The 57,671-nt window shown below is 32.3% G+C and carries 53 protein-coding genes (1 of these 53 running past the window's edge); 15 read left to right on the forward strand and 38 right to left on the reverse strand.

The features are described 5' to 3' along the window. Positions 1-90 precede the first annotated feature (90 nt). From ffh to Q4Q39_RS01400, 3 genes are all read left to right on the forward strand, one after another. Positions 91-1,419, forward strand: a complete 1,329-nt coding sequence (gene ffh / locus Q4Q39_RS01390; protein WP_303280572.1) for a signal recognition particle protein — start codon at positions 91-93, stop codon at positions 1,417-1,419. Positions 1,420-1,479: 60 nt separating this feature from the next. After that, positions 1,480-1,851, forward strand: a complete 372-nt coding sequence (locus Q4Q39_RS01395; RefSeq protein ID WP_303280573.1) for a four helix bundle protein — start codon at positions 1,480-1,482, stop codon at positions 1,849-1,851. 96 nt (positions 1,852-1,947) lie between these two features. Beyond that, positions 1,948-2,826 carry a bifunctional 5,10-methylenetetrahydrofolate dehydrogenase/5,10-methenyltetrahydrofolate cyclohydrolase gene (locus Q4Q39_RS01400; RefSeq protein WP_135877626.1) on the forward strand — a complete coding sequence of 293 codons (879 nt, stop codon included), beginning with the start codon at positions 1,948-1,950 and terminating at the stop codon, positions 2,824-2,826. A 239-nt stretch (positions 2,827-3,065) separates the two neighbouring features. Here Q4Q39_RS01400 and Q4Q39_RS01405 read toward each other — a convergent pair whose 3' ends face one another. The 10 genes from Q4Q39_RS01405 to Q4Q39_RS01450 all read right to left on the reverse strand — a co-directional run bounded on the left by Q4Q39_RS01405 (position 3,066) and on the right by Q4Q39_RS01450 (position 10,940). After that, complete coding sequence (locus tag Q4Q39_RS01405) at positions 3,066-3,491, reverse strand: VOC family protein (RefSeq protein WP_303280574.1); 426 nt, start codon at positions 3,489-3,491, stop codon at positions 3,066-3,068. A 10-nt stretch (positions 3,492-3,501) separates the two neighbouring features. After that, complete coding sequence (rluF, locus tag Q4Q39_RS01410; RefSeq protein ID WP_303280575.1) at positions 3,502-4,260, reverse strand: 23S rRNA pseudouridine(2604) synthase RluF; 759 nt, start codon at positions 4,258-4,260, stop codon at positions 3,502-3,504. Positions 4,261-4,279: 19 nt separating this feature from the next. After that, entirely contained in the window at positions 4,280-5,107 is an 828-nt protein-coding gene (locus Q4Q39_RS01415) for an alpha/beta hydrolase (protein WP_303280576.1), read from the reverse strand. Beyond that, the gene (locus Q4Q39_RS01420; RefSeq protein WP_303280577.1) at positions 5,104-5,475 is read right to left on the reverse strand and encodes a cupin domain-containing protein; all 372 of its coding nucleotides are present in this window, start codon (positions 5,473-5,475) and stop codon (positions 5,104-5,106) included. The genes Q4Q39_RS01415 and Q4Q39_RS01420 overlap by 4 nt, the downstream gene beginning before the upstream one ends. A 23-nt stretch (positions 5,476-5,498) precedes the next feature. Continuing rightward, entirely contained in the window at positions 5,499-6,470 is a 972-nt protein-coding gene (locus Q4Q39_RS01425) for a YitT family protein (protein WP_303280578.1), read from the reverse strand. Between the two features lie 11 nt (positions 6,471-6,481). Then, complete coding sequence (locus tag Q4Q39_RS01430) at positions 6,482-7,042, reverse strand: hypothetical protein (RefSeq protein ID WP_303280579.1); 561 nt, start codon at positions 7,040-7,042, stop codon at positions 6,482-6,484. Positions 7,043-7,087: 45 nt separating this feature from the next. Then, entirely contained in the window at positions 7,088-8,632 is a 1,545-nt protein-coding gene (locus Q4Q39_RS01435) for a helicase HerA-like domain-containing protein (RefSeq protein WP_303280580.1), read from the reverse strand. Positions 8,633-8,729: 97 nt separating this feature from the next. Continuing rightward, positions 8,730-9,335, reverse strand: coding sequence for a hypothetical protein (locus tag Q4Q39_RS01440; protein ID WP_303280581.1), 606 nt, complete (start codon positions 9,333-9,335; stop codon positions 8,730-8,732). A gap of 129 nt (positions 9,336-9,464) precedes the next feature. Further along, positions 9,465-10,145 (reverse strand): PA14 domain-containing protein, encoded by a 681-nt coding sequence (locus Q4Q39_RS01445; protein WP_303280582.1) that lies wholly within the window; start codon positions 10,143-10,145, stop codon positions 9,465-9,467. Positions 10,146-10,256: 111 nt separating this feature from the next. After that, on the reverse strand, positions 10,257-10,940 hold the full coding sequence (locus Q4Q39_RS01450; RefSeq protein WP_303280583.1) for a PA14 domain-containing protein: 684 nt from the start codon (positions 10,938-10,940) through the stop codon (positions 10,257-10,259). Positions 10,941-11,058: 118 nt separating this feature from the next. Between Q4Q39_RS01450 and Q4Q39_RS01455 the strand changes: the two genes are divergently transcribed. Next, positions 11,059-11,688: a 7-carboxy-7-deazaguanine synthase QueE gene (locus tag Q4Q39_RS01455; protein WP_303280584.1), complete on the forward strand. Its 630-nt coding sequence runs from the start codon at positions 11,059-11,061 to the stop codon at positions 11,686-11,688. Between the two features lie 401 nt (positions 11,689-12,089). On the opposite strand, the gene Q4Q39_RS01460 is transcribed toward Q4Q39_RS01455, so the two are convergent. The 4 genes from Q4Q39_RS01460 to Q4Q39_RS01475 all read right to left on the reverse strand — a co-directional run bounded on the left by Q4Q39_RS01460 (position 12,090) and on the right by Q4Q39_RS01475 (position 17,807). Next, the gene (locus Q4Q39_RS01460) at positions 12,090-12,635 is read right to left on the reverse strand and encodes a DUF2911 domain-containing protein (RefSeq protein WP_303280585.1); all 546 of its coding nucleotides are present in this window, start codon (positions 12,633-12,635) and stop codon (positions 12,090-12,092) included. A 163-nt stretch (positions 12,636-12,798) separates the two neighbouring features. Next, on the reverse strand, positions 12,799-16,134 hold the full coding sequence (gatB/aspS, locus tag Q4Q39_RS01465; RefSeq protein WP_303280586.1) for a bifunctional amidotransferase subunit GatB/aspartate--tRNA ligase AspS: 3,336 nt from the start codon (positions 16,132-16,134) through the stop codon (positions 12,799-12,801). Beyond that, positions 16,134-17,534 carry an amidase family protein gene (locus Q4Q39_RS01470; protein WP_303280587.1) on the reverse strand — a complete coding sequence of 467 codons (1,401 nt, stop codon included), beginning with the start codon at positions 17,532-17,534 and terminating at the stop codon, positions 16,134-16,136. The genes gatB/aspS and Q4Q39_RS01470 overlap by 1 nt, the downstream gene beginning before the upstream one ends. A gap of 3 nt (positions 17,535-17,537) precedes the next feature. Further along, positions 17,538-17,807, reverse strand: a complete 270-nt coding sequence (locus Q4Q39_RS01475) for an Asp-tRNA(Asn)/Glu-tRNA(Gln) amidotransferase subunit GatC (protein WP_303280588.1) — start codon at positions 17,805-17,807, stop codon at positions 17,538-17,540. A gap of 756 nt (positions 17,808-18,563) precedes the next feature. On the opposite strand from Q4Q39_RS01475, the gene gyrB reads away from it, so the two are divergent. The 5 genes from gyrB to secDF all read left to right on the forward strand — a co-directional run bounded on the left by gyrB (position 18,564) and on the right by secDF (position 27,053). Next, the gene (gene gyrB / locus Q4Q39_RS01480; protein WP_303280589.1) at positions 18,564-20,513 is read left to right on the forward strand and encodes a DNA topoisomerase (ATP-hydrolyzing) subunit B; all 1,950 of its coding nucleotides are present in this window, start codon (positions 18,564-18,566) and stop codon (positions 20,511-20,513) included. 152 nt (positions 20,514-20,665) lie between these two features. After that, entirely contained in the window at positions 20,666-21,676 is a 1,011-nt protein-coding gene (locus Q4Q39_RS01485; RefSeq protein WP_303280590.1) for a DUF6588 family protein, read from the forward strand. Between the two features lie 227 nt (positions 21,677-21,903). Then, complete coding sequence (gene mdh / locus Q4Q39_RS01490; protein ID WP_303280591.1) at positions 21,904-22,830, forward strand: malate dehydrogenase; 927 nt, start codon at positions 21,904-21,906, stop codon at positions 22,828-22,830. Positions 22,831-23,217: 387 nt separating this feature from the next. Continuing rightward, positions 23,218-23,841: a hypothetical protein gene (locus Q4Q39_RS01495; RefSeq protein ID WP_303280592.1), complete on the forward strand. Its 624-nt coding sequence runs from the start codon at positions 23,218-23,220 to the stop codon at positions 23,839-23,841. A gap of 218 nt (positions 23,842-24,059) precedes the next feature. Then, positions 24,060-27,053 carry a protein translocase subunit SecDF gene (secDF, locus tag Q4Q39_RS01500; protein WP_303280593.1) on the forward strand — a complete coding sequence of 998 codons (2,994 nt, stop codon included), beginning with the start codon at positions 24,060-24,062 and terminating at the stop codon, positions 27,051-27,053. Between the two features lie 216 nt (positions 27,054-27,269). Here the strand turns inward: secDF and Q4Q39_RS01505 are convergent, their stop codons facing one another. The 6 genes from Q4Q39_RS01505 to rsfS all read right to left on the reverse strand — a co-directional run bounded on the left by Q4Q39_RS01505 (position 27,270) and on the right by rsfS (position 32,050). Further along, positions 27,270-27,536: an acyl-CoA-binding protein gene (locus Q4Q39_RS01505; RefSeq protein ID WP_303280594.1), complete on the reverse strand. Its 267-nt coding sequence runs from the start codon at positions 27,534-27,536 to the stop codon at positions 27,270-27,272. Continuing rightward, entirely contained in the window at positions 27,536-28,186 is a 651-nt protein-coding gene (locus Q4Q39_RS01510) for a phosphatidylserine decarboxylase family protein (protein WP_303280595.1), read from the reverse strand. The genes Q4Q39_RS01505 and Q4Q39_RS01510 overlap by 1 nt, the downstream gene beginning before the upstream one ends. Continuing rightward, the gene (locus Q4Q39_RS01515) at positions 28,176-28,997 is read right to left on the reverse strand and encodes a phosphatidate cytidylyltransferase (RefSeq protein WP_303280596.1); all 822 of its coding nucleotides are present in this window, start codon (positions 28,995-28,997) and stop codon (positions 28,176-28,178) included. The genes Q4Q39_RS01510 and Q4Q39_RS01515 overlap by 11 nt, the downstream gene beginning before the upstream one ends. A gap of 1 nt (position 28,998) precedes the next feature. After that, the gene (locus tag Q4Q39_RS01520; protein WP_303280597.1) at positions 28,999-29,607 is read right to left on the reverse strand and encodes an LUD domain-containing protein; all 609 of its coding nucleotides are present in this window, start codon (positions 29,605-29,607) and stop codon (positions 28,999-29,001) included. A 121-nt stretch (positions 29,608-29,728) separates the two neighbouring features. After that, positions 29,729-31,669, reverse strand: a complete 1,941-nt coding sequence (ftsH, locus tag Q4Q39_RS01525) for an ATP-dependent zinc metalloprotease FtsH (RefSeq protein WP_303280598.1) — start codon at positions 31,667-31,669, stop codon at positions 29,729-29,731. 9 nt (positions 31,670-31,678) lie between these two features. After that, the gene (gene rsfS / locus Q4Q39_RS01530; RefSeq protein WP_303280599.1) at positions 31,679-32,050 is read right to left on the reverse strand and encodes a ribosome silencing factor; all 372 of its coding nucleotides are present in this window, start codon (positions 32,048-32,050) and stop codon (positions 31,679-31,681) included. 94 nt (positions 32,051-32,144) lie between these two features. Between rsfS and Q4Q39_RS01535 the strand changes: the two genes are divergently transcribed. After that, complete coding sequence (locus Q4Q39_RS01535; protein ID WP_303280600.1) at positions 32,145-32,876, forward strand: biotin--[acetyl-CoA-carboxylase] ligase; 732 nt, start codon at positions 32,145-32,147, stop codon at positions 32,874-32,876. Here Q4Q39_RS01535 and Q4Q39_RS01540 read toward each other — a convergent pair. After that, on the reverse strand, positions 32,873-33,268 hold the full coding sequence (locus tag Q4Q39_RS01540) for an SRPBCC family protein (RefSeq protein WP_303280601.1): 396 nt from the start codon (positions 33,266-33,268) through the stop codon (positions 32,873-32,875). The two genes, Q4Q39_RS01535 and Q4Q39_RS01540, sit on opposite strands and share 4 nt — an antisense overlap. Positions 33,269-33,293: 25 nt before the next feature. Then, positions 33,294-33,938, reverse strand: a complete 645-nt coding sequence (gene pyrE, locus Q4Q39_RS01545) for an orotate phosphoribosyltransferase (protein WP_303280602.1) — start codon at positions 33,936-33,938, stop codon at positions 33,294-33,296. A gap of 131 nt (positions 33,939-34,069) precedes the next feature. Between pyrE and Q4Q39_RS01550 the strand changes: the two genes are divergently transcribed. Next, on the forward strand, positions 34,070-34,651 hold the full coding sequence (locus Q4Q39_RS01550; RefSeq protein WP_303280603.1) for an NUDIX hydrolase: 582 nt from the start codon (positions 34,070-34,072) through the stop codon (positions 34,649-34,651). Between the two features lie 202 nt (positions 34,652-34,853). Here Q4Q39_RS01550 and Q4Q39_RS01555 read toward each other — a convergent pair whose 3' ends face one another. The 4 genes from Q4Q39_RS01555 to Q4Q39_RS01570 all read right to left on the reverse strand — a co-directional run bounded on the left by Q4Q39_RS01555 (position 34,854) and on the right by Q4Q39_RS01570 (position 39,559). Further along, a complete protein-coding gene (locus Q4Q39_RS01555) occupies positions 34,854-36,698 on the reverse strand; it encodes a PLP-dependent aminotransferase family protein (RefSeq protein ID WP_303281297.1) in 1,845 nt (614 codons plus the stop codon). A 160-nt stretch (positions 36,699-36,858) separates the two neighbouring features. Then, positions 36,859-37,524, reverse strand: coding sequence for a peptide-methionine (S)-S-oxide reductase MsrA (msrA, locus tag Q4Q39_RS01560; protein ID WP_303280604.1), 666 nt, complete (start codon positions 37,522-37,524; stop codon positions 36,859-36,861). A gap of 157 nt (positions 37,525-37,681) precedes the next feature. After that, entirely contained in the window at positions 37,682-38,461 is a 780-nt protein-coding gene (locus tag Q4Q39_RS01565; protein ID WP_303280605.1) for a zinc ribbon domain-containing protein, read from the reverse strand. Between the two features lie 3 nt (positions 38,462-38,464). Next, entirely contained in the window at positions 38,465-39,559 is a 1,095-nt protein-coding gene (locus Q4Q39_RS01570) for a Nif3-like dinuclear metal center hexameric protein (RefSeq protein ID WP_303280606.1), read from the reverse strand. A gap of 46 nt (positions 39,560-39,605) precedes the next feature. On the opposite strand from Q4Q39_RS01570, the gene lpxK reads away from it, so the two are divergent. Then, the gene (lpxK, locus tag Q4Q39_RS01575; protein WP_303280607.1) at positions 39,606-40,616 is read left to right on the forward strand and encodes a tetraacyldisaccharide 4'-kinase; all 1,011 of its coding nucleotides are present in this window, start codon (positions 39,606-39,608) and stop codon (positions 40,614-40,616) included. Here the strand turns inward: lpxK and Q4Q39_RS01580 are convergent. The 7 genes from Q4Q39_RS01580 to Q4Q39_RS01610 form a co-directional block, all read right to left on the reverse strand. Next, positions 40,606-42,807 (reverse strand): ATP-binding protein, encoded by a 2,202-nt coding sequence (locus Q4Q39_RS01580; protein ID WP_303280608.1) that lies wholly within the window; start codon positions 42,805-42,807, stop codon positions 40,606-40,608. The genes lpxK and Q4Q39_RS01580 overlap by 11 nt on opposite strands. Positions 42,808-42,870: 63 nt before the next feature. Then, complete coding sequence (gap, locus tag Q4Q39_RS01585; RefSeq protein WP_303280609.1) at positions 42,871-43,887, reverse strand: type I glyceraldehyde-3-phosphate dehydrogenase; 1,017 nt, start codon at positions 43,885-43,887, stop codon at positions 42,871-42,873. A gap of 3 nt (positions 43,888-43,890) precedes the next feature. Further along, positions 43,891-44,769, reverse strand: a complete 879-nt coding sequence (lipA, locus tag Q4Q39_RS01590) for a lipoyl synthase (RefSeq protein ID WP_303280610.1) — start codon at positions 44,767-44,769, stop codon at positions 43,891-43,893. 47 nt (positions 44,770-44,816) lie between these two features. Further along, on the reverse strand, positions 44,817-46,061 hold the full coding sequence (locus Q4Q39_RS01595) for an NRAMP family divalent metal transporter (protein ID WP_303280611.1): 1,245 nt from the start codon (positions 46,059-46,061) through the stop codon (positions 44,817-44,819). Further along, the gene (locus tag Q4Q39_RS01600) at positions 46,062-46,607 is read right to left on the reverse strand and encodes an RNA polymerase sigma factor (RefSeq protein ID WP_303280612.1); all 546 of its coding nucleotides are present in this window, start codon (positions 46,605-46,607) and stop codon (positions 46,062-46,064) included. It abuts the gene before it with no gap. Further along, complete coding sequence (locus tag Q4Q39_RS01605; RefSeq protein ID WP_425555744.1) at positions 46,598-47,710, reverse strand: glycosyltransferase; 1,113 nt, start codon at positions 47,708-47,710, stop codon at positions 46,598-46,600. The genes Q4Q39_RS01600 and Q4Q39_RS01605 overlap by 10 nt, the downstream gene beginning before the upstream one ends. Before the next feature lie 10 nt (positions 47,711-47,720). Next, positions 47,721-47,924, reverse strand: a complete 204-nt coding sequence (locus Q4Q39_RS01610) for a membrane or secreted protein (protein WP_303280614.1) — start codon at positions 47,922-47,924, stop codon at positions 47,721-47,723. Between the two features lie 237 nt (positions 47,925-48,161). On the opposite strand from Q4Q39_RS01610, the gene aqpZ reads away from it, so the two are divergent. Further along, positions 48,162-48,848, forward strand: a complete 687-nt coding sequence (gene aqpZ, locus Q4Q39_RS01615) for an aquaporin Z (RefSeq protein WP_303280615.1) — start codon at positions 48,162-48,164, stop codon at positions 48,846-48,848. A 67-nt stretch (positions 48,849-48,915) separates the two neighbouring features. Here the strand turns inward: aqpZ and Q4Q39_RS01620 are convergent, their stop codons facing one another. Genes Q4Q39_RS01620 through Q4Q39_RS01635 form a run of 4 tightly spaced genes read right to left on the reverse strand, consistent with a single transcriptional unit; the run spans position 48,916 to position 52,520 of the window. Further along, entirely contained in the window at positions 48,916-49,704 is a 789-nt protein-coding gene (locus tag Q4Q39_RS01620; RefSeq protein WP_303280616.1) for an anti-sigma factor, read from the reverse strand. A 12-nt stretch (positions 49,705-49,716) separates the two neighbouring features. Then, a complete protein-coding gene (locus Q4Q39_RS01625; protein WP_425555713.1) occupies positions 49,717-50,268 on the reverse strand; it encodes an RNA polymerase sigma factor in 552 nt (183 codons plus the stop codon). A 48-nt stretch (positions 50,269-50,316) separates the two neighbouring features. After that, the gene (gene murB, locus Q4Q39_RS01630) at positions 50,317-51,330 is read right to left on the reverse strand and encodes a UDP-N-acetylmuramate dehydrogenase (RefSeq protein ID WP_303280617.1); all 1,014 of its coding nucleotides are present in this window, start codon (positions 51,328-51,330) and stop codon (positions 50,317-50,319) included. Then, positions 51,330-52,520 (reverse strand): pyridoxal phosphate-dependent aminotransferase, encoded by a 1,191-nt coding sequence (locus Q4Q39_RS01635; protein WP_303280618.1) that lies wholly within the window; start codon positions 52,518-52,520, stop codon positions 51,330-51,332. Before Q4Q39_RS01635 ends, murB begins: the two co-directional genes overlap by 1 nt. A 103-nt stretch (positions 52,521-52,623) precedes the next feature. Between Q4Q39_RS01635 and Q4Q39_RS01640 the strand changes: the two genes are divergently transcribed. Next, a complete protein-coding gene (locus Q4Q39_RS01640; RefSeq protein WP_303280619.1) occupies positions 52,624-53,982 on the forward strand; it encodes a PDZ domain-containing protein in 1,359 nt (452 codons plus the stop codon). Between the two features lie 221 nt (positions 53,983-54,203). On the opposite strand, the gene Q4Q39_RS01645 is transcribed toward Q4Q39_RS01640, so the two are convergent. Beyond that, positions 54,204-54,629, reverse strand: a complete 426-nt coding sequence (locus Q4Q39_RS01645) for a DUF1573 domain-containing protein (protein ID WP_303280620.1) — start codon at positions 54,627-54,629, stop codon at positions 54,204-54,206. 414 nt (positions 54,630-55,043) lie between these two features. Here Q4Q39_RS01645 and Q4Q39_RS01650 point away from each other — a divergent pair, with 414 nt between their 5' ends. Beyond that, positions 55,044-57,671 carry the 5' portion of a valine--tRNA ligase gene (locus tag Q4Q39_RS01650; protein WP_303280621.1) on the forward strand. It continues 9 nt past the right edge of the window, so 2,628 of the gene's 2,637 nt are visible here — the first part of the coding sequence; it begins with the start codon at positions 55,044-55,046; its stop codon lies beyond the right edge, outside the window.

The following is a 57,671-nucleotide window of genomic DNA, read 5'->3' on the forward strand; positions in this document are numbered from 1 at the left end:
AGCCTTTTTTATTCTATTTTTTATAATGAGCCACTTCATTAATACGCTTCAAATGATTAACTTTGCCATTCTTAAAATTAAAAGTAAATTATGTTTAATAATTTAAGCGATAAATTAGATAAAGCCTTACACGTTTTAAAAGGGCACGGAAGTATCACAGAAGTTAATGTAGCTGAAACTTTAAAGGAAGTTCGTCGTGCATTGCTTGATGCCGATGTTAATTTTAAAATAGCGAAAGAATTTACCAAAAGAGTTAAAGAAAAAGCACTAGGTGAAAATGTTTTAACAACATTACAACCAGGACAGTTAATGGTTAAAATCGTAAAAGATGAGTTAACTGAACTTATGGGAGGCGATGCTGAAGGTCTGAACCTTTCTGGTACTCCAAGTGTTATTTTAATGTCTGGATTACAAGGCTCTGGTAAGACAACTTTTTCTGGTAAACTCGCTAATTATCTTAAAAATAAAAAAACTAAAAAACCATTATTGGTAGCTTGTGATGTATACCGTCCAGCGGCGATTGACCAATTACATGTTGTTGGAGATCAAATAGGTGTAGAGGTTTTTAGTGATAGAGGAAATAATGATCCCGTAGCTATTTCTAAAGCAGGTATTGCTCATGCTAAAGCGAATGGGCATAATGTTGTTATTATTGATACTGCAGGTCGTCTAGCTGTTGATGAGGTCATGATGACCGAAATATCAAACATTCACAAAGCCATACAACCGCAAGAAACATTGTTTGTTGTAGATTCTATGACAGGTCAGGATGCTGTTAATACAGCAAAAACCTTTAATGATGTACTGAATTTTGATGGTGTTATACTAACAAAACTAGATGGTGATACACGTGGTGGAGCAGCAATCTCTATTAAATCTGTAGTAAATAAACCAATCAAGTTTATTGGTACAGGTGAAAAAATGGAAGCGATTGATGTTTTCTATCCATCGCGTATGGCAGATCGTATTCTTGGAATGGGGGATGTTGTTTCTTTAGTTGAAAGGGCTCAAGAACAATTTGATGAACAAGAAGCTCGCAAACTTCAAAAGAAAATTGCTAAAAACCAGTTTGGTTTTGATGATTTCTTAAAGCAAATTCAGCAGATTAAGAAAATGGGGAACATGAAAGACCTTATGGGAATGATTCCTGGTGCTGGTAAAATGATGAAGGACATTGATATAGATGATGATGCTTTTAAAGGTATTGAAGCTATTATTCACTCTATGACGCCTAAAGAAAGAAGCAATCCATCAATTATAAATTCAAGTAGAAAAATACGTATTGGAAAAGGCTCTGGAACTTCTGTTCAGGAAGTCAATCAATTGTTAAAGCAATTTAACCAAATGAGCAAGATGATGAAGATGATGCAAGGTGGCGGAGGCAAAAAAATGATGCAAATGATGAAGGGAATGCGCTAGGCTAGTGATTTAGCTTACAGTCTCAGTCTCAGTCTCAGTCTCAGTTTTCAGTCAAATAATATGGATTTTAAACAATTAATAGCATACAAAAAGGCATTTGATTTATCTATGGGTATTTTCAATACTTCGAAGTCTTTTCCAAAAGAGGAAACATATTCGTTAACAGACCAAATAAGAAGAAGTTCCCGTTCGGTATGCGTTAATATTGCTGAAGCTTATAGAAAAAGAAGATACCCTAAACATTTTATAAGTAAACTTACAGATGCTGATGGAGAGAACTCAGAGACAAATACATGGTTAGATTTTGCATTAGCTTGTGAATATATTTCTTCTGTAGATCACTCAAGGTTTTCAGAACAAGGTAGAGAGATAGGAAAGCTAATAAATTATATGATTAATAATCCAGGAAAGTTTGGAGTTAATCTTCAATAGTGTGCGTATTAAAATTTAAAACTAATTACAACACGTAGGTTTAGGGCAGTAGAGTGAGAAGCTGTGACTGAGACTGCGACTGAAAAACTATATATAATGACAATCTTAGACGGGAAAAAAGTTAGCAATGATATTAAAAATGAAATTGCAGTCGAAGTTCAAAAAATAAAAGATAAAGGAGAGAAAGTACCTCACTTGGCAGCAATCATTGTAGGCAACGATGGCGCAAGTTTAACCTATGTTGGAAGTAAAGTAAAAGCGTGCGAACGTGTTGGTTTTGAGTCCACTTTGGTACAAATGTCTAATACAACAAGTGAAGTTGAATTATTAGATAAAATTAAAGAACTTAATGAAAACCCAGAGATAGATGGTTTTATAGTTCAGCTGCCATTACCCCCTCAAATTAATGAGCAAAAAGTATTATTAGCTGTAGATCCGGATAAAGATGTAGATGGTTTTCACCCTACAAATTTTGGTAAAATGGCTTTAGATATGTCTACCTTTATTCCAGCAACCCCATTTGGTATTTTAGAATTACTAGATCGTTATGGCGTAGAGACAAAAGGAAAGCATACCGTTGTTATTGGTCGTTCTCATATTGTGGGTAGACCTATGAGTATCTTAATGGGACGCAAAGGATTTCCAGGAAACTCAACGGTAACCTTAACACATAGCCATACTAAAAACATTACTCAAATTACATCACAAGCAGATATTATTATTTCAGCACTAGGAGTTCCTAATTTCTTAAAGGCAGAAATGGTTAAAGATGATGCTGTTATTATAGATGTAGGTATTACAAGAGTTACAGACGAGACAAGACCAAGGGGCTATAGAATAGTTGGAGATGTGGATTTTGCAAATGTTAGTAAAAAAGCAAGCTATATTACACCAGTTCCTGGTGGTGTTGGACCTATGACAATTGCTATGCTGCTTAAAAATACATTACTCGCCAGAGAGAGACATAACATATAAAAGACAACATAATTAGTTTATGTAAATGCGTTATAAATTTTTAATTTGTAACGCATTTTTTTATTGAAAATTGGGAAAACTTCCACCTTTGGTGGAAGTCCGCCCATTTGGTTTTACCACTTTTAGTACTTTATCAATTTTATAATTTTAGTACGTCTTTAAATCAAAATTAAAAACCCTTACAGGGTTTAATCAAAGCCACCACTTCTAGTGGTGGATATTTACTGTAAATTAGATTTTTATTTAGCAAACAATTGCCCCATATCCTTAAAAGATTTAAATTCCAAAGCATTATCTGAAGGATCTTTAAAAAACATGGTAGCCTGTTCCCCTACTAAACCTTCAAAACGAATATAAGGTTCAATAATAAAATTAATGTTTTTACTTTGTAAATTTTCTGCAAAAACATGAAAAACATCCCAAGGTAAAACGACTCCAAAGTGTGGTACAGGAACATCTTTCCCGTCTACTGGATTCGTGTGTGAGTTATCTTGTGTTTTTGGCTTGTAATGAATCACTAATTGATGACCGAAAAAGTTAAAATCTACCCAAGAATCACTGCTTCTGCCTTCTTCACAACCTAAAATATCCCTGTAAAAAGTTCTGCACTCCAAGAGATTATAAACAGGTATTGCTAAATGAAAGGGCGCTATGGAACTATACATAACCGATAATTTATTTTTTTATTCTACTTGGTGGTTTTTGATATTCTTTAGAAGAATTGCTAATTAAAATATTTAGCTCGTTAAATTCTTCTTTTGTCAATTCCCTATAGTCACCAATGGGCATATCCATTTTAATATTCATTATTCTAACACGTTTAAGTGTGCTTACCTCGTAGTTTAGATATTCGCACATACGGCGAATTTGTCTGTTTAAACCTTGAGTTAAAATGATTTTGAATTGGTAAGTACTTAGTTTTTCGACTTTACATTTTTTAGTTACTTTCTTTAAATCTGCGAGTGGAATACCTCCGGACATACGTTCTATAAATGTTTGTGATATAGGTTTATCTACTGTTACAATATATTCCTTTTCATGATTATTACTGGCACGTAGAATTTTGTTTACGATATCACCATCATCTGTTAAAAGAATTAAACCTTCACTAGGTTTATCCAATCTTCCAATTGGAAAAATACGTTTCGGATAGTTTAAAAAGTCAATAATATTATCTTTTTCAACAGAAGTATCTGTAGTGCAAACAATCCCTACTGGTTTGTTGAAAGCTAAGTAAACAAAACCTTCTTTGTTGTTTTTTATTTCCTTACCATCAACGTGAACAACATCGTTTGGTGCAATTTTGGTTCCCATTTCTGGGATAACACCATTTATTGTAACCCGCCCAGCCTCAATAAGTTTATCGGCTTCACGACGCGAACAATACCCAACTTCACTTAAAAATTTATTAATACGTTTTAACTGTACTTCCATGCTTCAAAAGTACAACATTTTATGCGTTTAAAAAGTCAACGATATGATTGTAAACAGTCTCGTTTTTTAAGCCGTGACCAAAACCTTTTGTACTAATAAATTGTACTTTTTCGTAGATTTTTTTGAATTTTAGACCATCAGTGTATGGGATAATCCTATCTTTTTTATCATGAATAGTTAATACTCTGGCATCGATTTCTTTTATGAAATTGGGAGCAGAATAGTATTCCGGTAAATGATTGAATTCTTTTAATACATATTGTTCCATAGCCTTAGAAACTCTATTATTATATCCCATCATGGTTTCATAGCGTTTAAAAACATCAACAAAATCTGCTGGCGCACCTAATGCGACTATTTTTTTAACGGATTCTAACTGGTAATTATATTGCGAAAAAATAGTTGACGTTCCTCCAACAGAATGACCTATTAACGTGTGTGCTTTGAATTTTTTTGCAACGGTATGAATGCATTCAGAATAAAAAAGGGCATTAAATAGTTTTCCTCCAGAAGCCCCATGAGCAGGCGCATCTAGTGCAATAATAGTGTAGTCTAGGGGTTTTAGGATTTCAATTAAACTTTTCCATCTATACGTATTACTTTCCCAACCATGAGCCAATAAAATAGTTTCTTTTTTCCCTTTCCAGAGATAGGTTTTTATTAGAATGTTTTCGTGAATAACATCTTCTTGAATAGCTGTGTTGAGGTATTGAGTCGCTTCTGCATCAAGCCGCCCTTTCAGAGGCGTTGAAAATAACTTAATTGATAATTTTGCAGCATATTCTCGCGAAAAATAACTTATAAAGTTTATAAGAACCCCAATGAATTTAAAAAGACGTGCATTCATTCAGAGTCTCTATTTACCAGATTTATAGAAAAAGCGGGTGTACAAATAGCTATGTATTCACATGTTTCGGTGAAAGGATTGGAATATTGAACTCTAGTATTTTTTTCAATTTTAATAGATTGACCTGTTTCTAGAACGATAGTTTCACCCTCGATAATAAATTGTTTTTTGCCTTTTATTATAAAGGTGAATTCATCAAATTCTGGTGTTTGAAAAGGTTCGCTCCACCCAGGAGGAGCCACCATATGCGCTATACTAATTTGAGAATTACCATCAGTAGCTATTCCAAAATGTTCTTTTATGGTTTTTCCATCGTTGGTAGGCACAACAAACGGATTGTTTTGAATAATATATTTCTTTTGTTTCACGAATTTTTAATTTTGTTTATTACTTATTTCAAAGGTCTCTTCTTAATCATTCCTCCTTTTAAATCCTTAACAACCCCCATAATAATAAACGCATTTCTGTCAATTTTATCAATCTCCGTTTGTAACTTGGCAAGCTCTAGACGTGTTACAACCGTATAAATAATATCTTTATCGTAACTATGGCCTTGCTTACCATAACCTCCTTTGCCAGCATATATTGTACAGGCGCGTCTTAGTTTTTCAGTGAGCATGACTCTTAGTTCTTCATGACTGTTTGAAATGATGGTAACCCCAACATATTCTTCTACACCATCTACCACAAAATCAACTGTTCTTGCTGCTGCTAAATACGTAAGCATGGCGTAAAGTGCCGTTTCAATTGAAAGCGTATAGGCACCTACCGCAAATATTATAACATTGATCAATAATAAAACATCCCCAATTGTTAATGATAATTTTCTGCCTAAAAATATAGCTAAAACTTCAGTGCCATCTATAACACTTCCGCCACGTATAGACATGCCAATTCCAAACCCTAAAAAGAAACCACCAAAAACAGCGATTAATAATTTATCTTCGGTAACAATAGGGTAGTTTATAAAGTGTACAACGATTGCTAAAAGCGTTATGGCTACGATACTTTTTATGGCAAACCTATGACCAATAGTTCTGGAAGCAAGAATTAAAAAGGGTAGGTTTACTAAAACTAATAATAAGCCTAAATTTAATGATGTGACATTTTCTAATAATAAGGAAATACCAGTAGCACCACCATCAATAAACTTATTTGGCAATAAAAAGCCTTTTAATCCAAATCCAGCTGAAAAAACACCAATTATAATAAAAAAATATTCCTTAATAGCATGCGATAATTCAACTTGAAACCGTCTTACCAGTGGAACTATTTCTTTTTTGCTAACAGGCTTGTCTATTTGCTTTTTTTCAAGCCTTTTACGAGCTAGATCGATTAATAGTTTTGATAAGAATGGATTCATTTATTTGATTGCTAATGCATATTCCAATTTAAGAAAAAGTACTTTATTTTAGCATTGTCAGGAATATGCATGGCTTCTATTTTCATATTCATATTAAATCTGAGATTTGCTGGAAGTTCCTCTTTATCTATAACAAAACTTGCGTTTAGATCATTTACAATAATAAGAACAGAATTTATTAGATTATTGATTTTTGAAACGTTATAAGACCCTGAAATATCTTTAAATGTACTTAAGGTTGTAATGCCTTTATCGGTTTTATATCGTGGATCTATAATTTGAATGCTTTCAATAGTCGAGGTGGAGTCTAACGCTTGTTCAGGGGTTAGAATTAAGAGTTTTTTACCGCCTTTTTCAAATATTTCTATATTGTTTTTACTACCAGCAAATTCGTCACCACTGGTGAATTTTACTAAAGAGTCATTAGCATAAATATTTTTAAGATCCTTAACTTGTGTTGAATCTGTTAATAGTCCAAGATGTTGTTTACCTACTTCAAAAGGATCCTGCGTTTTATTACAACTAAAAAATAAAAGACTAAGAATAATAAGGCTTAAAAATGATTTATACATTATTTTAAAATGATTTACAATTTGGTTAATATTAATTGTTTTGATTTACTTTTTAAGTACTTTGGTTAATATACCAAAAACACTTCTTATAAAAGTGGCACTTGTGAGTACTTTAACAATAGGGTTTATTCTAGTGCTTTGTCTTCTAGAACTTGTAGTTCTACGTTTTTTAGATTCAGCATTTTTAAGCGCTTCTCTTTCTTGTTTTGCTTTTTCCTTAGCTTCTTCAGCTTCAGCAAATTCTATTTTTTCATTGAGCATTTCATAAGCACTCTCTCTATCAACATCTTTATTGTATTTTTTTACCAATTTTGATTTAGAAAGTAGTGTGCTTAATTCTACATCGGTTAAAACGTCCATTCTACTCATAGGAGCACGCATCATCGTAGAAGCTAATGGTGTTGGTCTTCCTTTTTCATCTAAAGCAGATACTAAAGCTTCACCAATACCTAAGGATGTTAAAACCTCAGTCGTATCATAATACTCGGAATCTGGGTAATTTTGAGCCGTAAGTTTTATGGCTTTTCTGTCTTTAGCAGTAAAGGCTCTAAGTGCGTGCTGAACTTTCAAACCAAGCTGACCTAAAACAGCTTCAGGAACATCTGTTGGGTTTTGAGTCACAAAATACAAACCGACACCTTTACTTCGTATTAGTTTTACAATACTTTCAATTTGATTTAACAACGCTTTTGATGCTTCATTAAAAATTAAATGAGCTTCATCAATAAAGAGAATCAATTCAGGTCTGTCACTATCTCCTTGTTCAGGGAATGTGGAGTATATTTCTGCTAATAAACTCAGCATGAATGTTGAGAATAATTTAGGTCTGTCTTGAATATCGGTTAATCTAATAATATTGATATAACCACGTCCATTCTCATCAATTCTTAATAAATCTTGAGTGTCAAAAGAAGTTTCACCAAAAAATAAATCAGCACCTTGTTGTTCTAATTCAACAACTTTTCGCAAAATAGCACCAGTTGATGCTGTTGAAATTCTACCATAAGCTTCAGTGAATTCTTTTTTTCCTTCCTGGGTGGCGTATTGTAATATTTTTTTGAAATCTTTTATATCTAATATGGGTAGCTTATTGTCATCACAATATTGAAATATAACTGCTACAACTCCAGACTGTGTTTCAGATAAATCTAAAATCCTAGATAGTAAAACAGGTCCAAATTCAGTAACGGTTGCTCTTAAACGTACGCCATCTTGTTCAGAAAGCGTTAATATTTCAACAGGGAACGCCTTGGCTTCAAAAGGTAAGCCTATTTTTTCATGACGTTCATCAATTTTAGGATGTCCCGGGCTTGGTTGTGCTAAACCACTTAGATCTCCTTTAATATCCATAAGCAATACAGGAATGCCCTTATCACTTAAATTTTCAGCCAGTACTTGTAAAGATTTTGTTTTTCCTGTTCCTGTTGCGCCAGCAATCAAGCCATGGCGATTCATGGTTTTTAAAGGTATTTTTACATGAGCACCTTTAACTGTTTCACCATCTAACATGGCTGCACCTATGGGAATAAAATCACCTTTGGTAGTGTTTCCTTCAGTTATATAATCAAAAAAAGTTTCCTTGGTTCCCATGAGCTATAATTTTGGATAAAAATACAGCAAATATGAACAAGAAAAAAATAAGGGGCTGCCTTAAGTTTTTTATATAACTTCAATTCTGATTGAAAATTTATTGCCTCCATTTTATCCATAAAGCAATGGTTGAACTATGTACATTCCCATTACCATCATTAGCAATTACTGCATTAATATAGTCTCCTGCAGAAAAATCTAAATTACAAGTAGTATTTGTATATAAAGAGGCAGCTGTAGTAATATTCATTGTAGAAACATTTGAGATTCCATTTCTTACTCTAATTGTAAATTGTTTTGCTTGTGCACCATTATTGGAATTCGTTTTTGCGGTAACACAGGTAATAGTCCCATCAAAAGGCATGAGTATTCCTGAGTTGTTATTTCCAACATTTCCTGCAGACCGTAAAGGTGTATTATCTTGATTACCAGATCTTCCAAATTGTAATATAGGTGTTTCAAGACTTAGCCACTTAGTTCTCGTGGCATCATACATATATAATTTGTCACCAATTAGCGAAACTTGCCCGGTAACTGTACCGGTTGGAGCGGTTTGAGGGTTGATTTCTAATGCAGGAATTCCTCCATTTGATGTTACAATTTCCAATTCCGCTGTTGGATTCGTTGTGCCAATACCCACTTGAGAGAAGCCGTAATAATGCGTACAAAAAAGCAGCATTATTGAATAAACAATTTTTTTCATTTTTGAGAGAGATTTATAAAGCAATTTACTTTGAAATACTAAGATATAAATAATATGATTATGTTATACTATTATTTTTAAGTCAATTCATATTTTATGTTTTTTATTTATTAGTAATTATTGATTAAGTTATTTAATAATAAATTGATTAGCATTAATAACTGAGCCTACAGGATAGGAATCTGGGTTAGCACCCCATGTGAATTCCATAAACTCAGTTAATGTATTTTCGTAATACCAAAATTCTACCTTGTGATCTCCTTGTGTTAGTGTAATGCTACTACTAACTGTTACAAGTGGAGGAGGGTTATCTGTCCAGTTATCAACAACCAGGGTATCATCTATGTATATTCTGGTGCCGTCGTTAGATCGTGCGTTAAACGTAAAAACGCCTGTATTATTAACTCTCAAGATACCTGTATAAAGAGTAATATACCCATCATTGTCTGGAGCTGGAACTATAGCTGCTCGTGCTGCATCGTTTAAACCTCCGGTTAAAAGACCTTGAGAAGCAGAAACACCAAGAGAACGTTTATTGTTAATGTTTGGGCTAGTGACGGCTGTAATATCCCATGTATAGTATTGTAATCCAGTCTTATTTAAAGACGTTTCAACAATGTCTCCATCACTTTCTACTCCTAAAAAGTATGATTCAGTTCCTGTGACATTGCCGATTCCATAATTAGAAAATCTAACGTTCCCACCAGAGACATCAAGTTTTGCTTGTGGATTTGTTGTACCAATTCCTACCTGAGCGGAACCATAATAACTACCAAATAATAGTAGTGCTAAATATGAGGTTTTATTCATTAAAAATAAATTTTAGGGCTAGTAATTAAAATAAATTTAATTATACGATTATTTTTAAACCAAAATTATACTGAGTACATGTTATTCCTTATTTCATTTTATTATTAATATTTATTTAACAAAAAATTGACTGGCATTAATAACAGAGCCTACAGGATAGGAATCTGGATTTATACCCCATGTGAATTCCATAAACTGACCAAATCTATATTCGTAGTACCAAAATTCTATCCTGTGATCTCCTCGTGCCAATGTAACACTATTACTAACTGTAGTAGGTGCTTGGTTAAACCAGTTTTCAACAACCAGAACATTGTCTATATATATTCTACTTCCATCATCCGATCGTGCGTTAAACGTAAAAATCCCTGTATTATTAACTCTCATTGTCCCTACATAATGAATAATATATCCATTATTGTCTGGAGCTATAGCTGCTCGAGCTGCATCATCTAAATGGCCATTTATAAGGCCTTGAGAGGTTGAAGTACCAAGCGTGCGTTTATTGTCAATGTTTGGTTGAGATGTACTTGGAATGTCCCATGTATAGTATTGTAATCCAGGTTGATCAATATAATTACTACTTATAGGTATTTCAACAAGATCTCCATCATTTTCTACTGCTAAAAGATATAATTCAGTTCCAGTAACTGTTCCAGTTCCATAATTTGAAAATCTAACATTTCCGCCAGAGACGTCTAGTTGAGCTTGAGGGTTTGTTGTACCAATACCTACTTGGGAGATACTATAATAACTACTGAAGAACAGCATTATTAAACATAAGGTTTTATTCATTTAAAGATAGATTTTTAAGGGGCTAGTAATTCAAATCAATCCACGCCAAATTTATAAAACAAGAATTGAAAATCAAAATTTAATAAATAAGTAATGGAATTATGTATCTTTGCAAACTATGAAAAAAGCGGTTGAATTGCTGGTAGATAAAGGCGAAATGTTGCCTTTAATGGAAGAGTTTTATACCATACAAGGTGAAGGGTATCATAAAGGTACTGCAGCCTATTTTATTCGCATTGGCGGATGCGATGTTGGATGTCATTGGTGCGACGTTAAAGAAAGTTGGAATGCCGATTTACATCCTCCTACAGAAACCTTCAAGATTGTTGAAAATGCTAAAAAATACAGTGATACAATTGTTGTAACAGGAGGGGAGCCTTTAATGTGGGATATGACTATTTTAACAGATCAGTTGAAAGAAAAAGGACTTCAGGTACATATAGAAACATCTGGAGCTTATAAATTAACAGGTACTTGGGATTGGATTTGTTTGTCGCCAAAAAAAATGAAGCTACCTACCGAAGAGGTTTATGATAATGCTAATGAACTTAAAGTCATTGTTTATAATAAAGATGATTTTCGATTTGCAGAAGAGCAGGCATCCAAAGTTAATAAAGATTGTATTTTATACTTACAGCCAGAGTGGAGTAAACGTGATAAAGTAGTGCCAGAAATTGTAGATTATGTCATGGAAAACCCTAAATGGAAAATATCACTTCAAACACATAAATATTTAAATATACCTTAAATTAAATATTCGATCTTATGATTAAAATAATTTATAAGGTTTAATTATAAGGTTTCTGAGGAGAATCAACTTCAAAAAGCTTCAATTTCTACTATAAAAGAGTTTGGTGTTATAAATAAAATAAGGTTTGTCAGAACTGTAGTAGGTTTAGATAAATCTACTATAATGTTGAGAAGTTAGATGAAAGTGAAGGCTCGATTTTGGGTAGAGCGCTTGACTATAGTACCTTATAGAGTTGGGGTAGGAGTAGAATTTATTCTTCCTTTTAAAATAATAATAAGTGGAGCATATTTGTAGAACCAACTATTCATTTCCATTTGAATAGTAACATTATACGATAATAAAAACGCCTTGAAATTTCAAGGCGTTTTTGTTTAGTAGGGAGAGAAAGTAAATGTAGATTACTTTGTAAAAGGAACTGCAACTCTGGTCGTTCCCCATCCCAAATGCATATTAATAACACCTCCGTCAGCTTTATTAAAAGCAATAGAGAAGGCTTCTAAAGGTTCTCCTGATGTTACAGGGACTGCCAAACGAGCCACGTCGTTTGCTTCTTTATAGAAATAAGACCCCCATACGTTTAAATCTTTACTAATAATAACAGTCCATTCTTTGTCTCCTGGAATGGCATAAAAAGTATATGTTCCGGCTTTTACAGGCGTATTTCCTAATTTCATGTCTTTATAAAATGTTAATTCTGCAGCTTCATTAGCTCCAAGTCTCCAAACTTTGCCATTTGGAGCTAGCTCACTAAGCGCTCTTCCTTTAAGTTGAGGTCTGCTGTAAACAATCTTAATAAGTTTATTAGTATTTTTATAACTAGTTGGAAATGCTGCTGCATCCATTGGACTTTTGTCTAGCTTAGAAAATTTCTGAGCATCTACATTCGTAGATAATAACATAATAAATGCAAAAGCAATAGTTGTAATACATGTTGATTTCTTCATAATGATTTTTTAAGAATTTGAATGGTTTAAAGATAAATGTAAATTATGTTAAGGTTCTTATAAAAGTCGAAGGCGGATGTTAAAGTTTGTGTTTTTAGGTAAATAAAATAGGGCTATTCGTAATGAATAGCCCTATTAGGTTATTTTATTAAGGATGTGAAAATTATTTTTTCATCACTTTAACATTCATTTCTTCAACTTTTTTATCTGATAATACAGAAGGTGCACCAAATAATAAATCTTCACTGGTTCCTGTTTTTGGAAATGCCATGACTTCGCGAATAGAAGCTTTTTTCTCTAATATCATCATGAGTCTATCAACTCCCCAAGCGATACCGCCGTGTGGGGGCGCACCGTAATGGAATGATTTATACATCGTACCAACACTTTTAAGCATGGCTTCTTTATTGTAACCCATATTTTTATAGGTGGCTTCCAGAATTTCAGGTTTGTGAGCACGAACAGAGCCACCTCCAATTTCATAACCATTTAAGATGAGGTCGTATTGTTGTGCAATAATACTTCCTATCTCTTCTTCTTTCCCATTCATATGCTTATCTATATCATAGATGGCAGGCATAGAGAATGGGTTATGAGTAAATGTCCAACGGCCTTCGTCTGTTTTTTCAAACATAGGGAAATCTACGACCCATGCAGGCCTTAATTCCTTCGGGTTTATTAAGCGTAGCATACTCCCCAATTCTTGACGAACAGCATCTAATGCTTTATTTGCTGTGGCATAGTCTGCGGCAGAGAAAAATACAATATCACCAACTTGAGCATTGGTAGTTTTAATGATACCCGCCGCAATATCTTCACCCAAAAATTTAATGATTGGAGATTGCAAATCGTTTTCATTAACAATAATATATGCTAAACCTCCTAAACCATGTTGTTGGGCTATGGCAGTTAACTTTTCTATTTGTCCTTTAGATAAACGTTTTTTGCCTTGTTCTTCAGCAGATATTTTAATACATTTTACAATACCACCTTCTTCAATAGGTTTGCTAAATACCTGAAAAGTTGTGTCTTTTACAATATCTGTAATGTCCTGTAGTTGTAAGCCGAAACGCAAATCGGGTCTGTCACAGCCATATTTATCCATGGCCTCTTTATAGGTAATCACTTCAAACGGATGTAAAATCCATTTTTTACCATATATTTTTTTAACAATATCATTGAACATGTTCGTGTTCAAATCTATAATTTGTTGCATACTGGCATAAGCCATTTCTATATCTAACTGCGTAAATTCTGGTTGACGATCACCACGAGAATCTTCATCTCTAAAACAGCGAGCAATCTGGAAATATTTTTCGTAACCACTTACCATTAACATTTGCTTGAATTGTTGAGGTGCTTGCGGTAAGGTATAAAATGCTCCCGCCTGTTTACGTGTTGGTACTATAAATTCCCTAGCACCTTCATCTGTTCCTGCACTTAAAATAGGCGTTTCAATTTCTAAGAAGTTTTGTTCGTCTAAAACATCACGAATTAATTTAATCACCTTATGGCGATTAATAATGACTCTACGAACATCGTCATTTCTATGATCTAAATATTTATATTGAAAACGCGTCGTTTCATTTGTTTTAGTCGCTCTTTTTATTTCGAAAGGAAGTGTTTTAGAAAGGTTTAAAATTTCTAACTGGTATGCTTCCAACTCTATTTTTCCTGTTCTTAATGCGGCATTATAATCGTCTTCTTTACGTTGAACAAGTATTCCTGTAACGGTTATAACCGATTCGGGTTTTAATTTTACTAGCTCATCTAAATTAGGAAATGATTCTCTGCTTAAACGTACTTGAAATACTTCGTTACTGGAATCTCGTAAATCGATAAAAATAAGTTCTCCATGGTCACGAACACTCGATACCCATCCAGAAAAAGTAACTTCTTCAGAAATATTTTCTTCAGATATATCTGAAATTAAATGTGTTCTGTATTCGTCTTTGATAACAATGGGAATTTCTGGTAATGTTTCTTCCTGTATGTTGGCTGGTTGTTGGTTATTGGTTGTTGGTTGCTCATTGACAGTTTGTGAATTCTGCTTTTCCAACCCAGAACCTTGCAATTGGTCAAGAATCTCTTCTCGAATTACTTTTCCTGAGGCACCTTTGCCAATAATGCCTATAACTTTACCAACTAATATCCCTGCTTTTCCTTGATTTCCACTTTTAATATCGTTAGCAACAGCTTCGTTTTCAGAAATCACCTTTTTAATAGCCTCATCGATTTGAGATTGAGAGATCGTATTATCCTCAAAATATTTATTGTAATCGAAATCTCTGTCTTTTAGATACGATGTAATGGCATTTTGAACTAATACAGATGTTATTTTTTCATCTCTAAACAGTTCGAAAATTTCAATAAGGTGTTCAACCCTGTGAATATCTGCATAGTCATCTGCCCCAATATTATTTACTAGTGTTTTAGCAACAAAAGAAGGGTCTTTTAGCTTGTTATTTATAGCAATAAAAGTTTCAGAACGTAATGAATCTGCCGTAAAAAATTTGGCATCTTGCGGTAACACGCCACCTTTTATCAGAATCGATTCCACAGCAAAAGGAAGGGCGCTGGTGTCCACCTGGATGGAATCTACAACATCTTTAATAGAAACAAAAGGTAAATCTGGTTCTGAAATAAAACGATAGTCTGCTTCAAACTCTTTTTTACGCATTGTTTTGGTTTGCTTTAATTCGGCATCCCATAAAACAGTAGTTTGATCTGGTCGAAACTCTTTGTGTTCGATATAATAGTTGAATTGTTTTTCAACTTCTTCTTTTAAAGCCTCTACCATAAACTTAAACGAGTTTAAGTTTTTTATCTCGGTACGCGGATTTAAATTATAATCACGTTTTTTACGAAGTGATACAGAAACATCCGATTTAAATTCTCCTTTTTCAAGGTTAGCTTCAGATATTTTTAGATTCTGAACAATACGTTGTATGTACTGTGCATAAGTTGAAGCATCTTCAATATGACGAATGCACGGTTCGGTTACAATTTCAATAAGAGGCACACCGGCTTTGTTAAAATCGACTAATGATGTCGTTTTCTCATGCATCAGTTTAGCGGCATCTTCCTCAATATGTACCTGGGTTAAATTAACGGTAAATTGAGATCCATCATTTCTAAAGCAAGACACTTGCCCATCTGGTATAACGGGATTGTGAAACTGTGTGATTTGAATATTCTTTGGGTTATCTGGATATTCGTAATGTTTTCTGTCCCAAGAAATCACTTCATTTTCAAAAGATGATTTTACAGCCTTTCCAAAATAAATAGCTTTGTTTATAGCCTCTTTATTAATTGCGGGTAAAATACCCATTTGTCCTGTACAGACAGAACATATATTTTCATTTGGTGTTTCTATTTCTTGATTTGGGCAAGAACAAAACAACTTGGTTTTGGTATTTAATCGAACGTGTGTTTCCAGTCCGATTACCAATTCTAATTCGTGGGCTTTTAAAGCCGCGTCTAATTGTTCCAGTTCCATTATATCGTATCTTTTAAGAAGTTAGCAAACTTCAAAACGAGTTCGTCATTATTTTTTGCTGCCGTAACCTGCAATCCTGTTTCTGTTCCTTGAGGAACTGTTAAGGTAGGTAATTGCCCTAAGCTAAAACCTACCGTGTAAGCATCAGATAAGTACATGGCCAAAGGATCTTTTAAACTATCTCCAATTTTAGGAGGTGTACTTGGTGTAACTGGGGATAAGATGATATTTACTTCTTCAAAATCCTTTTCAAAATTTTCGGAAATAGCATCTCTTAAAGCAAGTCCTTTTAAATAGATCTCATCAGAAAACCCTTGAGATAATACTTGGTTGCCACCAACTATTCTACGTTTGGTTTCTTCTGAGAATTTCTCAGATCGTGTTACAGCGTAAGATTCCTTTAGGTCTTTATCATCAATACGATCTCCATAATTGGTACCATCTAAACGAGATAGATTAGAAGCTGTTTCAGCCATAGCTAAAGTATAATAAGTAGAAACCAGAATATCAGATTTGAAAAAATCTAATTCTTTTACTTGTATCCCTTTTGCTTTTATTTTTTCAATAGATGCTAAAAAATCATTTTTAATCTGTGCATCAATCGCTTCGCTTTCAATAAAGTTTTTAAAATAACCAACGGTTTTAATATCGCTTGTATTTAAAATATTTGATTCTTCAATGGTTTCAGACGTATAAGTTGTTTGATCTTTCGTGTCTTTTCCACTCATGGCATTTAAGACAATGCGAATATCTTCAACAGATTTGGCTAAAGGGCCAACACAATCTGTTGATGAAGCATAAGCCATTAAACCGTAACGAGAAATACGCCCGTAAGTTGGTTTTAACCCATATATGTTATTGTAACCTGCTGGTTGACGAACAGAACCACCTGTATCACCACCAATAGAAAAAACGGTATAATCTTTAGCAACGTTTACAGCAGAACCTCCACTAGAACCTCCACCAACTAATTCTGGATTTACGGCATTTTTTACAGCCCCAAAAATGGTGTTTTCACTAGATGAACCATGACCAAAACTATCACAGTTTTCTTTTACAATAGGTATGGCACCTGCATCTAATAATTTTTGAATGGCTGTGGCTGTATATGCTGATTTATATTTTTTAAGTAAATCTGAACTTGCCGTTGCATAAGTGCCTTGTAGCATGTATACATCTTTAATACCAAATGGAATACCTTCCAGCAAACCAATAGTTTCACCGTTTGCGATTTTGGTATCTACTTTGGCAGCTTGTTCTAAAGCTACATCTGTTAATAAAGAATTCACGGTGTTGTGCGTATTGTCTTTAAGTAAGTTTAGTTTTTCTTGCACCAAGTCGACACAAGAAATTGTTTTGTCTATCAATTGCTGATGGATATGTTGTATCTGAGATTTCATAATTTATGCATCTATTACTTTAGAAACTACTAAATAGCCATCTTTCTCTTTCGGGAAATTGTCTTTAATAATTTGCTTTTCTACAGTAGAACTTTCAATTACAACATCATCTCTCAAATTATCTAAAGACACACAATTATTATGATTATTATTAAAGGGATTATTATTTGTTGTTTGTGCATTCTTAATAACGTCAAATAATCTGTTTACAGCCTCAGAAGGTTGTGCGCCTTTAATACTCGACAATACGTCGACTGTCATAATTTTACTCATGGTTTTATTTATTAGATTAACAAAAAAAACCTTCCGAATTCGGAAGGCTTTATATATTTTTAAACAATAACCTTCCCTTCCTAAAAATTAGGATTATTGAAATTATTATTGTTATTATTTCTTATCATAAGACTTGTTCTGTTGCCAAATATATATAGAATAAATTTACTAAACATCATTTTTACTCATCTTATATTTTTATTGTCAAATTAATAAAAAACTTAAAATTTATTTATTAGTTCTACAATAATTATTCATTTAGGCGTCATTCTTTATAGAATATTTTGTTGTTCAATGATTGAAAATTCTATGAAATCAATCATTTTAATATTTCTGTTTTTGATCATTATTGAATACTTTTGTCTCCATATTTCTTAATAATATGACCCCAATCTTCTCAATAAATTTTAATACTCCAAAAACCAGTTTAAAAGGCAGTTTTTTTGTTAAATACATTGTGCTTTTTATTTTTTTGGTAAATAGAAGCGCTAACTTTGGTTTAAAATCTCGCTCCTATTGAACTTTGAGTTTTTATCTAAAATTCAAAAGATAAAAATAAGTTAAAATCTAATTTAAGGTGCTTTTTAAGCGATTTAAGACGTTTTTAAGTAATTAACAATTTGTTGATAATTATTGTATAAAGTCTCTAGAATGCTTTTTAAAGGTAGGTTGATTTTGTATCTTTGTTAGTACCCAAAAGAATGATGCACTAGCGTCATTTTTTTTGTAATATAAGACAAAATTTAACTAAACAATATGAGTCAAGAAAAGGAAGAATTTAATAAGCACAATTATTCAGCCGATAGTATTCAGGCTTTAGAAGGTATGGAGCATGTACGTATGCGTCCATCCATGTATATTGGAGATGTTGGAACAAGAGGTTTGCATCATTTAGTATACGAAGTAGTAGACAATTCTATTGATGAAGCGCTAGCTGGTCACTGTAACAATATTACTGTGACAATAAATGAAGATAATTCTATTACTACCGAAGATGATGGTCGTGGTATCCCAGTAGACTTGCATAAAAAGGAAGGTGTTTCAGCGCTTGAGGTTGTAATGACTAAAATTGGAGCTGGTGGTAAGTTTGATAAAGATTCTTATAAAGTATCTGGTGGATTGCATGGTGTTGGTGTGAGTTGTGTAAATGCCTTATCAGAACATCTAAAAGCAACTGTTTATAGAGAAGGTAAAGTTTACGAACAGGAATATGAACGAGGAAAAGCCATGTATCCTGTAAAATCTATTGGAGATACAGATAGAAGAGGAACTACGGTAACGTTTAAACCTGACTCAACTATTTTTACTCAAACTTTGGAGTATAGTTACGATACTTTAGCGAGTCGTTTGAGGGAGTTGGCTTATTTAAATAAAGGGATTACTGTTCATCTAGTTGATAAGAGGACTAAAAAAGAAGATGGCGAATTTGAAGGTGAGACGTTTCATTCTAAAGAAGGCTTAAAAGAGTTTATCAAGTATTTAGATGCGACTCGAGAGCCTTTAATGAAAGATGTTATTGCATTTGAAGGGGAAAAGAATGGTGTGCCTGTAGAGGTCGCTATGATTTATAATACCTCATATGCAGAGAATTTACACTCTTACGTAAACAATATCAATACCCACGAAGGAGGAACACACCTTTCTGGATTTAGACGTGGACTTACACATACCCTGAAAAAGTTTGCAGATGGTTCAGGGATGTTAGATAAATTGAAGTTTGATATAGCAGGTGATGATTTCCGTGAAGGATTAACTGCTATTATTTCAGTAAAAGTCCAAGAACCTCAATTCGAAGGACAAACAAAAACAAAGTTAGGAAACAGAGAAGTTTCGGCTTCTGTTAGTCAAGCAGTTTCTGAAATGCTAACTGATTATTTGGAAGAGCATCCAGATGATGCAAAAACCATTGTACAGAAAGTTATTCTAGCAGCCCAGGCACGTCATGCCGCTCAGAAGGCACGTGAAATGGTTCAGCGTAAAACAGTCATGTCTATTGGAGGACTACCTGGAAAATTATCCGATTGTTCTGAGCAAGACCCTGCTAAATGTGAAGTATTCCTTGTCGAGGGAGATTCGGCAGGTGGAACGGCCAAACAAGGTCGTGATAGAGCATTCCAAGCTATTTTGCCACTTCGTGGAAAAATACTAAATGTTGAAAAAGCGATGCAGCATAAAGTGTTTGAAAATGAAGAGATTAAAAATATATTTACAGCACTTGGGGTGACCATAGGAACTGAAGAAGACAGTAAAGCACTAAACCTTTCTAAATTACGCTATCATAAAGTGGTAATAATGTGTGATGCCGATATTGATGGTAGTCATATTGCGACTTTAATTTTAACATTCTTCTTTAGATATATGAAAGAATTAATAGAAAATGGTCACATTTATATAGCTACTCCTCCTTTATATTTAGTTAAAAGAGGTGCTAAGAAGCGATATGCATGGAGTGATAAAGAACGTGATGAGATTGTAACCGAGTTTGGAGATGGAAGTAAAATCCAACGTTATAAAGGTTTAGGAGAAATGAATGCAGAACAACTTTGGGATACCACTATGAATCCTGAGTTTAGAACCATGCGTTTGGTGCAAATCGATAATGGAACAGAAGCAGATAGAATTTTCTCTATGCTAATGGGAGATGAAGTACCACCTCGTAGAGATTTTATTGAAAAGAATGCCATTTATGCAAATATTGATGCATAAATAATTTAAATACAATTTTTTAAAAGCCTTGATATTATTAATATTAAGGCTTTTTTTTATTTAAAAATATCGTTGAAATGCAATTTTTAACGATAAAAAGTTGTTTTGTATGGTTTTTTTTATACTTTTGTTTCAATCAAATTTAGAAAAGAATGAAAAAGTTAACCTTATTTATGCTGTTGTGTTTAGCAGCAATTAATTCAAATGCCCAGGAGTTGGAAAATATTTTACTTGCTTCTAGGGATGATGCAAACAAAATAACTGAAGCCTATATTAGTCCTGCTATGAAAGGATTGATTTATGGTATGAATAGTGGATGGTATCATACCGCTAAAGTTCATAAAAAGTTAGGCTTTGATGTTACAATCGGCTTTAATGCTTCTATGGTGCCATCAGAAGATGAAATCATGACCTTTGCTAATTTAGGATTGTCTAATAATATAACGTTTTCATCTCCAACAAGTCCAACAGTTGCTGGATCTGGTGACGGAGCTCAAGCTAGTATTACTCAAACTTATAACGGACAAAGTATTTCAGCGGAATTGTTAGCCTTGCCTGATGGTATTAGTGAAGACTTACCTTTAAATGCAGTTCCTACACCTTCAATACAGTTAAGTGTCGGGTTACCTTATAAATTTGATGTTATGTTACGTGTGGTTCCAGAAGTAGGAGACGACGATGTAAAAGGTAAACTGTTTGGAGTTGGGCTTAAAAAAGAAATAACAAGTATTTTAGGACCTTTAGATAAATTGCCTTTACATGTATCTTTATTAGCAGCTTATACGTCTATGAATGTTAATTATGCTATGGATCAAAATACGTTTTCTGGACAAAATCAAAATGCAGAGTTTAAGTTAAACTCATTCACAGCTCAAGCTATAGCTTCTTTAAATTTTCCAATTATAAATGTTTACGGAGGTATAGGTTATACTGGAGGGAACTCGACTTTAAAAATGTTAGGTACTTACCAACTTGAATATACTGCGGGTTCTAATTCGATAACTGAAGAAATAGTAGATCCTATAGACTTAGATTTTGATGCTGGAGGTATGAGGGCTACATTAGGTGTAAGACTAAGTCTTGGCTTCTTTAAGCTTTTTGCAGATTATACATTACAAGAGTATAATACATTATCTGCAGGAATGGCATTCAGTTTTAGATAAAAATTAAAAAAAAGACATTTAGTTTTAGTTAGTTTATATTTTAGTTTATTAGTTTAAGAAGTACAAGATTTAATCTTGTACTTTTTTTATTTAGAGTATATTAATTTGTAATTTAGCATGATCGAAATCATATAATTTAGGTCATTAAATTGTGAGATTTGTGTCAGTAAAATTCCGTCAAAAAGAAATAGTCAAAAAGTTACAAATAACAATAAAATTAATAATACATGAAAGTAACAGTTGTAGGAGCAGGAGCAGTAGGTGCAAGTTGTGCAGAGTATATTGCCATTAAAGATTTTGCTTCAGAAGTCGTTTTATTAGACATTAAAGAAGGTTATGCAGAAGGAAAAGCCATGGATTTAATGCAAACCGCATCATTAAATGGTTTTGATACTAAGATAACTGGTGTTACAAACGATTACAGTAAAACGGCAAATAGTGATATTTGTGTAATAACTTCAGGAATTCCTCGTAAACCAGGGATGACACGCGAAGAATTAATAGGGATTAATGCAGGTATTGTAAAAGCGGTATCATCTAGTTTAATAGAGCATTCTCCAAATACAATTCTTATAGTGGTTAGTAACCCTATGGATACTATGACGTATTTAGCACATAAATCAACTAATTTACCTAAAAACAGAATTATTGGTATGGGTGGTGCTTTAGATTCTGCTCGATTTAAATATAGATTAGCAGAAGCTTTGGGAGCGCCTATTAGTGATGTAGATGGAATGGTTATTGGTGGTCATAGCGATGTTGGTATGGTACCATTAACAAGTCAAGCAACAAGAAATAGTATTAAAGTATCCGAGTTTTTAAGTGACGATCGATTAAGCCAAGTAAAAGAAGATACTAAAGTTGGAGGTGCTACACTTACCAAATTATTAGGGACTTCTGCTTGGTATGCACCAGGAGCAGCAGTAAGTGCTTTGGTACAAGCCATCGCTTGCGATCAGAAAAAAATGTTTCCTTGTTCTACATTCCTTGAAGGGGAGTATGGACTAGACGATATTTGTATTGGCGTACCAGTTATTTTAGGAAGAAACGGTATTGAAAGTATTGTTGATGTACCTCTTAGTGATGCTGAAAAAGCACACATGCAAACTAGTGCAGAAGGCGTTAAAAAAACAAACGGTTTATTAGAGCTATAAAAGGTTATTCTTTTAGATATACTTGAGGCTTCCAAAATTTTGGAAGCCTTTTTTATTTGTAATTAATGAAAAACTATATACTTAATTTAATCCTTAATGTTGTTTTCTTTTAACTATATTAGAAGAAGCACAAGACTTATCAATTATTTTAATATTACAAAGACATATACCTAAATTAAAACTATTAGAATATTCAAAAAGCAAGAAATAATCCAATATTTATAATATTCAATGCTTTATGCTAGATATTTATATGAAAGACTGTAGAAATACAGTCTTTATTTTTTTATATTTGGGGCTTTAAACATCCTGAGTAAAACCTCTATAATCGGAGAAATAAATATTAGGGTGCAACATGTAACAATTCAAAACAGTAGATAAACACGTATGAAAGCAAAGTGGTACTTTAGTACTTTAGTGATTGCCCTTACTTTATTAGGTGTTTGCCAGGAACAAATTTCTGTACCGAATCAGGAAATTGTCATGGAATTTATCTATGATGAGGTGACATCAGACGAAGTTCAGGATGCCATTGCAGTTGTAAAGAAACAATTACGTGCTTTAGGAATTGATAATATACAAGTAGGGGAGAAAGAAGATGGAAGATTAAAAATCACGTATTATAGTGATGTTAATGTAGCCAGTATAAAAAAAATCCTTTCTAAAGAAAAAAAACTAGCACTTGATTATACATCATACAATCAAGATGAAGACCATTCTAAGTTACCTTCCAACGAAAATAAAAACAGTTATAATTTAGATGTATATGAAATCCATAAGAGTGTAGATGGCGAATCTGACTTAAATGGAACGCTTGTTGTAGAATTAAAACATGAATACGATCGATTTTCTAACCCTAACTTTTACATAGGTAAAATAGATGTTAGTGAAGAAGATAGGATTGTTAAAACAGCCTATAAAGTATGCAGACATATTGCAATTGCAATGGATGATATGTCTCATAATGTTCCTGATGTTAGGGCAGGACCAGTGCTTTTAGGGAATTCTTAATCTAAAAACAATGCTTTTTACTTTTCAAATAGAAAAGAAATATAACTTTTAAAAAGCAGTTCCCAAAAACAAAAAATTATAAGATATTGGCTTTTATCACGTATACGAAGAAAAAATCATGTCTTATTAAAATCACAAAAATAATTGTCAAAAGATAGAGCAAACTATACAGTTGCTCATTTTAAAAAATTTGACCCAAAAAATAAAATATTAGAATAATGCAAAATAAAGGATTAGTAAAACTATTTGCTATTTTGTTCGGATTGGTAAGTATCTATCAATTATCGTTCACATTTAAATCAAATCAAATAGAAAGTGAAGCTGAGGAGATCGCAATTAATAAAATTCCAGAAACGGAAGATGATTATCGAGCTAAAAGAAGCTTAGAAGAAGTTAATTATTTAGAATCTATAGCAACTGATACTGTTTTTAACCTTGGAATTGGGAAATTCACTTATAACGAAGTGAAAGAAAAAGCGATGCCTTTAGGTCTAGATCTTAAAGGAGGGGTTAGTGTGACTTTGCAAATATCTGTAAGAGATATTTTAGAAGGCTTAGCAAATAAAAGTAAAGATCCAGCTTTTAATAAAGCTTTAGATGACGCAGAAGAACTTCAAAAAGATGCGCAAGAATCGTATTTAGAATCTTTTTACAGAGCTTTTGACCTTGTAAAAGGAGATACAAAATTAGCATCACCAGATATTTTTTACACCAAAGATTTAGACGGTGAGATTAACAGCAATATGTCTGATGATGAAGCTAAGCAAGTTATAGAAAGAAAAGTTGATGAATCTATCGTTTCTGCTTTTGAAGTATTACGTAAACGTATTGATGAGTTTGGTGTAACACAACCAACCATTCAACGTCTTGGTAACTCAGGTCGTATTTTAGTGGAATTACCAGGTGTTAAAGATAAAGAGCGTGCTATTAAATTATTACAAAATACAGCACAATTAGAATTTTGGGATGCTTACAAAGGTGAACAATTCTTTGGGTTTTTAGCACAAGCTAATGAGCTTTTAAAAGAGTCTGTTAAGACTGCTGAAGTAGCAAAAGAAGAGCAAGAGCCCCAAGATGGAGAGACTACTGAAGATGATACTATTGATGATCTTTTAGGAGATGCAACAACAGACTCTACTGCAGTAGCATCAGAAAACAATCCTATTTTAGATTTATTTAGAGGGCAAGGTTACCAAGGGGGGCCAGTTATTGGGAGATTCGAAATTAAAGATAAAGCCATACTTCTTGAATATTTAAACAGAGCAGATGTAAGAGCATTGCTACCAGCAGAACAACGTTATGCTAAATTTGTTTTTGGAAAACCAGAAAAAGATAGTGAAATAGTTGATTTATACGCTTTGGTAGGTAATAGAGATAACACACCGCCATTAAGTGGGGCTGTTATTGTGGATGCTCGTAATCAATTTGATGCAGCAAACAGGTCTGAGGTTTCTATGCAAATGAATGCAAAAGGAGCTAAGATATGGGAAGACATGACAGGTAAAGCATATGCACAACAAAGTCAAATAGCTATAGTTTTAGATGATATAGTATATTCTGCACCAGGTGTGACAACAGGACCTATTGCAGGAGGGAATTCTTCAATTTCAGGAAATTTCACATTAAACGAAGCAGTCGATTTAGCGAACGTATTACGTGCAGGTAAATTACCAGCATCAGCAGATATTATTCAAAGTGAAGTTGTTGGTCCATCGTTAGGTCAAGAAGCTATAGATAGTGGTACGATGTCATTCTTAATAGCATTGACATTAGTATTAGTATGGATGATCTTTTATTATGGTAAAGCTGGTGGTTTTGCAGATGCTGCGATGTTATTAAATATTTTATTGATCTTTGGTATTTTATCAGGATTAGGAGCTGTACTAACATTGCCTGGTATTGCAGGTATCGTATTAACAATTGGTATGTCTGTGGATGCGAATGTACTTATATTTGAGCGTATTCGAGAAGAATTAACTAAAGGAAAAGGGCAAAAAGAAGCTATCAAAGATGGTTTTAGTAATGCATTGTCTTCTATTTTAGATGCGAATATTACAACAGGTCTAACTGCATTAATTTTATTCATATTTGGTTCAGGACCAATTAAAGGATTTGCTACTACCTTATTAATTGGTATTGGAACGTCTTTATTTACAGCTATATTTATTACGAGATTGTTAATTGACTGGTATGCAAATAAAGGTGGTAAATTAGATTTTTCTACAGCTATAACAAAAAATCTTTTCAGAAATATAAGTATCGAATTTTTACAGAAACGTAAAATAGCATATATCATTTCTGGCGCTTTTATTTTATTAAGTTTAGGATCTTTATTTACAAATAGTTTAGATCAAGGTGTTGATTTTGTTGGAGGTAGAACATATCAAGTGCGTTTTGCACAAGATGTTAGCGCTTCAGAAATTACAAATGCCTTGTCAAAACCAGACGTTTTCGGTAGTGCAGATGCTAAAACTTTTGGAGATGCTAACCAGTTAAAGATCACAACGAAATATAAAGTAAACGAAACAGGTGCCGAGGTTGATGAAGCTATTAGAAAATCATTATTCGATGCTTTATTACCACATTTGGAAGGGATGACTTATGATGATTTTATTAGTGATTCTGAGACTAAGACTGTTGGTTTAATGAAATATTATAAAGTAAGTCCAACCATTGCGGATGATATTAAACAAGCATCTTTCTGGGCTATTTTAGGATCTTTAATAGTTGTATTCCTTTATATTTTAATTCGTTTTAAAAGATGGCAATTCTCTTTAGGAGCAGTTGCAGCAGTATTCCATGATGTATTAATTGTATTAGGAATATTCTCTTTAACATATAAGTTTATGCCATTTAACATGGAAATAGACCAAGCATTCATTGCAGCTATATTAACGGTTATTGGTTACTCATTAAATGATACCGTGGTTGTGTTTGATAGAATTCGTGAATTCTTTAACGAACATGGTAATTGGGAGTTTAACCGTGTTGTAAATGTATCACTTAGTAGTACGTTAAGTAGAACTTTAAATACCTCGTTAACAACTTTGGTGGTGTTATTGGCAATCTTTATCTTTGGTGGAGATTCAATTAGAGGCTTTATGTTTGCCTTAATAGTAGGTGTCATAGTAGGAACGTATTCGTCTTTATTTATTGCAACACCAATTATGTATGATTCAGTTCAAAAACTAGAAGATAAGAAGAAGAAATAAACTAACTAAAACTATTTTATTCTTCGTAATGAAAGCCTGTCAACATTTTGTTGATGGGCTTTTTATTTGTCAATCGGTTATTCCTGCGAAGGCATGAATCTTATAAAAATAATGTGAATTCGAACTTTAGCCTATAGAGGAAATACGTATTTGTTCTCATCAAATCCAATAATCAGGCTTATGAGAAGACTAAGGGGGGTAATTAAGTTGAATATTTTATTTTCTATACAAAAAATAATTATTGACTAAGTCTATATACATACGTTTGGCTTCATCCTCGCTAATGTTTTTAGCTTGAAACAGCGCATTGGTTTTAAAAGCATTGATTATAGGTTTCTTGCTTTTAGGTCTGCCATAGTCATTAGTAGCTTTTTTGTAGTATGCATAAAGCTTTAAAAGCGTATCCGCAGGAAAAGGTTCGGTATGCGCATTAACTCTGTCAACAGCATTTTGAAATTCTATGTCTAAATCTTTATTGATCATTAAGCTTCAGCAATAACACTTTCGCCACCGCGAACTTTTTGGTTAAGTTGCACTTTAATATTAGTATCTATAGGCAAATATAAATCGACTCTAGACCCAAATTTTATAAAGCCAGAATCTTCTCCTTGTATTGCTTTATCATTTAGTTTAGCATAGTTAACAATACGTTTTGCTAAGGCTCCAGCAATTTGTCTATATAAGACCTTACCATAAGTCTCATTTTCTACAACAACAGTAGTACGCTCATTTTCTTCACTTGCTTTAGGGTGCCAAGCAACTAAATATTTTCCCGGATGATATTTGCTAAAAATAACATGGCCTCCAATTGGGTAACGTGTAACATGGACATTTATTGGAGACATAAATACACTTACTTGCAAACGTTTTTCTTTAAAATATTCTTTTTCGAACACTTCTTCAATAACAACGACTTTTCCATCAACTGGAGAAACGACTTGTTTGCTATTAAGCGATGTATGACGTTTTGGGTTTCTGAAAAATTGAAGTATGAGTATTAAAAAGGCTAACAAAGTAATTAAAATAAGCATTCTTAGCCATTCAATTCCAATAAAATTGTCAACCAATAAAAAGGATGCACTAATAAATATAAAAGTTATAAGTATAATCTTATGGCCTTCTTTATGAAACATATTGTAAAATTCTTAAAAATAAATATATAAACGGAGCTGCAAAAATGATACTGTCTAGTCGATCTAATAATCCACCATGACCAGGCATAATTACACCGCTATCTTTAACGTTGGCTTGTCTTTTAAACTTAGATTCTATTAAGTCTCCTAAAGTTCCAAATACACTAATGATAATACTTAAAATCAACCAGCTTGTAAAACCTAATATTTCTGTAAAGGTAGCAATAAAATAACTTGCTACACACGAAAAAAACAAACCGCCAAGAAAACCTTCTACTGTTTTCTTAGGGGAAATCTTTTCAAAAAGTTTTTGTTTTCCAAAATTTTTACCAACTAAAAAAGCAAATGTATCATTTACCCATATTAAAATAAATGCTCCTAATAAGATGCTCGGATTATAGCTTTCATGATAATTAGCTATTAAAACTAAGAATACAAAAGCACTTGACAAATAAAAGGTTGTTAGTATAAATCGCTTTGAGGCAAAAAGCGGAATTGTTTTTTCTGAAAATAAGTCTTTTATCAAAAATAACTTAACAAAAATAGTAACTACCATCAATATTTGAGTGGCTTCATCAAGTCCAGCATCTGTATTTAATACAGATTGCCAATACCCAAAAACAGTATAAAGTATAATAAAAATTATGTAAGGAATATAGCTTTTAAGTTGAATGAGTTTTTTAAACTCCCCAATACATACTAAGCCAAAAATAAAAAAGACAGCGATTAATAATTGTTCATAATTCAAGGACAGAATTAACAACAAGACATAAAGTAGCCCAGAAAGTGATCGAATAAGAATTTCTTTCATTCTATAAATCTTCTAAAAGTAGTAAGTATAGATTTTTTGCACTACTACCATAACTTAGGAAATCTTTTTCATCATCAGATTTAAAATGTTTTATGGTTGTTATATTAGTTGGGATTTTTTGTCTGTTTTTAGATTTTATACCACGTAAACCTTCTCCAATATTTTCAACAATTTGACTGGTAGTGGCAAATACAATAAAGTTTACAGGTAATTCAGGAAGTTTCTTTTCGAAAATTTGTTTTGAGGTTATAAGCAATGAACCATCGTTAGCAATAAGATTTTCGCATGTTGTTAAAAAAAAAGAGGATTCACTTATTACGTTTGTTTCTTTGAGATTAGAGTTTTTGAATTTGCTTTTTAAATTCTTATCAAATAATAGAGTCTTTTTTCCTTTCCAATTATTTTCTTCAAGAATATGGTCTAAATTAAAAAAGACTTCGTTTAAATTTTCACAATACAAGAACTTACCTCCATTAGCTTTAAAGTTTATAGTAAACCTTTCGTCTATTGGTAGTTTTATTTCTGGCATATATTTGCCTCTGTCGTCAGATTTTAATTCTTCTCCAGAGCGTTCCGATTTGGAACGAAAAATTTTTCTAAAAAGACTCATTTAAGTAGTTGCTATTAACAGAATTCTTTTTGAGGTTTATCAAATATAAAAAATCTTAAATTAACCATACGATTAATTTAAGATTTTTACTAAAAGCTTAACAAAATTATATGTTTACGAGCTATTTATCTAAGTTTTCACGGGCTTCTTTTTCAAAAGCGCGTTCTCCAAATATTTTTTCAAGATTATCTTTAAAGATAACTTCTTTTTCAAGAAGAACTTCGGCAAGTTCTGTTAATTTATCTTTATTGTCTTCAAGCAATTTGATAGCTCGTTGGTATTGTTTTTCAATAATATCTGAAATCTCCTTGTCAATCAATTCTGCTGTTTGTTCGCTATATGGCTTTGTAAAGCCGTATTCGCTTTGTCCAGAATCGTAATAAGTTAAATTCCCTATTTTATCACTTAAGCCATATATGGTAACCATAGCTCTTGCTTGTTTAGTTACTTTTTCCAGATCACTAAGAGCACCAGTAGATATTTTATCAAAAATCACCTTTTCTGCTGCGCGACCTCCAAGGGCAGCACACATCTCATCTAACATTTGTTCTGGTCTAACAATTAGGCGTTCTTCTGGTAAATACCATGCTGCACCTAATGAGCGTCCACGAGGAACAATAGTGACTTTAACCAAAGGAGCTGCATGTTCAAGCATCCAACTTACTGTTGCATGACCAGCTTCGTGGTAGGCAACGGCTTTTTTCTCGCTTGGTGTTATGATTTTATTTTTCTTTTCTAATCCGCCAATAATTCTATCTACGGCATCAAGGAAATCTTGCTTGTCAACAGCTTTTTTGCCATTTCTAGCAGCAATAAGAGCAGCTTCGTTACAAACATTGGCAATATCTGCTCCAGAGAATCCAGGAGTTTGTTTTGAAAGAAAATCAGTGTCCAAATCTTTAGCCTTTTTTAAAGGTCTTAAATGCACTTCAAAAATCTCTTTACGTTCGCGAATATCTGGTAAGTCAACAAATATTTGTCTATCAAAACGTCCAGCACGCATTAATGCCTTATCTAAAATATCAGCTCTATTGGTAGCGGCAATTACGATAACGTTGGTATTTGTTCCAAAACCATCCATTTCTGTTAGTAATTGGTTAAGTGTATTTTCACGTTCATCATTACTTCCAGACATTGCATTTTTACCTCTGGCACGACCAATGGCGTCTATTTCATCTATAAAAATTATAGAAGGTGATTTTTCTTTGGCTTGTTTAAATAAGTCTCTTACACGTGAAGCACCAACCCCAACAAACATTTCAACAAAATCGGAACCGGATAATGAAAAGAAAGGAACCTTGGCTTCTCCTGCAACGGCTCTAGCTAATAATGTCTTTCCTGTTCCTGGAGGCCCTACAAGTAATGCTCCTTTTGGAATTTTACCACCAAGCGTCGTATATTTTTCTGGGAATTTAAGGAAATCCACAATTTCTTGAACTTCTTCTTTAGCACCTTCTAGACCTGCTACATCTTTAAATGTTGTTTTTACTTCAGTGTTCTGGTCAAAAAGTTTTGCTTTAGATTTTCCGATATTGAATATCTGTCCACCAGCACCGCCACCAGCACCACCAGACATACGTCTCATGATAAAAATCCAAACACCAATAAGTAAAATAAAAGGTAGGATGCCCATTAAAAGATTACCCCAATCGTTGGTTTCTGTATCAAACGTTACAACAGGTTTAACCGTTAAGTTTTTTGTAAGTTCATTTAAACGATTTTCAAAATTTTGAAGATCACCAAATTCAAATTTGTAGTTTGGTAACTTTGTAGCAGAAGGAATAAGTGTTGTTGGTTTTGAGTTTTTATGGACCTCTTTAGCCTCAGCATCTTTGGTTAAATAAACTCTAGCGACACGTGTGTTTTTTACAATATCAACTTTTTCTACATCACCATCTTCTAAAAACCTGAAAAAGTCTGAAGGTGTTGTCATATTGCCATCTTGGTAGCTTCCATTGCTAAATAATTGAAAGCCTAAGAAAACAGCTATTAATATTCCATAAATCCAGTACGGGCTAAATTTTGGTTTTTTGTCTTTTATATTTTTTTTATCGTTTGCCATCTGATTTTTTTAGTAGCTAGTTTCTATAACTGTTGTTTTTGCATCTCCCCAAAGACTTTCAATATCGTAATACTCTCTAATGTGTTTTTGAAACACATGTACTACCACATTTACGTAATCTATCAATACCCATTCGGCATTATCAACCCCTTCAGTATGCCAAGGGTTGTCTTTAAGTTCTTTACTTACTTTCTTTTGTATTGAATTAACTATGGCATTTACTTGTGTGTTTGAAGTACCTTCACAAATTATAAAGTAATCACAAACCGTATTTTCAATCTCTCTTAAATCTAGGATATTTATTTTATTGCCTTTAACATCTTCAATGCCATTTATTATTACAGATATTAATTGGTCTGCGCTTATATTTTCTTTCGCCATTAATTTTATTTAATTTATGCAAAGTTATTATTTTTTTAGTTCTTTATACTTTAAAATAATCATAAGATTTTATAGTATCTTTAATAACTTCAATATGCTTATAGTCAAACTTAATGCCACCGATTCCACAAATAGCTATTTGCGAAAGCTTAGTACGGAAGAAACTATAGGTGATTATACGACTGTTATTGCAAAAAAACAAACACAGGGGCGTGGACAAATGGGTACTGTTTGGGATTCGCAAGCGTCTAAAAATCTTACGTTTAGCGTGTTTAAAGATGTTTCTAAACTACATTTGGAATATCCTTTTTATATTAGTATTGTTACCTCTTTAGCTTTATTGAAGACGTTGCAATTTTTTTCAATTTCACGATTAAGTATAAAATGGCCAAACGACATTTTGTCAGAAAACAAAAAGATTTGTGGTATTTTAATTGAAAATGTCATAAAGCAAAATAATATAAACGCCTCAGTTATTGGCATTGGTTTAAATGTAAATCAAACTAAATTCAACAATTTACCTAAAGCTTCTTCTTTAAAAATTATTTCTGGAAAAGTGTTCGATTTGGATGAAATAGTTCATGAGATTTTAAAAAATTTAGAATATTATTTTCTTCTATTAGAAAAAGGAGATTATGATATTTTAAAAAACGATTATGAAACATATTTATTTAGAAAAAATAAACCTTCAACATTTAAAGATGAAGAAGGTATTATATTTTCTGGTTATATAAAAGGAATTTCCGAATCTGGAAATCTTCAAGTTTTGCTAGAAGATGATATTATTGAAGAGTTCGATTTAAAAACGATTACTCTTTTATATTAAATCGCATTAGGAATACTAGTGGCAAGTGTTTCAATAAATTTGCTAATAGGCCCTTTTATCATCATCGCCATCATTGGATTAAATTCTCCGCTAAATTTTAATTGAACTTCACTGGAAGTTTCACTAACGCCATCAATATTCGCAATAAGAGAGAAATCTAATTTTCCGCCAGCAGCTCCTAAAGTTATTTTATTCGGTGCTATGGCTTCTTTCTTTTTAAGAATAATTTCGGGCATACCTTTTAAAGCAAATAAAAATTTGTCGCTTTCTAAAACTTCAAATTTGCTAATGTTTTCTGGCATTAAGGTTTCGAAATTTTTAACATCAGATAAAAAATCAAATACTTCTTGAGGTGATTTACTAACGTTAATTTTTGGAGATTCTAAATTCATGATTTTTATTTTAGTAAAAGGTATATCAATTTGCGTTCCATTTTGATGGATTGCTATTCCATTCAGATAATGTCATTAGTTCTTTTTCTGAGATGTAATTAGTGTCTAAAGCTTGTTCTAGCAGACTTTGATAGTTACTAAGCGTTTGAAGTTCAATTTGTTCTGTTTCAAAATTTTCAGTTGCAACATCAAAGCCATAAGTGAAAATAGCAACCATACCTTTTACATTTATTTTGGCATCTTTTAAAGCTTTTACAGCATTTAAACTACTTTTTCCTGTACTGATTAAATCTTCAACAACAACAACATTTTGTCCTCCTTCAATAAAACCTTCTATTTGGTTTTTTCGACCATGCCCTTTAGCATCTGGTCTCACATATATAAAAGGTAAGCCTAAATAATCTGCAACGAGCATACCTATACCAATTGCACCAGTAGCAACACCTGCAATGGCATCTGGTTTACCGTATTTATTTTCTATATATTTCCCCATTGTTTCACTAATGTAATTACGAATTAGCGGAAACGATAATACAATACGATTGTCGCAATAAATAGGCGATTTCCATCCTGAGGCCCAGGTAAATGGTTCTTTTGGACTAAGTTTTATAGCATTAACTTGTAATAAAACTTCAGCTGTTTTTTTGGCGGTATCTTTGTTAAAAATCATGCTGGCAAAATTACGTATAAATTTAGATTTACCTATGAGTTGTTTTATGAATAAAAATATTTTTTTCAACAATGTGTAGATTGTAACTAAAAATGATATTTTTACCGTATTCTAACAGTCAGTAGCAAAGTATGTATAAAGTTTTTGTGGGAGATAAACCTATTATATTAACAACTAAAGTTGAACAAGAGATCAATTTTAAAAATTATTTACTCGATACTGTAAACATAGGAAAAGTTATTAAAGAACTTAATACAACGTCTTTAAATGAAGTTCGCCTTATTCACAAAAATGAAGATAAACTTCTAAAAAAATTCTTAAAAAAGCTGCCTAATGTTATAGCTGGTGGAGGAAAAGTATATAATGAAAACAATGATGTCTTATTTATATACAGAAATGATAAATGGGATTTGCCTAAAGGTAAGGTAGAAGGTAATGAAACTATTGAAAAAACAGCTATTCGTGAAGTGTCTGAAGAAACGGGAGTTGCCGGGTTGGAGATTTTAAAGCCTTTAGAAACTACCTACCATATTTTTAAACGTAATGGACGTCACAAAATCAAAATTACTTATTGGTTTGAAATGAAAACTAATTTCAAAGGTAATTTGTATGGACAAGAAGAAGAAGGTATAACAAAAGTCGAGTGGTTAAATGAAAATCAAGCTAAGGATGCTCTTGTAAATTCTTATGCTAATATTAAGTTGTTGATTTAGATTTTATTAAACAAGTTTTACTTGATTCGGTTGCTACTTTTTTAGCTTTTGCAGATACCTGTATTTTCTATAAACCCTCTATGAGGTAAGAAACTATTTGCAATTTTTATTTTTTTCGATGAATGACATTATATTTCTATTTAAATAAATTAAACAAAAGTACTGCGAAGGTACTTCTACTAACCCCCCCCCCAAAAAAAAATCAAATTTTCTCAACAAATTTTAAAAAGACTTTTTTATGAAGTTCAAGGTCCATATTCGGAGAAAGTGCTACACGGGTAATATAATCTTTATCACCTTCTTTAGTTGTCCCTTGAGTAGATGTTGCCGGTATCGTCCAATAACATCCATTTAACTGTCCATAGCTCACACAGTACTTACTTTCATTAGGGATTTCTGTAATCATCAAATGGATTAATTTATGATTTAGCGCTCTTTTATAAGATTCTTTTTCTTCATCAGTACTACCTTTCGTGGGAAGATCTAATGAAAACACGGATGGTGTAAATCCTTTATTAGCCAATTCTTCTGAAACAAAATTGATTTTCGCTTCTGGTAAAGTATCGTTGATAAAGTTTACAAATTCACGTGTATTCTTATAAGCATCATAAATTCTTTGGTTCATTGAAGGCAATTGTTTTGCTAATATTTCAATTTGAAGATTTGTAGCTTCGTTATCGCATAGTATTAGATGTTTTTCTATTTTTTCCATCAAAACCTCCGTTTTCTTATTTCCTGCACAGTAGCCAGCAGTGCATTGCCCGCCACTTGGAAATTTCGATCCGCTCACATATGAAATAGCATTAATCGTTGAGAATATGTCACCTTCACCTAAAAAGTGAACATTAGGACAAAATGTTTGATCTAGAATAAAAACTGGATCGATGGCCATATCACCCGTTTCGGTTTTACGGGTTGCACTTAAAACATCTATTAACTTTGTAAGATCAGGAACTTCAACCCTAGGGTTTGTCGGGATTTCAGCAATGATGTAAGGGATAGCATCTTCGTTGGCAATTTTATTTAAAACGAGATCAATACTCTGAACCATATCGTTATCACTATCCACTAGCAAATCCACCACTTCAACATTATCAATGCTAGCAGCGACTCGTCTTGCTTGGTCATTTGTTCCACCATAACAATTTGGAGGAACAACAAATTTGATAGCTTTTCCTTTATTTTTTTCTAGTGCATCGTGAACTAACCCCATCATAATTGCATATTGAATAGATAGTCCACTAGAACCAACTAGTGGCTTTGTATGTACTCTGGTAATGGCTGCAATGGAATCTAAGACAAGTCGTTTGTTTGCCTCGACATTGCTTTTGTTATCATTAATAGAAGGTTTCTTTATTAGCATCTTTAATGCAGCAAGACAATTCGCAGGCGTCATTGCAATGGTTTCTCTTCTTCGTACATGCTGAATTTCTGAGATATAATTTTCATTTTGTTCACCATTTACTAATAAAATACTTCCGAGCTGAGAATGAACATTGATAAAAAAATCAATACTTGGAGTGAGATCAATATTAGAAATTTCATCTTGTTGTGAAATGAAAATGGTACTGCCGTTAAACACGGGAATGTCTGAAACTTTTTCAACACGTATTAAATCAAATTTATAACCGTAAATACGTTGTAAGACTTCTACATCAAATAAATCTGGTAATTCATCTGTATAAACGATTTGTGTATTTTTATTCTCTAATAAATTTTTTCTTAGAATTGCCAAAACAGGAATCGTTTTTGATGAAAAACTTATTATATTTTTTGGTTTTAGATTGTTTAAATTAGCAATTGCCCATTCTAGTAGGCAAGATAATGGATGACCTAATCTAATATAGTCGAAAGCAGTGGGTAATTCACTTAGTGCTAATGATTTAGAATTATTGTTATTAAATAAGGTTTCAAACTGTTCTAAGAATTGAGTTTTTGCCAGCTTTTCATCATAAATATCTAATCGATGTGTTGTTAGATTCAACCAGTCAGTTGGTACATTTTCTAATACATCGTTAATATAATTTAGCACTTTATTGTCTTCCATAATTTTCACCTTTAGAAAGCGCAAAAATATACATTAATTAGAGTTAATTTATAAGTGTAATAAAGCGTTTTTTAAAATTGAGCCTAATGCAAAGATAAAGCTCCGTTTCAATGACGTTAATTGAAAATTTTTATAATGTCAAATTTGAGTTAAAAACTATTTAATGACTATCATTATCTTTTAATAATTCAGGGAATTTAGCTTTAAACCTATTTAATCTAGGTATGGATACGTTTCTTATGTAACCATTATTTGGGTGTAGTTTTTCGTAATTTTGATGATAATCTTCAGCAATCCAAAATTTTTGAAATGGATATACTTCAGCTGCTATTTTAGCACCTGTTTTTTTTGCTAAAGCTTCTTTTTTCTTCAAAATGACCTGTTTTTGGGCTTCATTTTGATAAAAAATAATAGAACGATATTGAGAGCCTCTGTCGTTACCTTGTCCATTTACTTGTGTTACATTCTGTGATCCAAAATAGACATCGACTAAAGTTTCAAAACTTACAACATTAGGATCGTAAATAATTTCGACAGCTTCTGCGTGTCCTGTTCTTCCTGTGTTACTGGATACGTAAGTTGGGTTCTTTGTATGACCGCCAGAATATCCAGAAATGGATTCTTCAACACCTTTTACGCTTTCGTAAATAGCCTCTACACACCAAAAACAACCACTTGCAAAATAAGCTCGAGCTTTCCCTTTTTTTAGGGGAACTTCAACGGGATCTGCATTGATAACGGCTTGTTGTTTTGCATTTACCTGTGCAGTATTATTTTGACAACTAAACAAAATAGCTAGTATGAATATTGGTAATACCTTTTTCATTGAGAATATATTTTTCATTTCCTTGGGGAAGGAAATCTTATTAGTTTTTTATAGTAGACGAATAAAAATACAAAACCTTAAAAAGTAGTTTAAAAGTTTTTATAATAAAAAAGCCTTCATAATTATGAAGGCTTTAAAATATATACTTGGTAATGGATTAAAGTTTCGAAAACATTTTTTCCATTTTTGCTTTTTGTTCTTCAGCTAAAGCAGCATCTACCAATATTCTACCACTGTGCTCATCAGTAATTACTTTTTTGCGAGAAGCAATTTCTACTTGTACTTGTGGCGGTATTGTAAAGAAAGATCCTCCAGAGGCACCTCTTTCAATTGGCACAACAGCTAAGCCATTTTTTACATTTAGACGAATTCTATTATAAGCAGATACTAAACGCTCTTCAATTTGATTTTTGTAAGCTTCCGATTTTCCGATTAAAGCTTGCTCTTCTTTTTCAGTTTCAGCTAAAATGGCATCTAATTCACCTTTTTTGTGCTTTAAATGTGTTTCACGTTCTTTCAAACGCCCTTTTGTTTCAGCTATAACTTCTTTCTTTTGATCAATTTGAACCTTAAATTCTTTAATGTGCTTTTCAGCTAGTTCAATTTCCAATTCTTGAAATTCAACCTCTTTAGTTAAAGAATTGTATTCTCTGTTATTTCTAACATTTTTTTGCTGTTCGCTGTACTTCTTTATTAAAGCTTTAGACTCTTCAATAAGATTTTTCTTTGAAGTAATATCGTTATCGATTACTTCTAAACTTGAAACAAGTTTTTCTAATCTTATGTTTAGTCCAGCAACTTCATCTTCTAAATCACGAACTTCTAAAGGAAGTTCTCCACGAACATTTCTGATTTCATCTATACGAGAATCGATTAGTTGTAAATCGTATAAAGCTCTTAAGCGCTCTTCTACAGTTACTTCTTTCTTTTTAGCCATACTTTAAAAATACTTAACAGGATTGGTATTTGTCTTTGATAAAACGACTGCAAAATTAGTAATTTTTTTCGTAAGATTTGCTACTAAAAGGTTTTTTGTGTACTGTTCGCTTTCATAATGCCCAATATCAGCCAAAAGAATCCTGTTTTCTGCTATAAAAAAGTCGTGATATTTTAAATCTGAAGTTATAAAAGCATCAGCTCCAGATGCTTTAGCTGCCCCAATGGCAAAACTTCCGGATCCTCCTAATACGGCTATTCTTTTTATGGGTTTGTTTAAAAATGAAGAATGCCTAATGCATCCTGTGTTCATTTTTGCTTTTAAATAATTTAAAAAACTAGATTCGTCCATGGCGTCCTTTAGTTCACCAACCATACCCATCCCTATATTTTGGTTTTTGTTTTCAAGTGTCGTTATTTCGTAAGCAACTTCTTCGTAGCTGTGAGCATCGAAAAGAGTTTTTATAATTTTTGATTCTAAATGTTTGGCATAAGTAACTGTAATTTTAGTTTCAATTTCGGTATGTGCTTTTCCTTTTTCTCCTTTTGTTGGATTGGAATTTTCATTACCATTAAAAGTACCGTAACCTTCTACATTAAAGCTACAATCATTATAATTGCCAATATTTCCAGCTCCAACATGAAATAAAGCAGTTCGCAATCGATCAGCTTCTTCTTTAGGTACATAAGTTGTTAATTTTTTTATCGTTTCTGATTGTGGAATTAAAATGCGTTTATTGGTTAGATCCAATTTATTACAAATCATGTCATTAACGCCATTTATAGCATTATCTATGGCGGTATGCATCGAGTAAATGGCTATATCGTGTTTAATTGCTTTCATAACGACACGTTCAACATAATTTTTTCCTGTTATCTTTTTTAAGCCTTTAAAGATAATAGGGTGAAAACTAACTATAAGGTTACAGTTTTCTTCTATAGCTTCCTCTACAACAGCTTCAAGTGTGTCTAATGTAACAAGAATACCAGTTACTTTTTCATTTTTATTACCAACTAAAAGGCCTACATTGTCAAAATCTTCAGCGTAGGCTAGTGGTGCTAATTCTTCTAAGTGGTTAATAACGTCTTGAACAATCATAGTATTTGTGTTTAAATTCAAAGATAAAATAATTACATTCGTTGTGATGATTTTTTTACGTTACATTTTGTGTCCAGTTGTTCCTATTTACTATTTAGTAACATGGTTTAGGAATAAGTTATATGATTTAGGAATTAAAAAGTCTATGTCTCATAAACTTCCTGTAATTTGCGTTGGTAATTTGAGTACTGGCGGCACTGGAAAGACCCCAATGATTGAATATTTAATTGATCTTTTAAAAAAGGATTATCGAGTAGCTACTTTAAGTCGAGGTTATAAACGAAAAACAGAAGGGTTTCAATTGGCTAACAAAGATGCTACGGCAGAATCAATAGGGGATGAGCCTTTTCAATTTTATAATAAATTTAAAGAAGACATTCTTGTAGCTGTTGATGCAGATAGAAATAATGGCATTAAGCAATTACAATCAATAGGGGATGTGCCAGAAGTTGTCTTACTAGATGATGCATTTCAGCACAGAAAGGTAAACCCTGGGTTTAATATATTGCTCACTACTTATAATAATCCATATTTTAAAGATATTGTTTTACCTACAGGGAATTTGCGTGAGCCTAGGAGAGGTGCTAAACGAGCTGATATTATAATGGTTACTAAATGCCCGGAAAATTTAAGTGAGGCTGAAAGGAATGCTATTTTAAGGCAAATAAAACCAAAAGTTAATCAGCGTGTATTTTTCAGTTCAATTAGCTATTCGAATACGGTTATTTCCAGTACTACAACCAAACCTATTAAAGGGTTAAGTGATTTTACTTTGGTCACTGGTATTGCTAATGCGTCTCCTTTAGTTCGTTTTCTAAAAGAAAAAGGTTTAAAATTTGAACATTTAAATTTTAAGGATCATCATGAATTTTTAGAGCAAGATATTCTTGAGCTTGATAAAAAGGATTTTATTGTAACTACCGAAAAGGATTTTATGCGTTTGAAACAATACGAAACCTTAAGAGATAAATTGTTTTATTTACCAATTAGTATTGTGATTAATGATGCCGTGAAAATTAATAAGCTGATTAAAGATTTTTTAAAAACTAAGCTGTAGCAGATCGATCTGTATTTGAAGCTAAAGCATTGTATAGTTTTTTCTCGAATTCTTCTTGCTTAAATGGTTTTGGAATAATATCGGTAAATCCGGCTTCATCAAATTCATGCATTTTATCTTCAATAGTAACAGCCGTTAAAGCAAAAATAGTTAGTTCCTTATCAAAAGATCGGACTCTTTTTGTAGCTTCCATTCCACTTATACCAGGCATGTGAATATCCATTAATATGATGTCATATTTGTTAGCCTTAATCATTTCAACTGCTTCTTCACCATTATCAACGATATCACATTTAAGACTCATTTTAGTAAGGATCTTTTTAGTAATCATTTGATTGATTTTATTATCCTCAACAACCAAAATCTTAACATTAGTTAAATCTAATTCACTAGCATCTCCGTCAAAATAAGCTACTTTGTTTTCTTTCTCTTCTTCTATAGACGTGTATTCAAGAGGTATTTCAAAATAAAAAGTAGTTCCTTTTTCTAATTCGCTTTTTACGTAAATTTTTCCTTTTAAGATGTCAATTAAGCCTTTTACGATAGAAAGACCTAAACCAGTACCTCCATATTTGCGATTTATTTGAATAGAACCTTGTGAGAAGCTTTCAAACATGTTGTCTTGCTTTTCTTGACTAATACCAATCCCATTATCCTCTACTTCGAAACGTAGGGTATAAAAATTGTTTTTTTCTTCTATTTTATAAACTCGTATCCATATGTCACCATCTTTAGTAAACTTGATAGAGTTACCAATTAGATTAATAAGAATTTGAGAAATTTTTAGTTGGTCAGCTATAAAATTCTCTGGTAAATCGGTATCATATTCAAAATGAATTTTGATGTTGTTGTCCTCAGCAGAGTTGTTAAGAGCTAAAACAATGTTATTTATTTTCTTTTTTAAGTTGAACGATTCTGGTTCAATATCAACTTTATTAGCTTCAATTTTATTTATTTGAAGGATATCGTTAATAAAGGTTAAAAGGTAATCTCCTGAAAATTTTAATGACTTTAAATGCTGAACTTGTTCTGGTCTTGGGTTTTCATCCAATAGCATATTACTTAAACCAGTAACAGCATAAAGAGGCGTTCTTAGCTCATGAGTTACAGTAGATAAGAAATTCGCTTTGGTTTTTGACGCTAATTCAGCTTTTTCTTTAGCAATAATAAGTTCTCCATTTTTTTTATGAAGCATATTATTGGTTTTAAGCCTAATATTGTTGTTTTTGTAAAGAGATAAGGTTAGTAGTGATAAAATAGTGATTAAAGCAACACTTAAAATAGAAATTAAAGTGCCTAAATTCTTATCATCTTCTGCTTTTTCTAATTTTTCTACGATTTCAATATTTTTTTCATTGGCCTCGTTTAACAAGTATTGTGTTTCCTGATCTTTTGAAGAGTTTATTCGTGTTAAAGTTCTTATGGAATCAGATAGCTTTAAATGCCTGTATAAATACTCTCTTGATAGTTTGAAGTTTTCAATAGCTTTATATATATTACTGATGACAAGGAAACTTTGGCTTAGTATGCTTTTAAAATGATTTTCTTTGGCAATTTTTAAGCCTTCATTAGCGAAGGTTAAAGCTTTTTCATAATCCCCTAATTTATTATAAATTATACCGTGATTAATCAGAGCATCACTTTGGGTTTTTTTATAGTCTCCCTTTTTTGCTTGAGCTAAAGCTTGCTCAATAATGTCTCTAGCTTTTCCATAATTTTTTAAATGCATATAGGTTTTACCTTCACATAAAAGTACTTCAGCTAGATTTTCATCTAATCCTTCTTCTTCAAATTTCGATTTTGCAGCGGTATATGAATCAAGTGCCTGATGGTAATCCTTTTTTGTTAAATAAACATCTCCAAAAATTTTATAAGATTTACCTAGGTTCTTGTTATCATCGATAATTCTTTGCATTTCAATCGCTTTATTAAGCGATTTTATAGCATTGTCTTCCTCTTCTATTATAAGTTGAAGCTTTCCCTTAATGGCATAAATGATTCCAATACTTCTTTTATTATCCGATTTTTCAGCCAATTTTAAGGCTTCATCTAGATTCTTTTGAGCATCGTAATAGTTGTATTTCTCCAGTTCTACTTGAGATTGCTCTATACGGTAGTTAATGTTATTTTGCTGTATTTCCGGATCTTCATCTATTGATTTTTGTGATGAAACACTCAGGCTAAATAGCATTAATAATATATATATGTAATTTTTAACTTGGGACATTTTATTAAATATTGCTAACAAATATAATTATTTTATCGACAAAATACACTTTTTTTCCGATAAATTGCATATCAGGTCGATTATTCGCTTAGAATAACCACTTTCATTATCATACCAACCAATTATTTTTACCATGTTTCCAATTACGGATGTCATACCAGCATCAAAAATACAAGAATGTGTATTTCCGACAATATCTATAGAAACGATTGGATCTTCAGTATATTCTAAAACACCTTTGTAATTTTCCTTAGAAGCTTCTTTAAAAGCATTGTTTATGTCTTTTATAGATGTGTTTTTCTTTACATTAAAAGTAATATCTGTTAAAGAACCATTTATTACAGGGACTCTTATACCGCAGCCACCTATAACTTCCGATAAATCGGGAAAAATTTTAGTTAGTGCTTTTGCAGCTCCCGTTGTAGTTGGAACTATAGATTGACTGGCAGCTCTTGAGCGACGTAAATCACGATGTGGTTGGTCATGTAAACTTTGATCAGTAGTATAAGAATGTACAGTGGTTATGTAGGCTTGATCAATACCACAAAGTTTATTTATAATATCAATCATAGGGGCAGCGTTGTTTGTAGTACATGACGCATTGGAAATTATAGTTTCAGTACCATCTATGCTACTGTCGTTAACTCCTAGAACGATAGTTTTTATTGTGTCCTCTGAAGGCGGAACGCTTAAAACAACACATTTAGCTCCATTATTTATATGGTTTTGTAGTTCTGAAGTGGTTTTAAACTTTCCTGTAGCTTCAATAACAAAATCTACATCATAAGGCTTCCAATTTGTGGTTTCCGGATGATTATTGTTTAATAAAGGTATTTTTTCTTCATTAACAATAAGGTTGTTATCGTTATAAGAAACAGTACCATTAAACAACCCATGTACACTATCATATTTAAGGAGATGGCTTAATGTTTTAGGATCGGCTAAGTCATTAATAGCAACAACTTTTATGTTTTTATAGTCTTGAAGTAACCTAAAAACACGTCTACCAATTCTTCCAAAGCCATTGATTGCAACACCAATCATAATTTAATTTATGTGTTTTTGTGCTTTATAAGAAGATCTTACTAAGGCACTACTTTCAACATGACGGAAACCTAATCCAAGTCCGATGTCTTCGTACTCTTTAAATTGATCAGGGTTAATAAATTGTTTTACAGGTAAATGTTTTTTACTGGGTTGTAGGTATTGTCCAATAGTAACAACATCAACATCATTTTCTTTAAGGTCATGAAGCGTAGCGATAACTTCTTCTCGGGTTTCTCCTAAACCAAGCATGATACCTGATTTTGTACGTCTTTGACCTTGTTGTTTTAAATACTTTAAAACGCCCATACTTCTATCGTACTGGGCTTGTATACGAACTTCCCGAGTTAGACGTCTAACAGTTTCAATATTATGAGATACAACCTCTGGTGCGACATCAATAATTCTATCTATATGCTTCTCAATACCTTGAAAATCTGGAATTAAAGTCTCGAGTGTTGTTTCTGGATTCATTCTACGAACAGCTTTAACGGTTTCAGACCACATAATGCTTCCCATATCTTTTAAATCATCTCTATCTACGCTTGTTAAAACGGCATGTTTGATTTTCATGATTTTTATAGATCGTGCTACTTTTTCGGGTTCGTCCCAATCTACAGTTTCTGGTCTCCCGGTTTTTACACCGCAAAAGCCACAAGAACGTGTACAAACATTTCCTAATATCATAAAGGTTGCTGTACCTTCTCCCCAGCATTCACCCATGTTAGGGCAACTACCAGACGTGCAAATAGTATTAAGTTTGTATTTGTCAACTAAACCTCTAAGTTCAGTATATTTTTTACCAGTTGGAAGCTTTACACGAAGCCATTTTGGTTTCGCTTGTCGTTCTGGTAATATATTTGAAACAGTTTCTGAATTCATAAATAAAAATAAAGAGCAAAGATACAAATAAAGCTTTTAAAAGTAGCCTATAAAGTCGTGAGGTACCAGATACTAAATCCAATTAAAAAAGCAATTCCTAACCAGCTTAAAATATGAAGCTGTTTTGATGGTTGCCAATCTTTTGGGGTATGTTTACTAGAAATGAGGCGATAATTAATAATAGCGTAAAAAGGAGCCGTAATGAAGGATAAAATAGTAGCTACTTTAATGAGGAACCCCATTTCTGATGCAAAAAATAAAAAGATACTAATGGTTCCAATGGCTAATAATAGTATCCAAAAGGTATAATTGAATTTTGAAGATGTATTAAAAAGTAATTGTGTGGTTTTAGACATAGCTCTTGGCGAAGCGTCTAAGGTTGTTAGTGTTGTACTAAACATAGTTGTAAACGCTGCAACACCAATAATTATATAGGCCCAATCTCCTAAACTACTTGTGTACATTTTTATTAACTGATTCGAGAAAACTCCTGCAGAATTACTAAATGTCTCACCATTATTAAACATAATTAAGGCACCCAATAAAAGAAAACCAAAACCTAAAAATATAGTGCTTATATAACCAACATTGAAATCGAATAATGTCGACTTACTGTTGTATTGTTTTGTATTTTTCTTTTTTTCAATACACCATAGCGATTGCCATACAGAAACATCTAAAGGAGCAGGCATCCAACCCATGAATGCAATTAAGAAAGTGATCTCTAAAGTGTTGTTTGGTAATATTTGAGTAAAAGAGATGGTTTTAGAGCTATCTGATAAAGCCATGCAGACAGCAATTATAGTGCTAATTGTTAATGTGATAATGATAATCTTTATTAGCTTATCCAATAGTTTATACTTGCCAGCTACTAGTAATGATAAGCATGTAATAGTGATAATAACGGTCCAAATTTTAGTGCTGGTTATAACGTAATTGCCAATTTCGAAAGCCCCAAAATTATTAAAAAGTGTGGAAGCCAAACCAGCAGTTACAACAGTTACCGCAGTTTGAATAGTAAACATAGTTGCTAGATTTAATACATAGTAGGTAGCCAAAATGCCTTTTCCTAATTTATTATAGCCATCTAATAGACTTTCTCCTGTTGCAGAAGCATAACGAGGACCAAATTGAAAAAATGGGTATTTAAATATATTTACTAAAAGTAGTGCCCAAAGTAATCCTAAACCAAAATCTGCACCAGCACGAGTAGATTGTACTAAGTGTGATACACCAACGGCTGCACCTGCAAATAATAAGCCTGGACCTAGGTTTTTGAGTTTAACAATCATTTATTTTTTTCGAATGATTTCAGCAAGTAATTTTTTTGCGCGGAGTAGTTTTACTTTTACATTGTTTATGGGTTCGTCCAATTCTTTGGAGATTTCTTTATAACTTAACTCTCTAAAATAACGCAGATTTATAACCTCTTGATAATGTGGTTTTAGTTTTTTAATATCTCGTAGCAATTTTGTTAGATGCTGTTCGGTTATTAATTTATCTTCAGGAGAGGGAGATTCATCCAAAATTTGAAAAACATCATCATCATTTTTAGAGGTCACTTGGGCTATAGAATTTTTTTCTTTTCGAAGTAAATCTATGTGTATATTTTTTGAGATCGTAATTAACCATGTTTTAAATTTAAAATCGTCGTCAAAAGTTTCAATTTTATCGAACGCTTTAGAAAATGTCTGGATGGTGATATCCTCAGCATCGTTTTCATTTTGAATTCGTTTTAATTGAAAACCATATACATCATCCCAAAAAAGATCTAATAAATAATTAAAGGCTTTCTGGTCGTTTTCTTTTGCACGTTTAATGGCTTCGTTTATTTCCAATAATTAGGCTTTGATATAAGATTGTTTATAAAGATAGTTAATTGTGTTAGAATTAAAAAAACTTCTAGGAATGGTAGTATTACTAACAGATCGTTTTCTTTTAATTTCTTTGAGGGTGCTCTAAAAATTGAATATTGAATAATAACTCTGAATAAAAATAAAGCTAAAACGATATACCAATTGTGTGTTGTTATAAATAAAGTGATTGCTAAAATCCAAAATAGTAATTGCGAACTATAAATTAAGGTTAGTAAAATTTTATGCTTTAATTTATAATATCTTGCTGTTGAAATGTGACGTCTTTTTTGTTTAAACCAGCTTTTAAAAGTCGTTTTTGGAATTGATTTTGTAAAGCCATTTTTTAAAAAACAAATGGACGTGTTTTTTTTGTTTGCTATTTGATTAACAAACAAGTCGTCATCACCAGAAAGTACTTTCATGTGATTAACAAAGCCATTATTTTTGAAAAAGGTCGTTTTTGTATAAGCTAAATTTCTGCCAACACCCATGTAAGGTAATCCTAATTTTGCAAAAGAAAAGTAATGCATTGCAGTAACTAATGTTTCATAACGGATGAGTTTGTTTAATAGAGAGTTTTTTATTTTTGAATAGCCACTATAGCCTAAGACAAGTTGTTTCTCTTTACTAAAATGGCTAGTCATATTTCTAATCCAATATTTAGACACAGGTTTACAGTCGGCATCTGTAAACAAAAGAAATTCATTTGTAGAAGCTTTAATACCTAATGTTAAGGCGTATTTTTTATTACCCCAAAACGTTTCGTTGCTTCTAACGTTTACAATTTTGATATTTTTATATTGCTTAGCAAATTGCTCCATAACTTCTAATGTATTATCATTAGATGTGTCGTTTATTAAAACAATTTCAAAGTCTGGATAGTCTTGATTAATTATAGAAGGTAAAAAGTTTTGCAAATTTTCAGCTTCATTTTTTGCACAAATGATAACTGAAACATCAATGTTTTTACGACGTTTTTTTTCTTGTTTAAGAAACGTAAATCTTGTAAAGAAAAAAAGATAAAAGATTGCTTGAATAATAACTACAACAACGAATGCGTAGAAAATAAAATCAAGAAATACCACCATGAAAAGATTATGAATGTTGAGGTTCGTTACAATCGCTAAATTGATCTGGAGTTTTTCCACAAAAACCACAGGCTTCACCATCTTTGTTGAGTACTGGGTTTTGACTTGCGCAAGTACCTGCAAATTTACCATCCTTTTTCGTCCAAATTTTAATGGCGATTCCTGCAATTCCCAGCCCTAATAAAATGATAGTTATTAAAAGAAGTTTCATGTGATACTATTTATTGTTTACCAAAATTCACATACGGTATCTAATAGATTGTTCCTTATCAGGCCATAAGGCTATTTGAAAGATATTCCAATATGATTTATTTTTCACAAAGATAATGCTTTTCATTAAAAATGATGCTGAATATAGTGATGATATACCTGAAGTGACGAATTGTAATATTTAGTGTCTAAAAGAATAATTTGTATATTAAAATACTAACTAATTAAATCAATATTTATGAAAAAATTATTTGCAGAATTTTTTGGAACATTTTGGCTCGTTTTTGGAGGCTGTGGGAGTGCTGTCTTTGCAGCAGGTTACCCAGAATTAGGAATTGGTTTTGTAGGCGTAGCTCTAGCATTTGGACTTACTGTATTGACTATGGCTTATGCTGTTGGACATATATCTGGCGGGCATTTTAATCCTGCAGTGTCTCTTGGTTTATGGGCAGGTGGGAAGTTTGCCGCTAAAGATCTACTCGGCTACATTGTAGCTCAATTAATAGGGGCTGTGGTTGCTGCAGGAGCATTGTATTTAATAGTAACAAACAAATCGGATTTCATTACTGTTGGAGGTTTTGCAGCCAATGGTTATGGTGACTTATCGCCTGATGGCTATTCTATGACAGCAGCATTAATAACAGAGTTTTTATTAACGGCTTTTTTCTTATTGATAATTTTAGGAAGTACAAACCATAGAGCGCCCAAAGGGTTTGCACCTATAGCTATTGGATTAGGTTTAACTTTAATACATTTAATAAGTATACCGATAACAAATACTTCGGTTAACCCAGCACGCTCTACAAGTCAGGCATTATTTGCAGAAGGCGCTTTTACATCACAACTTTGGTTGTTTTGGGTAGCACCAATTGCAGGGGCTATAGTTGCGGGTTTCTTACATAAAGCATTGTTTGAAAAAGAATAATTACAGATAGCAAAAGCCTTGTTTTAATTATTAAAACAAGGCTTTAATTGTGTTTGTTATATTATTTTTATTGTAAGCTAATCGCTGCAACAGTATTTTCCATAGAAGCAATTGTATTTCCTCCTTTGGGTTCTATAGTAATATTTAATGCAAGTGCATTTTCAGCATAAGGTATAGACATAAGTTGTCTGTCTGCCTCACTTAATATTCCTAAACTTACCATCTGACCTTGTAAATCAGCCCATATTTGGTAACACTGCTCTTCAGGTAATTGAGGTAACGAAACCACATCGATCATTGATGTTTTTTCTTTTGGGTTTATGTAAGCAACTGTTTTTAAATTTTTTGCTCTTTCATTCCCTTTGATGATATATTTTTCAGTCTCTGGATTGTTAAGCTTTAATAATTGTCTCATAACATTATCAAGCATCAGATTATTTTTTGCTATATCACTTCGCAAATCAAAAATTTCATCAACCACAATTTGGTTTTCTTGAGATAATTTTCGTTTTTGAGAATAGAAATGATAAGAGGTGCCAGCAAAAACAAAGGCTACTATACTAGCAGCTACCGCAAATTTATACCATGATTTGTATTTCTTTTGCGCATTTAAACTAACAACAGGTTTTTCATCAAGCTCTTCTAAAATATTATTTAAAATGCTTTTCGGTGCTTCAACAGCATTACTTTTAGCAACAATTTCTAAATTGTATTGCAATGTGTTGTATGCGTTCTGTACTTCTGGGTATTTTGAAATATAAGACTCAACTTTTTCTGTTTGAGCAGAAGAAGTTTCACCTAGTAGATATTTTTCTAATAGGCCAGAATTTAAAAAAGTAGTTATTTTCTCATTCATGACGTTACTTAGTTAAGGATTATAAATTTTTTTCAATTCACGTAATCCGATTTTTAATCTCGATTTTATAGTTCCCAGCGGAATATCTAATTCATCACTGGCTTCTTGTTGTGTCATACCCTCAAAAAAGAGTGCATTAATCACTATTTGATATTTTTTATCAAGCGTATTTAGATGGGTTCTTATGTCTAAAACATCTTGATTTAATTCATTCGATGTTATTTTATATACGGGTGAAGTCTCTATTTGGACTTCTTTACCGCTTTTATTTTTTAGAGACCTAACTTTGTCGATAGCAGTATTGTAAGCAATTCTATATAGCCAAGTAAATAATTTAGCTTTGTTAGAATCATATTTTTTTGCATACCTCCATATTTTTACGAAACTTTCCTGTAGTACATCTTGCGCAGTATCATCATCCGATATTATTTTTTTTATAACACCGAACAGTGAGTCTGAGTAGCTTTCGTAAAGTAGGGTAATGGCTCTTTTATCGCCATTTTCAAGGAAGTTAATTATTTCTTTTTCTGTAGATGAAATCAAGGTTAATTTGGTTTTAACCATAAATTAATATGGCGAGTAATTCTGCCAAAGTTAGAAATTTCTTTTTGATTACAATATATTTACTTCAGCTTCAATAGAAATATCAAAAAGTCTCTTAACCGTTTTTTGTATTAATTTTGAAAGGTCTAAAATGTCTGATCCCTTTGCATTTCCATAGTTAACAAGTACAAGAGCTTGTTTTTTATGCACGCCATAATTACCAAACTGTTTGCCTTTAAAACCTGCTTTTTCAATAAGCCAACCCGCAGGAACCTTGACTTCGCTTTCTGAAATAGGGTAACTTGGAATGTCTGAGAAATTTTGTGACAATTTATCGAAATTCGATTTTGAAATCACTGGATTTTTGAAAAAACTACCGCTATTTCCAATTTCTTTAGGGTTTGGTAATTTACTTTCTCTAATAGCAATTACTGCCTTTGAAACCTCTTGAATGGTTGGTTTCGTAACATGCATTGTTTCTAGTTGAGAAGCAATAGCCCCATAATTTATATGGAGTTTATGGTTCTTTTTACTAAGAATGAATGTAACGCTGGTTATAATATATTTTCCTTTAGCATGTTGCTTAAAAATGGAATTTCTATAACCAAAATCGCAGTCCGTTTTTGTAAACGTTTCTATCGTTTTAGTTTCTAAAGATAATGCCTCGCATGATACAAAAGTGTCTTTTAATTCAACACCATAAGCTCCAATATTCTGGATGGGGGCAGTACCGACATTCCCAGGGATTAGAGATAAATTTTCAATACCACCAAAATCATTACTTATACACCAAAGTACAAACTCGTGCCAATTCTCACCTGCACAAGCTTTAATCGTTACAAAATCATCATTTTCAGAAATAATTTCAATGCCTTTTAGATTGATGTGAATAACAAGGCCTTTAAAATCTTTGGTAAGCAACATATTACTGCCCCCACCTAAAATAAGTTTGTTAGGATACTCTTTAAGAGCCAAAACTTGTTTTAATTCGTCAATATTAGAAACAGAAATAAAAAAACTAGCCAAGACGTCAATACCGAAAGTATTGTATGGTTTTAAAGATATGTTCTCTTTTATATGCACTAATTATTATAAGCTTTTAAAGCTTCTTTTAAAATATTAACAGCTTTTATTAGGCTTTCTTTTTTAAGTACGTAAGCAATGCGTATTTGGTTTAGGCCAACTCCAGGTGTGGAGTAAAAACCACCAGCAGGAGCAACCATAATAGTTTCTCCATTAACATCGAAATATTCTAAAATCCACTGGGCAAAATCATCAGAATTTTTTACAGGGAGTTCTACAATACAATAAAAAGCACCTTTTGGTTTTGCTACTCTAACACCATCTATTTTTTGTAATTCAGAAATCAAAGTATTTCTTCTTTCTACATATTCTTCAATAACATCATCAAAATAGCTTTGTGGTGTTTCAAGTGCAGCTTCACTAGCGATTTGTGCTAGTGTTGGAGGACTTAAACGAGCTTGAGCAAATTTTAAAACTGTTTGTATAAGTGTTTTGTTTTTAGATACTAGACATCCAACTCTTGCTCCACACATGCTATATCTCTTAGAAACAGAATCAATCATAATGGCATGATCTTCGAGTCCTGTTTCTTGCATAATAGAATAATGTGTGTTTCCGTCGTATGCGAATTCTCTGTAAACTTCGTCAGCAATTAAAAATAAATCGTGTTTTTTAACAATAGCTGCTAGTTTTTGTATTTCTTCTTTAGAATATAGATAACCAGTAGGGTTTCCTGGGTTACAAATTAAAATAGCCTTGGTTTTAGGCGTAATTAATTTTTCAAATTCCTCGATAGGAGGTAAGGCGAAATTATTTTCAATCTTAGAAATTACTGGTACTACTTTTACTCCAGAAGCTGTCGAAAATCCATTGTAATTAGCATAAAATGGCTCAGGGATAATAATTTCATCATCGATATCCATAATACTGCCAAAAGCAAAAAGAAGTGCTTCGCTACCACCAGTTGTTACTACAATATCATTATGAGTAACATCAATATTGTGTTTAGAATAATACTTCGAAATTTTTTGTCTATATAATTCAGATCCTTCAGATCTTGAATATGCTATGATGTCTATATTACTGTTCTTTACTGCTTGTAGAGCAATTTCAGGAGTTTTAATATCTGGTTGTCCAATATTTAAATAATAAATACTTTTCCCCTTTTTTACAGCTTCTTCAGCATAAGGAACTAATTTACGTATGGGAGATGCAGGCATTAGCTGCCCTTTTTTTGATATTGTTGGCATTGATGATATATTATGCTGCAAAGTTGAGAAAATTATCTTAAAGTTTTTTTAAAAAACTAGACTAAATAATCAAGTTAATCTAAAAGATTCGTAAATTCATTTTATGAAAATTGCATTCTTCTCAATCAAAAAGCCAATAAATCTGATTTTAATAATTTTTTGCTTTACTAACCTTAGTTTTTCCCAAAACAAATTTACTATTGAAAATAAAAAGCAATCAGATAAAATTAACTTCAAATTAATAAATAATTTAATTATTATTCCTGTTGAAGTTAATGGTGTCAACTTATCTTTTTTATTAGACACCGGTGTGAGTAAGCCTATTATTTTTAACTTTTTAAATGTTTCAGACACATTAAAGATAAAAGATACCGAAACTATTTTTTTAAGAGGATTAGGTAACGGTGAATCTGTAGAAGCATTAAAATCTAAGAATAATATTTTTAAAATTGGAGATGCTATTAAGCTAAGCCAAGATTTATATGCTGTTTATGATTCTAATCTCAATTTTGCTCCCAGATTAGGTTTTCCAGTTCATGGTATCATTGGTTTTGATTTATTTAAGGACTTAATAGTTGAAATAAACTATTCTAAAAAGATTTTGAAACTAACGACACCTGAAGCGTATACGTATAAAAAATGTAAAAAATGTGAAAGACTGAATTTGGAGTTTTATAATAATAAACCTTATATAAATGCTCAAGTGATAATGAATAGAGAAATGATTCCTATTAAGTTATTGATAGATTCGGGAGGCAGCGATGCTTTATGGTTGTTTGAGGATGATTCTTTGGGAATTAGGTCTAGTAATAAATTTTTTTATGATTTTCTTGGTCATGGTTTGAGTGGCAGTGTTTATGGTAAAAGGTCTAAAGTTAGAAACTTATTGTTAAAAAGTTTTATGCTTGATAAGGTTAATGTTTCGTTTCCAGATTCAACATACATTTTACATGCAAGAAAACACAAAAACCGTAATGGTAGTCTGTCTGGTAATATTTTAAAACGATTTAATGTTATTTTTGATTATCGAAGAGCCATAATTACGCTAACAAAGAATCGTTATTTTAATGAGAAATTTCAATATAATAAAAGCGGTATTGAGTTATCTCATGATGGTTATAGATTAGTAAGGGAGAAGGATGGTGCCTCTCAGAATAAAGATGACAAATATGGGAATTCTCAAAATCAAGGCACTAAAATTATTATAGATACTAAATATAAATTATCATTAAAACCAGCCTATGTTGTAGTAGAATTAAGAAAAGATTCTCCAGCTGAAAAAGCAGGCTTACTTATAGGAGATGTTATTTTGAGTATAAATAATAAGGATACTTACCAATTTAAGCTACAAGAGTTAATTCATAAGTTTTATGAAGATTCGGGTAAACGTATAAAGTTAAAAGTTGAAAGACATGGTATAATTTTAACTGTTGACTTTAAATTAGAAGATGTTTTTCAATAAAAAAGCCCAAACTATAATAGTAGTTTAGGCTTTTGTTTTCTTTGAACTCATTTAGACTTTTTCAATTTGCTAAAAAATGGCTGTTTTCAGCTCTGTTTTTGTCTTTTTTTCCTTCCGTAGCTCTGCTATGCAACTCAAAAAAGTCTTCAACATAGGCAAAACTTCTAATTTTCGCTTAAATCCTAAAAGTCTAAATGAGTTCTTTATCTAAAGAAAGAGGTTTATTGTTGAACGATACTTTTATCTTTCTTTTCTAAAACACTCTTTTTACTTGAGTCTACTACTAATCCTTTTATTTTTAAAGCAACAGTAGGCGTATCTGCGTTAGAAATAACAGTAATTGTTTTTCTAATAGGATTTACTCTATTTGTATCATATTTAACCTCAATTTGTCCAGTTTTCCCTGGTAAAATTGGATCTTTTGGTTTTTTTGGAATCGTACAACCACAGCTAGATGAAACTTTAGATATTATAAGCGGTGCATCTCCTGTATTTGTAAATTCAAAAACACGCACACCATTTGATCCTTTTTCAACAGTCCCATAATCGATAGTATCCGATTTGAATTCTATTTTAGCTACCTTGTCCTGTGCATTTACAGATAGACTGATTAATCCGATAAATAAAATTGTAAATAATTGTTTCATTTGTCTATTTTTTATTGTTTTATATGTTCAAATGCAGTTTGCATTAAATAAATTTCTATAAATATTAAATGAAGTAGTACTCAATATTGCTACTCCTAATTTCATGTCAAACATACTCACTTTTTCTACAATCTGCAAAAATATTAGACATAATACAGGTATGTTAACATATTCTACAGAGTTAAAAGTACGTACAACTTTTCTTAAATAAGCCAGTTTTTTGTTAAATATTTAATGCCCATCGTTTATACTTTAATATTATAACTTTCATCTGTTATTATTTATTATTTACCGTGAGATGTGATTTACATCTTAAAATCATTAATTATTGATGAAATTAATAGCTATGCTGATTTCACGGAAAAAGAAATATAAGTACTTTTGCAAATCAATATTCAAAAACTATTCCAAAGTATGCAAATACCTTCAAAATACGAGGCGAATCAAGTAGAAAGTAAGTGGTACGATTACTGGATGAAACATAATTATTTTCATTCTGAACCAGATGAAAGAGAACCGTATACTATTGTGATACCTCCACCAAATGTAACTGGGGTCTTGCATATGGGGCATATGCTTAATAACACAATTCAAGATGTATTAATACGTCGTGCACGTTTGCAAGGTAAAAATGCATGTTGGGTACCTGGTACAGATCATGCATCTATAGCGACCGAGGCAAAAGTAGTTGCTAAATTAAAAGAGCAGGGTATTGATAAAAATGACTTGTCTCGTGATGAGTTCTTAAAACATGCATGGGATTGGACGCATGAATATGGAGGTGTTATTTTAGAACAGCTTAAAAAATTAGGATGTTCTTGCGATTGGGAACGAACCAAGTTTACGATGGACGATGATATGAGTGAGGCTGTTATCAAGGTGTTCGTGGATTTATTCAACAAAGGCTTAATTTACCGAGGTTTCCGAATGGTAAACTGGGATCCAGAAGCAAAAACAACCTTATCTGATGAAGAAGTTATTCATGAGGAACGTCAAGGAAACTTATATTACCTTCAATATAAAATTGAAGGAAGTGACGATGCTCTAACGATAGCTACTACACGTCCTGAGACGATTTTTGGAGACACCGCTATTTGTATTAACCCAAATGATGAAAGGTTTGTACACTTACGTGGAAAAAAAGCTATTGTTCCAATATGTAATCGTGTGATTCCTATTATTGAAGATGACTATGTAGATGTTGAATTTGGTACTGGTTGCCTTAAAGTAACGCCAGCACATGATGAGAATGATAAGAATTTAGGAGACAAGCATAAGTTGGAAGTTATTGATATTTTTAATGAAGATGCCTCTTTAAATAGCTTTGGATTACATTTTGAAGGTCAAGATCGTTTTGTAGCCAGAAAAGCTGTTGCTAAAGAATTAGAAGAAACAGGTGTTTTAGTTAAGGTTGAAACGCATATTAATAAATTAGGAACTTCCGAAAGAACAAAAGCTGTTATAGAACCACGTTTAAGCGATCAGTGGTTTCTAAATATGGAAGATTTGGTAAAACCAGCTATTAAAGCGGTTTTAGGAGACGATTCTGAAATTAACTTATTCCCTAAGAAGTTCGAAAACACCTACCGTCATTGGATGGAGAATATTCGAGATTGGAATATTTCACGCCAATTACTTTGGGGACAACAAATTCCAGCATATTTCTATGGCGACGGGAAAGAGGATTTTGTAGTAGCAGAAACAATTGAAAGTGCTTTGGAATTAGCTAGAGTAAAAACGAATAATTCAGAACTAACAACTAACGACTTACGCCAGGATACAGATGCTCTGGATACTTGGTTTAGTTCTTGGTTATGGCCAATGAGTGTTTTTGATGGGATAAGAAACCCTGAAAATGAAGACATAAAATATTACTATCCAACAAACGATTTAGTTACGGGACCAGATATTTTATTCTTTTGGGTAGCACGTATGATTATTGCTGGTTATGAATATAAAGATGAAAAGCCATTTAATAATGTGTACTTAACTGGTTTGGTTCGTGATAAGCAACGACGCAAAATGTCTAAGCAACTTGGTAATTCGCCAGATGCTTTAAAGCTTATTGAAGAATATGGAGCTGGGGGTGTTCGCGTTGGCTTATTGTTAAGTTCGGCAGCAGGAAACGATTTAATGTTTGATGAAGCACTTTGCCAACAAGGAAAAGGTTTCGGAAACAAAATATGGAATGCTTACCGCTTGGTTGATGGATGGAAGGTTGATGACAATATTCAACAACCGGAATCTAGTAAAGTTGCCATAGATTGGTACGAATCTAAATTTCAGAAAGCTTTAATAGAAATTGAAGATCATTTTAGTAAATACAGACTGAGTGACGCTTTGATGACGATCTATAAGCTTATTTTTGATGATTTTTGTGGCTGGTTTTTAGAAATGATTAAACCAGGGTATCAACAGCCTATAGATGCTAAAACATTAAAACGTGTGATTGCTATTTTTGAGGATAATTTAAAAATTGTACACCCTTTTATGCCATTTTTAACTGAGGATATATGGCACTATATATCAGAGAGAACTCCAGATGAAGCTTTAATCGTTGCAAAATGGCCAGAATCTAAACCAATTAATGAAACTTTAATTGATGAGTTTGAATTTGCATCTGAAGTTATTTCGGGTATTAGAAACATTAGAAAACAAAAAAATATAGCTTTTAAAGATGCTATTGGATTTTCGGCAATTAATAATGAAAAAAATAGTACGACATTCGATAGTATTATTTCCAAATTAGGGAATTTAGAAAGTATCGATTATGTTTCTGATGCCGTGGATGGTGCTTTAACTTTTAGAGTGAAGTCCAATGAGTATTTTATACCTATGGCAGGCAGTATTGATCTGGAAGCTGAAATTAAAAAGTTAACAGAAGAGTTAAGTTATACGGAAGGCTTTTTGAAATCTGTACAAAAGAAACTCTCCAATGAACGTTTTGTAGCAGGAGCTCCAGAACAAGTTGTAGCCAGTGAGAAGAAAAAAGAAGCAGATGCCTTGGCTAAAATTGAAACGCTTAAAACAAGTTTATCAAGT

Source organism: Flavivirga amylovorans, from assembly GCF_030540875.1.
In the GTDB taxonomy this organism is placed as follows: domain Bacteria; phylum Bacteroidota; class Bacteroidia; order Flavobacteriales; family Flavobacteriaceae; genus Flavivirga; species Flavivirga amylovorans.

Bases quoted from the DNA above. Each gene is read 5' to 3' on its own strand.
- Q4Q39_RS01470 (WP_303280587.1), bottom strand. From the start codon at position 17,534: ATGAAATCTCAGATACAACATATCCATCAGCAATTGATAGACAAAACA.
- Q4Q39_RS01425 (WP_303280578.1), bottom strand. From the start codon at position 6,470: ATGAATCCATTCTTATCAAAACTATTAATCGATCTAGCTCGTAAAAGG.
- lipA (WP_303280610.1), bottom strand. From the start codon at position 44,769: ATGAATTCAGAAACTGTTTCAAATATATTACCAGAACGACAAGCGAAA.
- rsfS (WP_303280599.1), bottom strand. From the start codon at position 32,050: ATGGCGAAAGAAAATATAAGCGCAGACCAATTAATATCTGTAATAATA.
- Q4Q39_RS01450 (WP_303280583.1), bottom strand. From the start codon at position 10,940: ATGAATAAAACCTTATGTTTAATAATGCTGTTCTTCAGTAGTTATTAT.
- Q4Q39_RS01520 (WP_303280597.1), bottom strand. From the start codon at position 29,607: ATGAGTCTTTTTAGAAAAATTTTTCGTTCCAAATCGGAACGCTCTGGA.
- Q4Q39_RS01635 (WP_303280618.1), bottom strand. From the start codon at position 52,520: ATGCCAACAATATCAAAAAAAGGGCAGCTAATGCCTGCATCTCCCATA.
- pyrE (WP_303280602.1), bottom strand. From the start codon at position 33,938: ATGATTTTTAACAAAGATACCGCCAAAAAAACAGCTGAAGTTTTATTA.
- Q4Q39_RS01400 (WP_135877626.1), top strand. From the start codon at position 1,948: ATGACAATCTTAGACGGGAAAAAAGTTAGCAATGATATTAAAAATGAA.
- Q4Q39_RS01485 (WP_303280590.1), top strand. From the start codon at position 20,666: ATGAAAAAGTTAACCTTATTTATGCTGTTGTGTTTAGCAGCAATTAAT.
- Q4Q39_RS01540 (WP_303280601.1), bottom strand. From the start codon at position 33,268: ATGAATTTAGAATCTCCAAAAATTAACGTTAGTAAATCACCTCAAGAA.
- lpxK (WP_303280607.1), top strand. From the start codon at position 39,606: ATGATTTTTTTACGTTACATTTTGTGTCCAGTTGTTCCTATTTACTAT.
- Q4Q39_RS01645 (WP_303280620.1), bottom strand. From the start codon at position 54,629: ATGAAACAATTATTTACAATTTTATTTATCGGATTAATCAGTCTATCT.
- gatB/aspS (WP_303280586.1), bottom strand. From the start codon at position 16,134: ATGGAACTGGAACAATTAGACGCGGCTTTAAAAGCCCACGAATTAGAA.
- ftsH (WP_303280598.1), bottom strand. From the start codon at position 31,669: ATGGCAAACGATAAAAAAAATATAAAAGACAAAAAACCAAAATTTAGC.
- ffh (WP_303280572.1), top strand. From the start codon at position 91: ATGTTTAATAATTTAAGCGATAAATTAGATAAAGCCTTACACGTTTTA.
- Q4Q39_RS01610 (WP_303280614.1), bottom strand. From the start codon at position 47,924: ATGAAACTTCTTTTAATAACTATCATTTTATTAGGGCTGGGAATTGCA.
- Q4Q39_RS01625 (WP_425555713.1), bottom strand. From the start codon at position 50,268: ATGGTTAAAACCAAATTAACCTTGATTTCATCTACAGAAAAAGAAATA.
- Q4Q39_RS01460 (WP_303280585.1), bottom strand. From the start codon at position 12,635: ATGAAGAAATCAACATGTATTACAACTATTGCTTTTGCATTTATTATG.
- Q4Q39_RS01535 (WP_303280600.1), top strand. From the start codon at position 32,145: ATGCTTATAGTCAAACTTAATGCCACCGATTCCACAAATAGCTATTTG.
- Q4Q39_RS01455 (WP_303280584.1), top strand. From the start codon at position 11,059: ATGAAAAAAGCGGTTGAATTGCTGGTAGATAAAGGCGAAATGTTGCCT.
- Q4Q39_RS01550 (WP_303280603.1), top strand. From the start codon at position 34,070: ATGTATAAAGTTTTTGTGGGAGATAAACCTATTATATTAACAACTAAA.
- Q4Q39_RS01430 (WP_303280579.1), bottom strand. From the start codon at position 7,042: ATGTATAAATCATTTTTAAGCCTTATTATTCTTAGTCTTTTATTTTTT.
- gyrB (WP_303280589.1), top strand. From the start codon at position 18,564: ATGAGTCAAGAAAAGGAAGAATTTAATAAGCACAATTATTCAGCCGAT.
- Q4Q39_RS01555 (WP_303281297.1), bottom strand. From the start codon at position 36,698: ATGGAAGACAATAAAGTGCTAAATTATATTAACGATGTATTAGAAAAT.
- Q4Q39_RS01640 (WP_303280619.1), top strand. From the start codon at position 52,624: ATGAAAATTGCATTCTTCTCAATCAAAAAGCCAATAAATCTGATTTTA.
- Q4Q39_RS01440 (WP_303280581.1), bottom strand. From the start codon at position 9,335: ATGAAAAAAATTGTTTATTCAATAATGCTGCTTTTTTGTACGCATTAT.
- Q4Q39_RS01510 (WP_303280595.1), bottom strand. From the start codon at position 28,186: ATGTTTCATAAAGAAGGCCATAAGATTATACTTATAACTTTTATATTT.
- Q4Q39_RS01580 (WP_303280608.1), bottom strand. From the start codon at position 42,807: ATGCTATTTAGCCTGAGTGTTTCATCACAAAAATCAATAGATGAAGAT.
- rluF (WP_303280575.1), bottom strand. From the start codon at position 4,260: ATGGAAGTACAGTTAAAACGTATTAATAAATTTTTAAGTGAAGTTGGG.
- msrA (WP_303280604.1), bottom strand. From the start codon at position 37,524: ATGAAAAAGGTATTACCAATATTCATACTAGCTATTTTGTTTAGTTGT.
- Q4Q39_RS01445 (WP_303280582.1), bottom strand. From the start codon at position 10,145: ATGAATAAAACCTCATATTTAGCACTACTATTATTTGGTAGTTATTAT.
- Q4Q39_RS01475 (WP_303280588.1), bottom strand. From the start codon at position 17,807: ATGAGTAAAATTATGACAGTCGACGTATTGTCGAGTATTAAAGGCGCA.
- Q4Q39_RS01515 (WP_303280596.1), bottom strand. From the start codon at position 28,997: ATGAAAGAAATTCTTATTCGATCACTTTCTGGGCTACTTTATGTCTTG.
- gap (WP_303280609.1), bottom strand. From the start codon at position 43,887: ATGATTGGTGTTGCAATCAATGGCTTTGGAAGAATTGGTAGACGTGTT.
- Q4Q39_RS01570 (WP_303280606.1), bottom strand. From the start codon at position 39,559: ATGATTGTTCAAGACGTTATTAACCACTTAGAAGAATTAGCACCACTA.
- aqpZ (WP_303280615.1), top strand. From the start codon at position 48,162: ATGAAAAAATTATTTGCAGAATTTTTTGGAACATTTTGGCTCGTTTTT.
- Q4Q39_RS01405 (WP_303280574.1), bottom strand. From the start codon at position 3,491: ATGTATAGTTCCATAGCGCCCTTTCATTTAGCAATACCTGTTTATAAT.
- Q4Q39_RS01565 (WP_303280605.1), bottom strand. From the start codon at position 38,461: ATGGCTAAAAAGAAAGAAGTAACTGTAGAAGAGCGCTTAAGAGCTTTA.
- Q4Q39_RS01415 (WP_303280576.1), bottom strand. From the start codon at position 5,107: ATGAATGCACGTCTTTTTAAATTCATTGGGGTTCTTATAAACTTTATA.
- Q4Q39_RS01620 (WP_303280616.1), bottom strand. From the start codon at position 49,704: ATGAATGAGAAAATAACTACTTTTTTAAATTCTGGCCTATTAGAAAAA.
- Q4Q39_RS01595 (WP_303280611.1), bottom strand. From the start codon at position 46,061: ATGATTGTTAAACTCAAAAACCTAGGTCCAGGCTTATTATTTGCAGGT.
- mdh (WP_303280591.1), top strand. From the start codon at position 21,904: ATGAAAGTAACAGTTGTAGGAGCAGGAGCAGTAGGTGCAAGTTGTGCA.
- Q4Q39_RS01395 (WP_303280573.1), top strand. From the start codon at position 1,480: ATGGATTTTAAACAATTAATAGCATACAAAAAGGCATTTGATTTATCT.
- Q4Q39_RS01495 (WP_303280592.1), top strand. From the start codon at position 23,218: ATGAAAGCAAAGTGGTACTTTAGTACTTTAGTGATTGCCCTTACTTTA.
- secDF (WP_303280593.1), top strand. From the start codon at position 24,060: ATGCAAAATAAAGGATTAGTAAAACTATTTGCTATTTTGTTCGGATTG.
- Q4Q39_RS01505 (WP_303280594.1), bottom strand. From the start codon at position 27,536: ATGATCAATAAAGATTTAGACATAGAATTTCAAAATGCTGTTGACAGA.
- Q4Q39_RS01435 (WP_303280580.1), bottom strand. From the start codon at position 8,632: ATGGGAACCAAGGAAACTTTTTTTGATTATATAACTGAAGGAAACACT.